Source organism: Lysinibacillus sp. NPDC094403 (assembly GCF_050278745.1).
GTDB lineage: Bacteria > Bacillota > Bacilli > Bacillales_A > Planococcaceae > Lysinibacillus.
Window position 1 is genome coordinate 57,672 of sequence record NZ_JBNNTL010000011.1, and the last position, 57,671, is coordinate 115,342.

Annotated in this window: 59 protein-coding genes, 1 pseudogene and 1 riboswitch (2 of these 61 cut by a window edge); of the genes and pseudogenes, 10 read left to right on the plus strand and 50 right to left on the minus strand. The window is 37.5% G+C overall.

Annotated features, from left to right (window positions below; translation table 11 throughout):
- On the plus strand, positions 1–572 hold the 3' portion of the coding sequence (gene nspC / locus ACQKMV_RS16040; protein ID WP_427505164.1) for a carboxynorspermidine decarboxylase. Its footprint begins 568 nt before the window's first position; 572 of the gene's 1,140 nt are visible here — the last part of the coding sequence; its start codon lies off the left edge, out of view; its stop codon occupies positions 570–572.
- Between the two features lie 43 nt (positions 573–615).
- On the opposite strand, the gene ACQKMV_RS16045 is transcribed toward nspC, so the two are convergent.
- The 7 genes from ACQKMV_RS16045 to mce form a co-directional block, all read right to left on the minus strand.
- Positions 616–1,503, minus strand: coding sequence for an amidase (locus tag ACQKMV_RS16045; protein WP_427505166.1), 888 nt, complete (start codon positions 1,501–1,503; stop codon positions 616–618).
- Between the two features lie 43 nt (positions 1,504–1,546).
- A riboswitch (cyclic di-GMP riboswitch) is annotated at positions 1,547–1,635 on the minus strand.
- A gap of 237 nt (positions 1,636–1,872) precedes the next feature.
- The gene (locus ACQKMV_RS16050) at positions 1,873–2,079 is read right to left on the minus strand and encodes a DUF6366 family protein (RefSeq protein WP_427505167.1); all 207 of its coding nucleotides are present in this window, start codon (positions 2,077–2,079) and stop codon (positions 1,873–1,875) included.
- Between the two features lie 221 nt (positions 2,080–2,300).
- Entirely contained in the window at positions 2,301–2,789 is a 489-nt protein-coding gene (locus ACQKMV_RS16055; protein WP_427423061.1) for a chemotaxis protein CheW, read from the minus strand.
- A 25-nt stretch (positions 2,790–2,814) separates the two neighbouring features.
- The gene (locus tag ACQKMV_RS16060; protein WP_427505168.1) at positions 2,815–3,930 is read right to left on the minus strand and encodes a M20/M25/M40 family metallo-hydrolase; all 1,116 of its coding nucleotides are present in this window, start codon (positions 3,928–3,930) and stop codon (positions 2,815–2,817) included.
- A gap of 350 nt (positions 3,931–4,280) precedes the next feature.
- Positions 4,281–5,246: a hypothetical protein gene (locus ACQKMV_RS16065; RefSeq protein ID WP_427505170.1), complete on the minus strand. Its 966-nt coding sequence runs from the start codon at positions 5,244–5,246 to the stop codon at positions 4,281–4,283.
- 151 nt (positions 5,247–5,397) lie between these two features.
- Positions 5,398–6,945 carry an acyl-CoA carboxylase subunit beta gene (locus ACQKMV_RS16070; RefSeq protein WP_427505172.1) on the minus strand — a complete coding sequence of 516 codons (1,548 nt, stop codon included), beginning with the start codon at positions 6,943–6,945 and terminating at the stop codon, positions 5,398–5,400.
- Between the two features lie 5 nt (positions 6,946–6,950).
- Positions 6,951–7,364 carry a methylmalonyl-CoA epimerase gene (mce, locus tag ACQKMV_RS16075; RefSeq protein WP_249073668.1) on the minus strand — a complete coding sequence of 138 codons (414 nt, stop codon included), beginning with the start codon at positions 7,362–7,364 and terminating at the stop codon, positions 6,951–6,953.
- Positions 7,365–7,489: 125 nt separating this feature from the next.
- Here mce and prli42 point away from each other — a divergent pair, with 125 nt between their 5' ends.
- Positions 7,490–7,585: a stressosome-associated protein Prli42 gene (gene prli42 / locus ACQKMV_RS16080; protein WP_283164667.1), complete on the plus strand. Its 96-nt coding sequence runs from the start codon at positions 7,490–7,492 to the stop codon at positions 7,583–7,585.
- Positions 7,586–7,605: 20 nt separating this feature from the next.
- Here the strand turns inward: prli42 and ACQKMV_RS16085 are convergent, their stop codons facing one another.
- From ACQKMV_RS16085 to ACQKMV_RS16130, 10 genes are all read right to left on the minus strand, one after another.
- On the minus strand, positions 7,606–8,583 hold the full coding sequence (locus tag ACQKMV_RS16085) for an aromatic acid exporter family protein (RefSeq protein ID WP_427505173.1): 978 nt from the start codon (positions 8,581–8,583) through the stop codon (positions 7,606–7,608).
- Positions 8,584–8,808: 225 nt separating this feature from the next.
- Complete coding sequence (locus ACQKMV_RS16090; RefSeq protein WP_249073666.1) at positions 8,809–9,249, minus strand: BrxA/BrxB family bacilliredoxin; 441 nt, start codon at positions 9,247–9,249, stop codon at positions 8,809–8,811.
- Between the two features lie 166 nt (positions 9,250–9,415).
- Positions 9,416–10,513 (minus strand): methylmalonyl Co-A mutase-associated GTPase MeaB, encoded by a 1,098-nt coding sequence (gene meaB / locus ACQKMV_RS16095; RefSeq protein ID WP_427505174.1) that lies wholly within the window; start codon positions 10,511–10,513, stop codon positions 9,416–9,418.
- Positions 10,513–12,666, minus strand: a complete 2,154-nt coding sequence (gene scpA / locus ACQKMV_RS16100) for a methylmalonyl-CoA mutase (protein WP_402993753.1) — start codon at positions 12,664–12,666, stop codon at positions 10,513–10,515. Before scpA ends, meaB begins: the two co-directional genes overlap by 1 nt.
- On the minus strand, positions 12,663–14,366 hold the full coding sequence (locus ACQKMV_RS16105; RefSeq protein WP_427505176.1) for a methylmalonyl-CoA mutase family protein: 1,704 nt from the start codon (positions 14,364–14,366) through the stop codon (positions 12,663–12,665). The genes scpA and ACQKMV_RS16105 overlap by 4 nt, the downstream gene beginning before the upstream one ends.
- A gap of 120 nt (positions 14,367–14,486) precedes the next feature.
- Positions 14,487–15,830 (minus strand): dihydrolipoamide acetyltransferase family protein, encoded by a 1,344-nt coding sequence (locus tag ACQKMV_RS16110; protein ID WP_427505250.1) that lies wholly within the window; start codon positions 15,828–15,830, stop codon positions 14,487–14,489.
- Positions 15,831–15,883: 53 nt separating this feature from the next.
- Entirely contained in the window at positions 15,884–16,867 is a 984-nt protein-coding gene (locus ACQKMV_RS16115; RefSeq protein WP_427505177.1) for an alpha-ketoacid dehydrogenase subunit beta, read from the minus strand.
- Entirely contained in the window at positions 16,867–17,883 is a 1,017-nt protein-coding gene (locus ACQKMV_RS16120; RefSeq protein ID WP_427505179.1) for a thiamine pyrophosphate-dependent dehydrogenase E1 component subunit alpha, read from the minus strand. Before ACQKMV_RS16120 ends, ACQKMV_RS16115 begins: the two co-directional genes overlap by 1 nt.
- A gap of 255 nt (positions 17,884–18,138) precedes the next feature.
- Entirely contained in the window at positions 18,139–19,566 is a 1,428-nt protein-coding gene (gene lpdA, locus ACQKMV_RS16125; protein WP_427505181.1) for a dihydrolipoyl dehydrogenase, read from the minus strand.
- A gap of 166 nt (positions 19,567–19,732) precedes the next feature.
- Entirely contained in the window at positions 19,733–20,827 is a 1,095-nt protein-coding gene (locus tag ACQKMV_RS16130) for a Leu/Phe/Val dehydrogenase (protein ID WP_427505252.1), read from the minus strand.
- Between the two features lie 299 nt (positions 20,828–21,126).
- Between ACQKMV_RS16130 and ACQKMV_RS16135 the strand changes: the two genes are divergently transcribed.
- A complete protein-coding gene (locus tag ACQKMV_RS16135) occupies positions 21,127–21,363 on the plus strand; it encodes a DUF2627 domain-containing protein (RefSeq protein ID WP_427423072.1) in 237 nt (78 codons plus the stop codon).
- Positions 21,364–21,432: 69 nt separating this feature from the next.
- Here ACQKMV_RS16135 and ACQKMV_RS16140 read toward each other — a convergent pair whose 3' ends face one another.
- From ACQKMV_RS16140 to xseA, 14 genes are all read right to left on the minus strand, one after another.
- On the minus strand, positions 21,433–22,158 hold the full coding sequence (locus ACQKMV_RS16140; RefSeq protein ID WP_427505182.1) for a glycerophosphodiester phosphodiesterase: 726 nt from the start codon (positions 22,156–22,158) through the stop codon (positions 21,433–21,435).
- Positions 22,151–23,722 (minus strand): DUF342 domain-containing protein, encoded by a 1,572-nt coding sequence (locus ACQKMV_RS16145; RefSeq protein ID WP_427505183.1) that lies wholly within the window; start codon positions 23,720–23,722, stop codon positions 22,151–22,153. The genes ACQKMV_RS16140 and ACQKMV_RS16145 overlap by 8 nt, the downstream gene beginning before the upstream one ends.
- A gap of 379 nt (positions 23,723–24,101) precedes the next feature.
- A complete protein-coding gene (locus tag ACQKMV_RS16150) occupies positions 24,102–24,296 on the minus strand; it encodes a hypothetical protein (protein ID WP_427505185.1) in 195 nt (64 codons plus the stop codon).
- 78 nt (positions 24,297–24,374) lie between these two features.
- On the minus strand, positions 24,375–24,752 hold the full coding sequence (locus ACQKMV_RS16155) for a PH domain-containing protein (protein WP_427505187.1): 378 nt from the start codon (positions 24,750–24,752) through the stop codon (positions 24,375–24,377).
- A 341-nt stretch (positions 24,753–25,093) separates the two neighbouring features.
- A complete protein-coding gene (locus tag ACQKMV_RS16160; RefSeq protein ID WP_427505189.1) occupies positions 25,094–25,495 on the minus strand; it encodes a hypothetical protein in 402 nt (133 codons plus the stop codon).
- Between the two features lie 778 nt (positions 25,496–26,273).
- The gene (spo0A, locus tag ACQKMV_RS16165) at positions 26,274–27,065 is read right to left on the minus strand and encodes a sporulation transcription factor Spo0A (RefSeq protein ID WP_427505190.1); all 792 of its coding nucleotides are present in this window, start codon (positions 27,063–27,065) and stop codon (positions 26,274–26,276) included.
- A gap of 336 nt (positions 27,066–27,401) precedes the next feature.
- Entirely contained in the window at positions 27,402–28,349 is a 948-nt protein-coding gene (locus ACQKMV_RS16170) for a SpoIVB peptidase S55 domain-containing protein (RefSeq protein WP_427505191.1), read from the minus strand.
- A gap of 120 nt (positions 28,350–28,469) precedes the next feature.
- Positions 28,470–30,161 carry a DNA repair protein RecN gene (gene recN / locus ACQKMV_RS16175; RefSeq protein ID WP_427505193.1) on the minus strand — a complete coding sequence of 564 codons (1,692 nt, stop codon included), beginning with the start codon at positions 30,159–30,161 and terminating at the stop codon, positions 28,470–28,472.
- A gap of 35 nt (positions 30,162–30,196) precedes the next feature.
- On the minus strand, positions 30,197–30,646 hold the full coding sequence (gene ahrC, locus ACQKMV_RS16180) for a transcriptional regulator AhrC/ArgR (protein WP_053483721.1): 450 nt from the start codon (positions 30,644–30,646) through the stop codon (positions 30,197–30,199).
- A gap of 100 nt (positions 30,647–30,746) precedes the next feature.
- Positions 30,747–31,565, minus strand: coding sequence for a TlyA family RNA methyltransferase (locus tag ACQKMV_RS16185; protein ID WP_427505194.1), 819 nt, complete (start codon positions 31,563–31,565; stop codon positions 30,747–30,749).
- On the minus strand, positions 31,565–33,466 hold the full coding sequence (dxs, locus tag ACQKMV_RS16190) for a 1-deoxy-D-xylulose-5-phosphate synthase (RefSeq protein WP_427505196.1): 1,902 nt from the start codon (positions 33,464–33,466) through the stop codon (positions 31,565–31,567). The genes ACQKMV_RS16185 and dxs overlap by 1 nt, the downstream gene beginning before the upstream one ends.
- A 164-nt stretch (positions 33,467–33,630) precedes the next feature.
- Positions 33,631–34,512 (minus strand): polyprenyl synthetase family protein, encoded by an 882-nt coding sequence (locus tag ACQKMV_RS16195; RefSeq protein ID WP_427505197.1) that lies wholly within the window; start codon positions 34,510–34,512, stop codon positions 33,631–33,633.
- Between the two features lie 3 nt (positions 34,513–34,515).
- Complete coding sequence (xseB, locus tag ACQKMV_RS16200; protein WP_053597070.1) at positions 34,516–34,749, minus strand: exodeoxyribonuclease VII small subunit; 234 nt, start codon at positions 34,747–34,749, stop codon at positions 34,516–34,518.
- A gap of 2 nt (positions 34,750–34,751) precedes the next feature.
- The gene (gene xseA, locus ACQKMV_RS16205; RefSeq protein ID WP_427505198.1) at positions 34,752–36,104 is read right to left on the minus strand and encodes an exodeoxyribonuclease VII large subunit; all 1,353 of its coding nucleotides are present in this window, start codon (positions 36,102–36,104) and stop codon (positions 34,752–34,754) included.
- A gap of 673 nt (positions 36,105–36,777) precedes the next feature.
- Here xseA and ACQKMV_RS16210 point away from each other — a divergent pair.
- Positions 36,778–37,049: pseudogene (locus ACQKMV_RS16210) on the plus strand (IS1595 family transposase); the annotation flags it as partial.
- Complete coding sequence (locus ACQKMV_RS16215) at positions 37,046–37,585, plus strand: GNAT family N-acetyltransferase (RefSeq protein WP_427505199.1); 540 nt, start codon at positions 37,046–37,048, stop codon at positions 37,583–37,585. The pseudogene ACQKMV_RS16210 and the gene ACQKMV_RS16215, both read left to right, overlap by 4 nt.
- 73 nt (positions 37,586–37,658) lie before the next feature.
- Here the strand turns inward: ACQKMV_RS16215 and ACQKMV_RS16220 are convergent, their stop codons facing one another.
- The 3 genes from ACQKMV_RS16220 to nusB all read right to left on the minus strand — a co-directional run bounded on the left by ACQKMV_RS16220 (position 37,659) and on the right by nusB (position 39,919).
- Entirely contained in the window at positions 37,659–38,474 is an 816-nt protein-coding gene (locus tag ACQKMV_RS16220; RefSeq protein WP_427505200.1) for an undecaprenyl-diphosphate phosphatase, read from the minus strand.
- 164 nt (positions 38,475–38,638) lie between these two features.
- Positions 38,639–39,505 carry a bifunctional methylenetetrahydrofolate dehydrogenase/methenyltetrahydrofolate cyclohydrolase FolD gene (folD, locus tag ACQKMV_RS16225; protein ID WP_427505201.1) on the minus strand — a complete coding sequence of 289 codons (867 nt, stop codon included), beginning with the start codon at positions 39,503–39,505 and terminating at the stop codon, positions 38,639–38,641.
- Positions 39,506–39,538: 33 nt separating this feature from the next.
- Positions 39,539–39,919, minus strand: a complete 381-nt coding sequence (gene nusB, locus ACQKMV_RS16230; protein WP_376074097.1) for a transcription antitermination factor NusB — start codon at positions 39,917–39,919, stop codon at positions 39,539–39,541.
- A 625-nt stretch (positions 39,920–40,544) separates the two neighbouring features.
- Between nusB and ACQKMV_RS16235 the strand changes: the two genes are divergently transcribed.
- Positions 40,545–41,714, plus strand: a complete 1,170-nt coding sequence (locus tag ACQKMV_RS16235; protein ID WP_427505203.1) for an MFS transporter — start codon at positions 40,545–40,547, stop codon at positions 41,712–41,714.
- 83 nt (positions 41,715–41,797) lie between these two features.
- Here the strand turns inward: ACQKMV_RS16235 and ACQKMV_RS16240 are convergent, their stop codons facing one another.
- A complete protein-coding gene (locus ACQKMV_RS16240) occupies positions 41,798–42,208 on the minus strand; it encodes an Asp23/Gls24 family envelope stress response protein (protein ID WP_053483712.1) in 411 nt (136 codons plus the stop codon).
- 422 nt (positions 42,209–42,630) lie between these two features.
- Here ACQKMV_RS16240 and ACQKMV_RS16245 point away from each other — a divergent pair, with 422 nt between their 5' ends.
- Positions 42,631–43,212 (plus strand): GNAT family N-acetyltransferase, encoded by a 582-nt coding sequence (locus tag ACQKMV_RS16245; protein ID WP_427505204.1) that lies wholly within the window; start codon positions 42,631–42,633, stop codon positions 43,210–43,212.
- Between the two features lie 545 nt (positions 43,213–43,757).
- Here the strand turns inward: ACQKMV_RS16245 and ACQKMV_RS16250 are convergent.
- Positions 43,758–44,693 (minus strand): hypothetical protein, encoded by a 936-nt coding sequence (locus ACQKMV_RS16250; protein WP_427505205.1) that lies wholly within the window; start codon positions 44,691–44,693, stop codon positions 43,758–43,760.
- A 1,008-nt stretch (positions 44,694–45,701) separates the two neighbouring features.
- Here ACQKMV_RS16250 and ACQKMV_RS16255 point away from each other — a divergent pair.
- Positions 45,702–45,920 carry a hypothetical protein gene (locus tag ACQKMV_RS16255; RefSeq protein ID WP_427505206.1) on the plus strand — a complete coding sequence of 73 codons (219 nt, stop codon included), beginning with the start codon at positions 45,702–45,704 and terminating at the stop codon, positions 45,918–45,920.
- 243 nt (positions 45,921–46,163) lie between these two features.
- Positions 46,164–46,379: a hypothetical protein gene (locus ACQKMV_RS16260; RefSeq protein WP_427505208.1), complete on the plus strand. Its 216-nt coding sequence runs from the start codon at positions 46,164–46,166 to the stop codon at positions 46,377–46,379.
- A 459-nt stretch (positions 46,380–46,838) separates the two neighbouring features.
- Here ACQKMV_RS16260 and accC read toward each other — a convergent pair whose 3' ends face one another.
- From accC to ACQKMV_RS16325, 13 genes are all read right to left on the minus strand, one after another.
- Positions 46,839–48,197, minus strand: coding sequence for an acetyl-CoA carboxylase biotin carboxylase subunit (gene accC / locus ACQKMV_RS16265; RefSeq protein WP_427505209.1), 1,359 nt, complete (start codon positions 48,195–48,197; stop codon positions 46,839–46,841).
- A 13-nt stretch (positions 48,198–48,210) separates the two neighbouring features.
- Positions 48,211–48,708 carry an acetyl-CoA carboxylase biotin carboxyl carrier protein gene (gene accB / locus ACQKMV_RS16270; RefSeq protein ID WP_427505211.1) on the minus strand — a complete coding sequence of 166 codons (498 nt, stop codon included), beginning with the start codon at positions 48,706–48,708 and terminating at the stop codon, positions 48,211–48,213.
- Positions 48,709–48,914: 206 nt separating this feature from the next.
- Complete coding sequence (locus ACQKMV_RS16275; RefSeq protein WP_427505212.1) at positions 48,915–49,472, minus strand: SpoIIIAH-like family protein; 558 nt, start codon at positions 49,470–49,472, stop codon at positions 48,915–48,917.
- Positions 49,473–49,892: a hypothetical protein gene (locus ACQKMV_RS16280; RefSeq protein ID WP_427423097.1), complete on the minus strand. Its 420-nt coding sequence runs from the start codon at positions 49,890–49,892 to the stop codon at positions 49,473–49,475. It abuts the gene before it with no gap.
- Positions 49,893–49,954: 62 nt separating this feature from the next.
- Positions 49,955–50,098, minus strand: a complete 144-nt coding sequence (locus tag ACQKMV_RS16285) for a hypothetical protein (RefSeq protein ID WP_427423098.1) — start codon at positions 50,096–50,098, stop codon at positions 49,955–49,957.
- 1 nt (position 50,099) lies between these two features.
- Positions 50,100–51,011: a stage III sporulation protein AE gene (locus tag ACQKMV_RS16290; RefSeq protein ID WP_427423099.1), complete on the minus strand. Its 912-nt coding sequence runs from the start codon at positions 51,009–51,011 to the stop codon at positions 50,100–50,102.
- Positions 51,012–51,023: 12 nt separating this feature from the next.
- Positions 51,024–51,401 (minus strand): hypothetical protein, encoded by a 378-nt coding sequence (locus ACQKMV_RS16295; protein ID WP_427423100.1) that lies wholly within the window; start codon positions 51,399–51,401, stop codon positions 51,024–51,026.
- A 5-nt stretch (positions 51,402–51,406) separates the two neighbouring features.
- Positions 51,407–51,616 (minus strand): hypothetical protein, encoded by a 210-nt coding sequence (locus tag ACQKMV_RS16300; protein ID WP_012295089.1) that lies wholly within the window; start codon positions 51,614–51,616, stop codon positions 51,407–51,409.
- 297 nt (positions 51,617–51,913) lie between these two features.
- Positions 51,914–52,921 carry an NAD(P)H-dependent flavin oxidoreductase gene (locus ACQKMV_RS16305; RefSeq protein WP_427505213.1) on the minus strand — a complete coding sequence of 336 codons (1,008 nt, stop codon included), beginning with the start codon at positions 52,919–52,921 and terminating at the stop codon, positions 51,914–51,916.
- Between the two features lie 189 nt (positions 52,922–53,110).
- Entirely contained in the window at positions 53,111–53,668 is a 558-nt protein-coding gene (gene efp, locus ACQKMV_RS16310) for an elongation factor P (protein ID WP_427505214.1), read from the minus strand.
- Between the two features lie 17 nt (positions 53,669–53,685).
- The gene (locus ACQKMV_RS16315) at positions 53,686–54,747 is read right to left on the minus strand and encodes a M24 family metallopeptidase (RefSeq protein WP_427505216.1); all 1,062 of its coding nucleotides are present in this window, start codon (positions 54,745–54,747) and stop codon (positions 53,686–53,688) included.
- The gene (aroQ, locus tag ACQKMV_RS16320; RefSeq protein ID WP_427505217.1) at positions 54,741–55,184 is read right to left on the minus strand and encodes a type II 3-dehydroquinate dehydratase; all 444 of its coding nucleotides are present in this window, start codon (positions 55,182–55,184) and stop codon (positions 54,741–54,743) included. Before aroQ ends, ACQKMV_RS16315 begins: the two co-directional genes overlap by 7 nt.
- Positions 55,185–55,244: 60 nt before the next feature.
- Positions 55,245–55,670: a hypothetical protein gene (locus tag ACQKMV_RS16325; protein WP_427423105.1), complete on the minus strand. Its 426-nt coding sequence runs from the start codon at positions 55,668–55,670 to the stop codon at positions 55,245–55,247.
- A 132-nt stretch (positions 55,671–55,802) separates the two neighbouring features.
- Here ACQKMV_RS16325 and ACQKMV_RS16330 point away from each other — a divergent pair, with 132 nt between their 5' ends.
- On the plus strand, positions 55,803–56,774 hold the full coding sequence (locus ACQKMV_RS16330; RefSeq protein ID WP_427505219.1) for a DUF1385 domain-containing protein: 972 nt from the start codon (positions 55,803–55,805) through the stop codon (positions 56,772–56,774).
- A 99-nt stretch (positions 56,775–56,873) separates the two neighbouring features.
- Here ACQKMV_RS16330 and ACQKMV_RS16335 read toward each other — a convergent pair whose 3' ends face one another.
- A protein-coding gene (locus ACQKMV_RS16335; protein ID WP_427505220.1) for an NAD(P)H-dependent flavin oxidoreductase crosses the window boundary here: on the minus strand, positions 56,874–57,671 show its 3' portion. The gene runs 111 nt beyond the window's last position; 798 of the gene's 909 nt are visible here — the last part of the coding sequence; its start codon lies beyond the right edge, outside the window; the stop codon is at positions 56,874–56,876.

Here is a 57,671-nt window from a genome sequence, read left to right on the forward strand (position 1 = left end):
TCGAAGAAAAATTTGGTGATGTCTTACATCAAATGAAATGGTTAAACTTTGGTGGAGGTCACCATATTACTCGTGACGATTATGATGTAGAAAAGCTTGTGAATGTCATTAATTACATTCAAGACAAGTATAACCTTCTCGTATATTTAGAGCCAGGTGAAGCTGTTGCCCTTAATACAGGTTATTTAGTAGCAACTGTTCTTGATGTACAGAAAAACGGTATGGACCTAGCAATTTTAGATACATCGGCAACTTGCCATATGCCAGACGTTCTAGAAATGCCATACCGTCCAATGATTATCGGTTCTGGTCAACCAAATGAACTAGCTTACACATATCGTCTAGGCGGACTTACATGTCTTGCTGGTGATGTGATCGGTGATTATTCATTTGAACAACCTTTACAACCAGGCGATCGTCTAGTATTCACAGATATGGCGCATTACTCAATGGTAAAAAATCATATGTTTAATGGTGTTAATCTTCCATCAATCGTTTCTTATAACGATGAAGAAGGCATTAAAGTCATTCGTGAATTTAAATTTGAAGACTATAGCGGTCGACTTTCTTAAGAACAAAGAAAATCCTCTCCAACTTATTGTTGGAGAGGATTTTTTACGGTTGCATATTCATCCAACTATCAACATGATGAATGGCAAAACCATTATAGCTTGTTTTATCGGCATAATGTTTATGAACTTGTGCTAACTGTTTATTCATATAAGCCTCTCCATTATCATAGAAGGTAATATTTTTCCCTTCATCAGAGGCTCCGGTTTCTATACCAATAATAATTGATTTATTTACTTTATTTGCATAGTTTATTTCATGTTCAACAATTTTTATAACGTCTTTAGCGGTATCTCGATAGGCCATTATCGAAACACTTTCCACTTGTTCAATTACCCAATCAGCTAATAAACCTTGCCCAAAAGGGTTATTGTATGTAATTTCGTCAAACCAAAATGGCATATCGACTTCCAGTGGCAATTGTAATTGATCGGTATCCCCTTTCGCTCTAGTAAGAAGCGTTTGATAGGATTCAATCGTATTTACTTGGTTTGAGCTCCAACCACTATTTAAGTAGGGCTCTACATCGAGATGGACTCCAGAAAATTGCTCTGTTGCTGATGCATTTTCATTATATGTATGTAACCAGTCAAACAGCTGATCCTGCATTTTATAGCCATCTGTTGAAACCCAGTTTGCAGAACCATCTAACGCATATACTTTTATACCTTTTGCTGTTGCTTTATCGATAAAACTTTTGTAATAGTTACTTGCTATATCACTATTAATTTGTAAATATAATTTATTTACCTGCTTACTTTCTAAAAATGAGAGTACTCCTGATTCATCTTCGACAATCTTTGTCGTATCCCACAACCAAGTAGCCCTATCTTGCATGGCCTTTGCTTCTACCTTTCCCATTGTTAATCCTAGCGTACTTACAATTGTTACTATAAAAACAATGATTGCTTTTGATAGTGAACGACTTACCATATATTACATCTCCATTCTATTCGCCGAGGCTCATAGAACAGAACCTGGCAACCTGACAATCATGCACTAAAATAGTGTTTAGACTCATGGCTTTGCGTCCTTCCCTTTCGGTGAAGTTTGCCTTTTACAGTAGTTTTCTTACTTTACATAATACGACGTTGGAATGAAAATGTCTGTAGGTAAAACGCATAATTTTATTAACAACTTTCAAACAAGATAATAAGAACACAGGTTATTTTTACTATATCAGCATAAAAACGTAGTAGTGATGATCAAGGTGAACATATTGAACGAATGATATAGAAGATGTATGTGTAGCAATTGAGAAATAAGGAATGCAAAATTAGATAAAGATTCCTTTCGATATCTTTAACTGAAAAACAATTTATATGTAATGTATCCTATAAATAACACTAAAACTAATACCACCGTCTCTTTCCAGCCCATACCATTTAAGTTTCCGCTAGTTCCCCTATTTATTCCATCGTTTAAAGAACCAGTAGCATTGTTTTTTAATTCAGTTTGTTTTAAACGCTCTCTTTTTTCTTCTGGTGTTTCCTTATTCTTTGAATCCATATGACAAAACCTCCCCTAAATTAATATTTACTTTTTATACTATAGAAAGACATATCCATTTTTATGCTTATTTGTAATGTGGCTTATTGGACGCCTCCAGGAAAGTGCGCCCAGTCGAAATGGAAATGAGGTTAAAAAGAAAGACAGAATCACAAATTTGTAATTCTGCCTAAAACATCAAATATGAAGTGTTGTATTGGATTTTTTAATCCTTTAAAAACTCATGCCTCTACATTTTCTTTTTCATTTTCAAGCATTTTGTGTAAATAATTTATTATTTCACGTATACCTTCTAATGAATTCACAAGTATTTTCGGGTCAACGTATGTGATCATACGATTTTCAAGATTGGCCACAGCTGTAAAGTAGCGTGTTTTTGAATAATTGACAAGTCCCATCTGCTTTAATACCGACTCATCAAAATCAAGAATTTCACGAGCTTCTGTTACAAGTAACCCATAATTCACAACGTCCGTATTCAACACAATAACCCGTGCTGTTGCAGCATTAGAAGAACGATTATAAAGAATACGCTCAAAATCAAGCACAGGTACGAGCTCGCCACGAATTCTTGTAAAGCCTAGAAGATAATTAGGCAAATGAGGAATCGGTGTTACATGCTCTAGCTTTTCAATCGAAATCGCTTGTTCCACAGGCACTGCATATTCCTCTGTACCACAAGCAAAAACTACTGCCTTTACACTCTCCATGCGTTCACATCCTTAGATTCTGTTGTTATTTTTTCGCAGACTCTTTAACGATTTCAACAAGTAAATCTGCTAATTTTTCTAATTCTTCTACTGGGATTTTTTCATTTGTTGTATGAATGTCCTCGTACCCAACAGACAGATTTACTGTTGGGATGCCAAAGCCTGCAATAACATTAGCATCGGAACCTCCGCCTGAAATGCCAAGCTTTGGTGTGCGGTCGATGTTGTGTGCAGCTGCCATTGCCACTTGAACAACTTTATCATTTTCTGTTACACGGAATCCAGGGTACATTAGCTTCACTTCTACTTCAGCTCGTGCCCCTAATGAAGAAGAAACTTGTTCAAACGTCTCTTGCATATGCTTAGTTTGTGCATCTAGCTTCGTTTTATCGATAGAACGTGCTTCTGCTAGTATTGTTACTTCATCACATACAATATTTGTTGCCTGACCACCCTCAAAGCGACCGATATTTGCTGTAGTTTCTTCATCCAAACGACCAAGTTTCATTTGTGCGATACATTTGGAAGCAACTGTAATTGCTGATACACCTTTTTCCGGAGCAACACCAGCATGTGCTGTTTTCCCAATTATTTTAGCGAAAATTTTTGCTTGGAAGGGCGCCGCTGTTACAATACCGCCTACTTTGCCATCACTGTCTACTGCAAAGCCATATTTTGCTTTAATTTTAGATGGATCTAACTCTTTAGCTCCAACAAGTCCACTTTCCTCGCCAGCTGTAATAATAAATTCAATATCCCCATGTTCAATATTTTGCTCTTTTAAACGTTTAGCCATTTCAAATAATGCGGCAAGACCTGCTTTATCATCAGCACCTAAAATAGTTGTACCATCTGAAACGATATAGCCATCTTCACGAAGAGATGGTTTAATCCCTTTACCTGGGACAACTGTATCCATATGAGAAGTAAAATAAATTGGTTCGATATCTAATGAACCCTTTAACGTAGCAAGTATATTACCTGCTCCATGTCCGTTACGAGTATGTGCATCATCTTGTTCAACTGTAAATCCAAGTACTGTTAATTTGTCGATTAAAATCGGTGCAATCACTTGTTCATGTTTTGTTTCTGAATCGATTTGTACGAGCTCAAAAAACTCTTCTACTAAACGACTTGTCATGTTGTAGGACTCCCTTAGTTTACGTGGTTTTCCACGTTATAGTATATGTATTATTTTAGCACAACGTCTAAAGAGTTGAAATAATTCGCTTACAGGAACTACGCTATTTTATGAATGAATATCAATTACTCTTTGGCGTAAATGTACAGCTCTTTGGCAAAGCGGGGGTGATTTCCGTTCCAGCTAGGCGTTTTGTTGCTGTGTGAAAGTGTAGCGTCAGCAACAAGATTTTTTTGTGCGATGGCGAAGGAAACACAGGAAAACGAGTAGCTGGATACGGAAATACCCAATCAATCCTTATTGTGAAACGAAGAAAAAAACCTGTGAAAGAAGTGGATTTTTTTCACAGGTTACTTTATATATACGTTTGTATAAATCTCTTCTTTTTCTTTTAGAAGAGTCTGCAAATAATCATCTGCCTTGTTATGTTTATCCTGTAAACGCCAAATCGTATTATGTACATCATCTTGCACACGAGAAACCTGCTCTCTTGCAGTGGATATTTTAGCATGGACAGACCAAGCTGAAAAAATATCATCAAAGAAATAGTCTGCAAATTTTACAAATCCATCAGTTTCAATTGCTAATGATTTCGTTGACATATCATGTACATCCAGTAGTTCGTTATAGAAGCGTTGTAACGCAATTTGAGCATTATGAAGATAATTTTCGGACTTATCAAGTGCATCATGCTTTAAATGTGTAGCAATGAGTCCCCCACCAAAGAACGTATCCCACGTTGAGTATCCATTTGCGGAATGTAAGGACTCAGCTGCTTGTCCAAGCTTAGTAAGTGCTGCTTCACCAGCCTCCTCTGCTTCCTTTATCTCTGTAATTAGTTGTTTGGTTAACATTTCTTCATGCGCTAATTGTTCAAGCCTTTTTGCCTGTTTAGGCTCTTGTATTTGTAAGTAGCCTTTCTTCTTAGCATTTAATTGACTTAAAGCTACTTGTAATTTTTGTTCATTAATTTGAGTAAGTTTAGTGTTTATTTTCACTAAATCATTTGTTAAATCAATTTCTATCTTTTTTGCTTCATTTATTTTTAATTCAAGAATGGCAGCTTTATCAATTTTTTCTGCACGTAGCTCATCTTGTTGCCCTGTCCACGTACGGATCATATTCATAAAAGAAAAACCTTCTAATTTATCGAGTTTCAAACGGATTTGATTGAGTGCTGTAGAATGTTTGTAAATTTCCTCTTGTGCATGTTCGATTTGCTTTTCAATTAAAACCTTTTGTTCACTTAACCTACTAACGGTTCGTAATTGTGCATGAATCATTTCTTGTTCTTTTTGTAATTGTTCCCATTCCATTCATCTCAACTCCTCTTACATATATGTACGGATGAAATGAGGATATGTTTCAATTAACTGCTATTTCTCATCAATCTTTTATTATATAAAGTTAGTTTAAGTCAGAAAGAAAAGCCTAGTAATCCAATTGGATACTAGGCTTGTACAAGTCTTATAGAGGAATGTTTCCGTGCTTTTTCTCTGGACGTGTTTCATGTTTGTTCGATAACATATCTAGCCCTTGAATTAGCTTAATACGTGTATCACGTGGATCGATAACATCATCTACCATACCTCGAGATGCCGCCACATATGGGTTTGCGAATTTTTCTTTATATTCTTCAATTTTCGCTGCACGTGTTGCTTCTGGATCTTCCGATTTTGCAATTTCACGCGCGAAGATAATGTTAGCTGCACCTGCCGCACCCATAACAGCAATTTCTGCGTTAGGCCAAGCAAATACTAGGTCAGCGCCAATTGATTTAGAGTTAAGGGCAACGTATGCACCACCGTATGCTTTACGCAGAATCACTGTAATTTTTGGTACAGTTGCTTCTGAGTATGCATAAAGGATTTTCGCTCCGTGACGGATGATACCACCATGCTCTTGTTTAACGCCTGGGAAGAAACCAGAAACGTCTTCAAATGTGATGATTGGTATATTGTAAGCGTCACAAGTACGAATGAAACGAGCAGCCTTATCTGAAGAATCAATATCTAACCCACCAGCTAATACTTTTGGTTGGTTACATACTAGACCAACTGATTCACCAGCAATACGCGCAAAACCAACTACTACGTTTTTCGCAAATTCTGAATGAACTTCCATAAATGAGCCTTCGTCCACTATTTGCTCGACTACTTTACGTACATCATAAGGACGAGTTGTTTCGATTGGTATAGCATCCACGATTTCTGGACGATAGTCATCACCCTCTGGACGTGCCTGACGCGGAGCTTTTTCTTTATTATTTTGTGGTAAGTAGCTTAATAGCTTCTTAATTTGATCAATAGCATCTTCTTCAGATGGTGCGCGGAAGTGTGCGTTACCACTTATAGCGTTGTTTACTTTAGAACCACCTAAATCTTCAGCTGAGATCTTTTCACCTGTTACCGTTTCGATAACTTTAGGTCCTGTAATAAACATTTGAGATGTTTTGTCAACCATTAGAATGAAGTCTGTAATTGCTGGAGAATATACCGCTCCACCAGCACATGGTCCCATAATAACTGAGATTTGCGGAATTACCCCAGAGTAGATTGCATTACGATAGAAAATATGGCCATAACCATCTAGTGAAAGTACACCCTCTTGAATACGAGCACCACCTGAATCATTAATACCGATAAACGGTGTACCATTTTTTGCAGCTAGATCCATTACTGTTGCCATTTTTTTTGCGTGCATTTCACCAAGCGCTCCACCAAATACTGTGAAATCTTGAGAGAATAAGTAAACTGGACGTCCGTTGATTTTACCGAAACCTGTAACTACACCATCACCAGGACCTTCCATCTTGTCCATGCCGAAGTCTACTGTACGGTGTGTAATGAATGGGTTGATCTCGAAAAATGTACCTTCGTCAAGTAATAATTCAATACGCTCACGGGCTGTTAATTTCCCTTTATCATGTTGCTTCTCGATGCGCTCATAGCCGCCACCAAGCTCAATTACTGTCTTACGGTCATACAAGTCATTAATTTTGTCGAACATATCCATACTGATCACTTTTCCCCTTTTCCACTTTTATCGCATAATTCATATAACACACCGAAAGATGATTTCGGGTGCATGAAAGCAACCTCTGCACCACCAGCACCTGGTCCTGGCTCTTCAGATAAAAGACGTACGCCTTTTTCCCGAAGCTCAGCCATACGCTCACGGATCCCTGTTACACCGAATGCTACATGGTGAATACCTTCTCCACGTTTTTCGATATATCCGTGAATAGTACTTTTCTCACTCATCGGTTCTAATAACTCAATTTTTACATTACCCGCATCAATGAATGCAACACGAACCTGTTGAGATTCTACTTCTTCCACTTTTAGCAATTTTAAGCCTAAAGTTTCTGTATAATATGTAATACGTTCATCAAGATCGCGGACTGCAATCCCAATATGATCTACTCTCTCCATGGTGACATCTCCTTCTGTTATGGTACATAATCTATTTTACAGACTTTTTCGTCAAAACTCTACTACTTGAGAAATTTTTCAGATTTGATAAACTATTTATAAGAAAAGAAGGAGCGAACGAGCATATGAGTAATAAAAAATTTCAAAAAATCGTAGTTTATACTATGGTCGCAATCATGATAATTTCATCTCTAGCATTCGGCCTATCAATGCTAGTATAATGAAAAGCAAGGCGTCCGCATTACTGCGGGCGCTCTTTCTTTACCTTCAACCCCTTGAAAGACTGCTTAATTTCTAAATAACGATCCATTTCCTCAATAAATTGATAGAGTGCCGCTTGTGCTAAAAATTGCTCATGATTTTTCGGTAAGGGTAACTGGGCAAAATCTCGCTTTACTTGCTCTAACTTCTCTCTAAAATGACTGGCCGTATTTCCTGAATGAACATGCTCACCAAGGTCTTGTAAAAAATCAGCAACAATAACCGCCTCTTGTACTATAACAGGAAGTGCCGTTATTTTTGGAAGAACCCTATCGATAATTTCTAGCTGCTGTTCACGCATATCAAAATACATGTAGTAGTCATTTTTTCGTCTCGTAAAATGATTTTCAACATCTTTAAACGCTAGGGATTTTGCACTATTCAATGCTTTAATCGCTTCAATAATTTCCTGCCCATCCCACAATGTATCGCCTTCTCTTAAATAGTTGGCAATTTCTAAAAAAATCTTACTGTAGAGTTCCTCAATTTTCACTCGATAGTAATTTAATTCCTTTTGAATATCTGGCATATACATATTTATAGCTATTCCCGTACAATAACCAATTGCCATTAATGCGAATTCATTATAAACAAGTGCCAATGAAAAGCTTTTAGCTGCATAAATATGCATGATAATAACGGCACTAGAGACAAAGCCATCCGCTACCTTTAATGACACAATTGTTGGTATAAAAATGATCAACATACCTGCTAATGTAAGCGGATGATAGGAAAATAGCTCAAAGCTCAAAAATGCATAAAACATTGCGATAATACTTGCGACAAATCGTGTATAAGCAGCATGAAGAGATTTTTTCTTCGTTGGCTGTACACATAATATTGTTAGAATACCAGCAGATGCATAAGAAGCTAATTCAAAGTATTGGGCAATGGCAATAGCGATTGCTGCACCAAATGCCGTTTTTAATGTACGATAGCCGATTGAAAACTTCTTCAAGTCGACTGCCTCCTATCTTTTAGTACTCTACTTAGTTTATTCATTTCAAAGAAAACTATCAGCTAATCGTTTAGCCAATATTACAAAAATTCTAAATGCAATTCTACTGGAATCAGTGGAAAAACGATGCTAATTCGGAGAGCAATTTAGTAGTAGGTCTCCGCAGACATTTTATAGCCTGCGGAGTTTTCTGCTAAAAGAATAGCTTTTCTTTATTTGAATAAATTAAAGTTCGTCGCAGTATTCCTCAAAGTTTGCTTGTAAGTTTGTTACTACTGACATCGGGTCATGTCCCTCAATTTCATAGCGTCCAACTTCTGCCACTACTTGACCATCCTTTAATAACACAAATGATGGGGAGGATGGTAAATGATCTTCACCGAAGTGGTATCGAGCAGCCGCAGTTGCTTCTTTATCTTGACCAGCAAATACTGTTACAAGATGATCTGGACGTTTATCGTAATGTACGCATTGTGCTGCTGCTGGACGTGCGATACCTCCTGCACAGCCGCATACTGAGTTTACCATGACTAATGTTGTACCTGGACGAGCAAACGCCTCTTCAACAGCTTCTGGCGTGCGAAGCTGTTCATAACCAGCAGCCTCAATTTCTCCACGTGCTGTTTTTAAAATTTCTTGCATAAATAAATCGTAATCCATATTCATATAGCGATAGCTCCTTTCAAGTTCGCGTCATCTTCCGCCGGAGGCTTTAACTTCTTTCAGCTGAAAGAAGTTAAACTTAATAACTTAAGATATTCGACGCTAATACATCTCCTATCATAGCAGTTAGTGACGACTTTGTGCACCTACTTGCTCACAGAAAAGGTGATTATTTCTGTGATTGATCATCGCTAAATAAACGATCTACTCCTTGTGTGACTGTCAACTGTCCATTTAAAATTTGACGTTCTAAAAGTTGCACCTGAGCTTTACGATCTGGATTACCATAAAACATATCGATTAAATGGTCCGTAATCATCGATTGGAACCAATCTTTTGTCTGATTTTGGCGTCTGATTGACCAATAATTATTTGCCTCAACAATTTGTCTGAACTCCCCTATTGTACTCCAAACTTTGTCGAGACCACGGTTTTCCCACGAACTTACCGGCATTGCTGTAGACATCCAACCTGGAGTTGCAGGCTGTAAGAAATGTAAGATTTGCTTGTACTCGGATACCGTTTTTTTAGCCAGACGAACATTATCACCATCAGCCTTATGAACAACGATGGCATCCGCTAACTCCATAATGCCCTTTTTCATGCCTTGTAGCTCATCTCCGGCACCTGTTAAAACTAACAGCAAGAAGAAATCAACCATACCACGGACATACGTTTCACTTTGTCCAACACCGACTGTTTCTATTAAAATGACATCATAGCCAGCCGCTTCACAAACAAGCATCGTTTCACGTGTCTTTTTATGAACACCCCCTAGGGTACCAGCTGATGGAGAGGGGCGAACAAATGCATTAGGTTTCTTCACGAGCTCTTCCATTCGAGTTTTATCGCCTAATATACTTCCTCCCGATAAAGAGGAGCTTGGATCAATCGCAAGGACTGCCACTTTTTTCCCCATCTCACAAAGCATCGTTCCGAAAGCCTCAATGAACGAACTCTTTCCCGCACCAGGAACGCCTGTTATCCCAATACGGACACTGTTTCCTGTATGAGGTAGAAGCTCTTGTAGAAGTTCTTGTGCTTGCACTTTATGTGTTGCATTTGAACTTTCAATGAGTGTAATAGCTTTTGACAATTGTGTACGAGAGCCTGCACGTACTTCTCGTGCAAGCTCCTGTATGTTTAGATTGTCTGCTTTTTTCTTTCGGAATTTTTTCGGTGTACCATATTGCATTCCGTCGTGAGTCGCCTCTACTCCGTCCATAACAAATAGCGCACTTTCAGGCATTCCTTTGTTTTTGTCCATTATTCAGACACTTCCTCATAGCCTAAACGTTTGTAAATCTCTTCAATAATCTTTTGTGCCGATACAGGAATAACTGTACCAGGTCCAAAAATCGCTACTGCGCCAGCGTCATAAAGGAATTCATAATCTTGTGCTGGAATTACACCACCAACAATAATAATGATATCTTCGCGGCCTAGTTTTTCTAGCTCTGCTACTAGTTCAGGAACGAGAGTTTTATGACCAGCTGCTAATGAAGATACGCCAATCACATGAACATCGTTTTCCACAGCCATTTGAGCTGCCTCAGCCGGTGTCATAAATAACGGAGAAATATCTACGTCAAATCCTAAGTCGGCATAACCCGTTGCTACAACCTTCGCACCACGGTCATGTCCATCTTGTCCCATTTTCGCTACTAAAATACGTGGGCGACGACCTTCATTTTCAAGGAACTCCTCAGTCATTTGTTTCATTTCTGCAATTTGCTCTTCATCTGAGAAGTTTGCAGAGTAAACGCCAGAGATTGAACGAATTACTGCCTTATGGCGACCTGAAACAACTTCGATTGCATCAGAAATTTCACCTAAAGAAGCACGAGCACGAGCTGCATCGACAGCTATTGCTAATAAGTTTTCTCCACCATCTTGCGCCGCTTTCGTTAATCGAGCTAGATGTTTTTGTACTTCAGCTTCATCACGAGCTGCTTTCATTGCTTCTAAACGCTCAATTTGCTTTTGACGAACTAGTGTATTATCAATGTCAAGAATGTCGATAGGTTCTTCTTTTTCTAAACGATATTTGTTTACACCAACGATCGTTTCTGTTTTAGAATCGATTTTCGCTTGACGTTTTGCCGCAGCTTCCTCGACTTTCATTTTCGGAAGACCTGTTTCAATTGCTTTCGCCATACCACCAAGTTCTTCGATTTCTTCAATTAATGCCCACGCAGATTTTGTAATTTCGTCTGTTAATTTTTCCACATAGTACGAACCGCCCCATGGATCAATTACTTTCGTCATTGCCGTTTCTTCTTGTAGGAACAGCTGTGTATTACGTGCAATACGTGCAGAGAAATCAGTTGGTAGAGCAATCGCTTCATCCAATGCATTTGTATGAAGAGATTGGGTATGCCCCATTGAAGACGCATTAGCTTCGATTAATGTACGTGCTACATTGTTAAATGGATCTTGCTCTGTTAAAGACCAACCAGATGTTTGTGAGTGTGTACGAAGTGCTAATGTCTTAGGATTTTTAGGATTAAACGTTGACATCATTTGTGCCCAAATTCGACGTGCAGCACGCATTTTTGCAACTTCCATGTAATAGTTCATACCGATTGCCCAGAAGAATGATAAACGCGGTGCAAAGGCATCAATATCGATTCCAGCTTTAAGACCTGTACGAACATATTCAAGACCATCCGCTAATGTATAAGCAAGCTCGATGTCATTTGTTGCTCCTGCTTCTTGAATATGGTAACCAGAAATCGAAATTGAGTTAAATTTTGGCATATATTTCGCCGTATATTCAAAAATATCTGCAATAATTTTCATGGACATTGCTGGCGGATAAATATATGTGTTACGAACCATATATTCTTTTAAAATATCGTTTTGAATCGTACCAGCTAATTGGTCAGGTGTAACTCCTTGCTCTTCAGCAGCAACGATATAGAATGCAAGAACTGGCAATACAGCACCATTCATTGTCATAGAAACTGACATTTGATCCAAAGGAATTTGGTCGAATAAAATCTTCATATCTTCCACAGAGTCAATCGCTACTCCAGCTTTACCAACATCCCCTGTTACACGAGGGTGATCTGAGTCATAGCCACGGTGAGTTGCTAAGTCAAAGGCAACGGAAAGACCTTTTTGACCCATTGCTAAGTTACGTTTGTAGAATGCATTTGATTCTTCAGCTGTTGAGAAACCGGCATATTGTCGAACAGTCCAAGGACGAGCTACATACATAGTAGGGTATGGACCGCGTGTATTTGGCGCAATACCTGCTACATCATTTAAATGTTTAGCCTCTTTAATATCTTCTTTTGTATATATATCTTTAATTTCGATACCTTCATTTGTCATGAATTTTTCTTCTGACGCTTGAGGTGCTTCTGCTGCTAAAACTTTTTCGATTTCAACTGCACTAAAATTTGGCTTGCTCATCGTTGGACCTCCTTCATGCTAGCGAACACTGAATTTAATTTTTCAATGATGTTCTGTCCTGCGAAAATAAAGCCGTTTAAGCCATTTGCTAACCACGCTTCTTCTTCGTCTTTAAATTTACCTGCAACGTCAACAATTACGTTAGCTGGTTTACTTGTTAAAATTGCTGGTATTAATTCTTTCGTATCGTCATCATTACCTGCAATTACCACATATGTTGCATCTGTAGCGTTTAACCAAGCTAATGCTTCGTCAGCTGTTGCAACTGGCTCACTTTTTTCTGGTACTAGACCGACAGTGTTTAAGAAGCCTGACACGAAATCGGCACGTGGTTTTGAGCTTTTTAGTGTTCCTAATGCTAAAACTCCTGTTTTCACATTTGCTGCTGTCATTTCCGCACGTAATTGCTCAAAAGGTTTAGCAATTCGCTTAATCTCTGCAAACGCTGGATTTGTTGCGCTTTCAAGCACATCTGCAGGATTGGCATAAATATTTGTACCAATTAATGACTGCTTACGCGTTTGTACAGCTTTGATACGAGCTTGATAGGATTTTTCTAGTTCCTCAGCAAGTTTTCCTGATGCAGTGTAAGCGTCAATGCCTCCAGCTGCTTCAATTTCTAAGAATAATGACCACGCTTCTTTCACAAAATCAGCTGTTAATGACTCAATAAAATAAGAGCCACCAGCGGGGTCTATAACTTTTAAAACATTTGTTTCTTCTTTTAAGATTAAAGATACATTTCGTGCAATACGGACCGATTGATCTGTTGGCTTCGATAATGCATCATGAGGGTGAACTGTAAAGACATCCGCACCGCCAATTAGGCCAGAAAGCGCTTCATTCGCTGAACGTAATAAGTTTACATAAACATCCAGCTTCGAAAAGCTTCTTAACGATGTTTCGGCAATAGTTGGAACCTTTACGCAATTAGATACTCCATAAGCGGATGAGAACGCTTTCCAAAGTACTTTAAAAGCACGGAGTTTTGCAATCTCTGTAAAGAACTGTGTATCAACTGCAAAGGATACATAATATTTCTTAGCGAACGCTTCAAAGCTTTCTTCTTGATTTGCGTATTTTGCTGCTAATGCAAGTGCATATGCTAATTCTTGCACAGCGTTAGCTCCTTCATTATGATAAACCGTTGTGTCCGCGCCGACTGAGCGCACGCTCGGGAAATCATTTAAAGTGATTGGGTTTTTCGATACGATGAAACCTTTTACAGTTTCTCGCTGATTAACCGCTATTTTGTCGAACACTGCTAATAATGGGTCATTTGAATTTTCAACCGTAATTTTAAATGAATATTCAGAGAAATAAGTCGCTAATTGTACCAATACTTCTTCAGTCCATTCAAAATTTACACGGCTATCAATTGTTACTACTTCATTGCCTCGAGTTAAACTATCATCAAGCTGTGCAAAAAATGCCTCGCTTGTATCAGCATATATTTGTTGTGCCACTCGAAATGCTTGATTATTTTGTAGGGAACGGATTGTGGCAACTTGTTTATCAAGTTCTTCACCAAGTTTTGCTACTAAACTTTCTTGAGTGTAAAGTGGTTCTAATGTAACACCTTCACTTGTTTTCGTTAAAAGAGACTCGAATGGTTTCCCTTTTAAAGCCTTGATTGCTGCATCTTGCCATTCTGAATAGGACGGCTTTTCAAATTCAATATTTTTCATGTTGTTTGACATGCGGACGCTTAATCAGCTTCCCCCCTTAGTAGTTTCTACTTGTTATTCTACATGACAAATTGCGACTGGAAAAGCAAAAAAAAATCGGAAACCGTTATACAACAGGTTTCCGACGAGTCATCAGTAGACTGACGTTGAAGATTTATTTGTATTTTCGAGTATTTCTTTTACCCTATTTAGGAATTTACCACAAACAAGTCCATCAAGAACACGATGATCTAAAGATAAACATAAATTCACAATATCTCGTGCAGCGAACATTCCGCCAGGTAAAACAACCGGTTTTTTTACAATACTTTCCACTTGCAAGATTGCTGCTTGTGGATAGTTAATGATACCCATCGACTGAACGGAGCCGAATGCACCAGTGTTATTAACCGTAAATGTACCACCATTCATGTCATCCATCGTCAGTTTCCCGGCACGAACTTTCACGGCAAGCTCATGAATTTCCTTCGCAATTCCTTTAATCGATTTTTCATCAGCGTGTTTTATAACAGGAACAAATAATGCATCATCTGTCGCGACTGCAATGGAAATATTGATGTCATGCTTTTGAATAATTTTGTCCTCTGCCCACATGGAGTTCATCATAGGGAATTCCTTAAGAGCTTGCGAGACAGCTTTTACAAAGAAAGCAAAATACGTAATATTAAAGCCCTCTTTTTGCTTAAACTCTGTCTTTATGCTATCACGATATGCTACTAAATCTGTAACATCCACTTCCATCATCATCCATGCATGTGGCACTTCATGAACGCTGCGTACCATATTATTGGCGATAGCACGGCGCACCTTCGTTACTGGAATTTCAATATCGCCTGCTTGAATTGGTTGTGCAGGTGTAGCTGGTTTAGTATTCTCTTGTGATGCAGGTGCTGCAACAGGTGTTGACTGAGGAACAGTTGCATCGACTGCAGGCGGCGTTTCAACTAGAGCAGTTGGCACATTTCCTGCTTCAATCAGCTTCATTAGGTCTTTTCTAGTAATCCGTCCCCCTTCACCAGTACCTGTGACTTGATCAAGTGCAATATCATACTCTTGTGCAAGTCGAAGAACAGCTGGTGAATAACGCACTTTATCCTGTCGAACTGTTTTTTGCGATGTTATCGTCGCTGTAGTTGGCTGCTGGGGCTGCTGTTTCTTTTGTACGCCAGCATTTAAAATCGCCGTACTTACTGCTGATTTTTTCGGTGGTGGTGGAGGAGGTAACTCACTGTCACCCGCTATTTCAACGGAGCATACAATTGCACCAACCGGTAACGTTTGCCCTTCCTCTGCAAGTAGCTCTGTAATGACTCCTTCAAAAGAAGAAGGGATTTCTGCATTTACTTTATCTGTTACAACTTCTGCTAGTGGATCATATTTCTTTACCGTATCACCTGGCTTGACAAGCCATTTTTCAATTGTACCTTCTGTTACACTTTCGCCGAGCTGTGGCATTGTAATATTTTGAATAGCCATCATCTATTCCCCCCATCAATTATGCCTAGGTGTATTTGTATTTATCGCACTGCTTAAAATGCAGCAAGTTCTCGCATCGCACGCTCTACTTTTTCAGGGTTAATCATAAAATATTTTTCCATTGTTGGTGCATAGGGCATTGCTGGAACATCTGGTCCTGCCAGGCGCTGAATTGGTGCATCGAGTTCAAATAAACAATGCTCTGCAATAATTGCTGCAACCTCACTCATAATGCTGCCCTCTTTATTATCCTCGGTAACTAATAAAACTTTACCTGTTTTACTTGCCGCTTCAATGATTGCTTCTTTATCAAGAGGATAGACAGTGCGTAGGTCAAGAATATGCGCTGAAATACCATCTGCTGCTAGACGTTCTGCTGCTTGTAATGCAAAATGGACAGCTAAACCATACGTAATAACAGTAACGTCTTCCCCTTCCCGCTTCACATCAGCCTTACCAATTGGCAATGTGTAATCGTCTGCTGGGACTTCACCTTTAATGAGTCGGTAAGCACGCTTATGCTCGAAGAACAGTACTGGATCCTCATCACGAATTGCTGCTTTTAACAAGCCTTTTGCATCATACGGTGTTGATGGTATAACAATTTTCAATCCCGGTGTTCCTGCAAAAAGCGCTTCTACGGATTGCGAATGATAGAGCGCTCCGTGAATACCTCCGCCAAATGGTGCTCGTATAACCATCGGGCATGACCAGTCATTATTTGAACGATAGCGGATTTTTGCTGCCTCAGAAACGATTTGGTTAACGGCAGGCATGATGAAATCAGCGAATTGCATCTCGGCAATTGGACGCATCCCATACATCGCAGCACCAATACCAACACCGGCAATAGCACTCTCGGCAAGAGGTGTGTCAAGTACCCGATGTTCACCAAATTGCTCGTAAAGACCTGCTGTTGCTTTGAAAACCCCGCCTTTGCGACCAACGTCCTCTCCTAAAATGAAAACACGCTCATCACGTTCCATCTCTTCCTTCATCGCTAATGTAATTGCATCAATATAAGACATCACTGCCATTACACGTCACCTCCGTCCACTGGTGAATATACGTATTTCAAAGCGTGCTCTGGTGTTGCATACGGAGCAGCTTCTGCATAGTCTGTTGCTTCATTTACCTCTGCCATAACACGCTCTTCTATTTCAGCACGAAGCTGTTCTGACATAACACCAGCATCCATTAGATACTTTTCAAATAACAGAACGGGATCCTTTGCTTTTCCTTCTGCTATATCCTCGGCAGTGCGATATTGACGATCATCATCATCTGAAGAATGAGCCGTTAAGCGATAAGTCACTGTTTCGATTAAACTTGGACCTTCACCACTACGTGCGCGATCAGCCGCTTCTTTTACAACCTTATACACTTGTAACGGACATTTTCCATCAACAGTAACACCTGGCATACCATAGCCAATACCGCGATCTGATACTTTCGCACAGCCTAATTGACGTTCAACTGGCACAGAAATTGCGTATTGATTATTTTCTACCATTATAATTACTGGAAGCTTATGCACCCCTGCAAAATTCGCACCTTCATGGAAATCGCCTTGGTTTGATGAGCCTTCACCGAGTGTAACAAAAGTAAGAAAATCTTCTTTTTGTAGACGCCCTGCTAGAGCTACTCCCACCGCGTGTGGAACTTGTGTAGTAACTGGCGAAGAGCCTGTTAAAATACGATTCTTCTTTTGTCCAAAATGACCTGGCATTTGTCGTCCACCCGAGTTTGGATCCTCTGCTTTAGCAAATGCGGATAACATCAATTCTCTTGGTGTCATGCCAAAATGTAAAACAACACCCATATCACGATAGTAAGGTGCAATATAATCTCTATTATTATCAAGAGCAAAGGCTGCCCCTACTTGTGCTGCCTCCTGTCCCTGACAAGAAATAACAAATGGAATTTTACCAGAACGGTTTAATAACCACATACGTTCATCTAGTCTTCTTGCCATTAACATCGTTTCGAACATCGCAAGTACATCTTCATTTGATAGACCTAAATCCTCATGCTTGATTTGAACATCTTGCATACGAACACCCCTTCCTGACGTTTCACTTTCGCTACATAAAACACTTTTAGCTTACGCTTTGCTTTCGGTACATAAAAGATTTGCTGAATGATGATGACTAAAGGATTCTATGGCTCTTTACTAAAATATGTACTTGACTGCACATTTCACAGCGGAAGGACACTCACGAACTTGGAGCCTTCCTCTTCATGTACTTTTATACCAATCTAATCAAGAACAGATTTTAGTAATGATCCTCGACTTTAGTTATGAATCTTAAAAATGAATGGCGCGATTATCCACCGCTAACGCTGATTCCACTAGCACCTCATTCAGTGACGGATGTGGATGAATGGCCTGACTAATTTCCCAAGGCGTTGCATCCAATAATTTAGCAAGTGATGCTTCTCCAATTAAATCTGTCACATGAGGTCCTACCATATGAATACCCAAAATATCATTCGTTTCTTCATCAGCAACAATTTTTACAAAGCCATCTGTCTCTCCATTAACTAGCGCTTTTCCAATCGCCTTAAATGGAAACTTACCTACCTTTAATGAATAACCTTGCTCTTGTGCAGCCTTTTCTGTTAAGCCAATACTTGCGACCTCTGGGTAAGAATAAACGCATTTGGGTACATTTAGAACATCAAGTGCCTCTGTTTTACTCGTTGCAATATGCTCAATAGCAGATATTCCTTCGTGTGAAGCAACATGAGCTAATTGTAAGCCACCGATAACATCCCCTATGGCATACATATGTGATTCCTTCGTTTGATAAGAATCCTTGACTTTGATAAACCCATTTTCAACTTCTATTTCTGTATTTTCTAATCCAATACCTTGTGTATTTGCTTCACGTCCAACACAAAGCAATAATTTATCAGCCTCAAATAATTCATCCTTATCATTAACTTTTGCAGAAATGAAAACGTTATCATTTTCAATTTTAAATGTTCCCGTATCTAAACGAGCGTTTGTCACAATTCGGACGCCTCTTTTTTCAAGCTGCTTTGTTACTTCTTTTACAATATCCGTATCCTCTGCAGGTAAAATGGATGGCCCATATTCAATGACCGTTACGTAAACCCCAAAATCACAAAGCATTGAAGCCCATTCAATTCCTATAACTCCTCCGCCAACAATTAACAATGACTTTGGCAGTTTTTCCATTTCCAGTGCATGATCAGAGTTCATCACATATTGACCATCAACCTTTAGTCCAGCCATTCCTCTAGGCTTTGATCCTGTTGCAATCACCACATTTGTTGGGACTAGCATTTCATTTTCATCGCCATTATTCATTTCAACTGAAATAGTGCCAGGCATTGGTGAGAAAATGGACGGTCCTAAAATTCGCCCTGTTCCCTGATAAACATCTATTTTGCCCTTTTTCATCAGTGTATTCACACCTTGGCTCAATTGCTCAACAACCGATTGCTTCCTTGCCTGTACTTTGTCGAATTGTAATGTAACACCTTCAATATCAACACCATATTCAGCAGCATTTTTATTTGCCATACGATACACTTCTGCACTTCGAAGTAAGGCTTTACTTGGTATACAGCCTTTATGCAAGCATGTTCCACCTAGGCGCTCACGTTCGACAATAGCTGTTTTTAAACCTAACTGTGCAGCTCGTATTGCTGCAACATAGCCGCCTGTACCTCCGCCTAAAATGACAACATCATAGTTTTGAGCCATATGAATTCCCCCTTATGCGAAAAATGCTAAAGCATTTTGTTTACCACAATCACTTTGGTTCCTTAAGATAAATGATTTACCCTTGCAGTTTAAATCCATTTAATCTAATTTACTATAAAGTTAGAAGAAGTCGACAATGCGACTTCTTTAAACGAATAAGCGGTTTTTAACGACCGTGTAAAATATTTTTTTCATTTTTTAAGAATTGGCTACGAGACTTTGATACTCGAGCTATACGTTCTTCTGCTAAACGATTAGCTGCTACATATGTCGGTATACTATCACGTTTAGAAATCTCGAAGATTTTTTCGATACTATCATAAATGCCATCGACACGCTTCATTGCACGTTCACGGTTATATCCATATAATTCATCAGCTACATTTATTACACCACCCGCATTAATCACATAATCAGGTGCATAAACTATTCCTAATTCATGTAAATAATCGCCATGACGAGAATCTTGTAGTTGGTTATTAGCAGAACCAGCGATAACCTTTGCTTTTAGTTGCGGAATCGTTTCATCATTTAAAATCGCTCCTAATGCACAAGGTGAGAAAATATCAACTTCCTGTGAATAGATTTCCTCTGGTGCCACAGCAGTTGCACCAAAATCATTCACAACTCGATCAATTGCCGCTTGATTAATATCTGTAACAACAAGTTTTGCACCCTCATTATGTAAATACTCGCAAAGCTTGTAGGCTACATTCCCTAGACCTTGTACAGAAATAGTACGCCCCTCTAATGAATCAGATCCAAATGCTTCTTTTGCTGCTGCTTTCATACCACGATATACTCCGTAAGCAGTTACTGGAGATGGGTTTCCTGATGATCCAAAAGCAGGAGAAATTCCCGTTACATAATTTGTTTCTTCATGAATTAAATCCATATCTGTCACTGTTGTACCAACGTCTTCTGCAGTAATATAGCGACCATTAAGCCCTTGGATGAAACGTCCTAGTGCACGGAACATTTCTTCATTTTTATCTTTAAATGGGTCACCGATAATAACCGTTTTTCCACCGCCAAGGTTTAAACCAGCTGCAGCATTTTTATAGGTCATCCCTCTTGCTAAACGCAATGCATCCTCTATAGCATTTTCTTCTGATGCATATGTCCACATACGTGACCCACCTAGTGCTGGTCCAAGTGTTGTGTCATGGATAGCGATAATCGCTTTTAACCCTGATGCTTCATCTTGGCAAAATACCAATTGTTCATAATCATACTTTTCCATATACTTGAAGATTTCCATGAAAACTCGCCCCTTTGCTTTGGAAAGTGCATCCCCAAATGCCCATCCCAATTCATGTTCAAAATTGTTTAACAATGGATAATATTGCTCCATTTAATTTTACAATACTGACAATTTCACAATTTAGCAACTATTATTACACTTTCTTGTTTAAGTAAGAATTTTCAAAACTTTCAGTTACAATTGTATTATGTTTTACTTGTTGTTACTGGGTTTGTCAGTTATATAGTTTTATAAGCTTCCTTGACATTCCTATATCCACAGGTACAATTAAACTTAGGAATAAGGGAGGGACATGCATGGCTCGATTTGCTGCATTTATGGTAATGCTTATTCCAGGTCTTATGGCTGCAGGTGGCATTAAATTTATGCGTGATACATTATTTGGTAAGCTCATCTCACCTTTCCCATTTTTATGGCTACAATTCGTCGTTGGCATTATTCTCTTTGTTATAGGCTTTGGCTTTTTCGCAGGATTCTTACTTCATCGCGATCGAAAAAATGGAAAGGTGGCTCCGCGCTTCCAAAAAAAATAAAAATAGCTATCCTTTTAAGTCTCTACAGACTTATTGGATAGCTATTTTTATCTTCATTCATCAGAATGATTAACGTTGCTGTTTCGCAATTACTTTATCAGGATAATCAGTAATCCAACCAATTACAGAAGGATGCGGATTTGTTAAAAATGGTTCATTCCCATCAATTGCATAAAAACGACATGCTTTATCACTCGCTACACAGGCCTCTAAATATCTTGGTTTATAATACCTTTTATGCATATGAACACTGTCAATAGCTTTATAATCACTAAGCAAATCCCATTTTAATTTTTTAGTTACGATAAGTGCTGTTTCATAGTCCGGCTTATATTGTTTCACAATCTCTAGTAGCTCATAGTGAAACGATGAAAAATGACTGCCTTCAGGCAGAGTAAGCCCTTGAAGCATTTGAATAAGTGCGCTTTTATTATCGAGGATCGTTGATTTTAATTCGATATTAAGGGGTAGCTGTTGCGAATTTGCCCATGCTAAAACGATTTCAAACGTCGAAATTCTATACGTTGAAAATAATCGCCTCCATGGCTTCCCAAGTTTAAAGCTTACTAGCTCCTCTATCGTACATTCATTCACAAGCTTATTAATACCAACTAATCTTGACAGCTGTAGATCATGATACACAACCGGAATGCCCTCTTTTGACAGCTGGATATCTAATTCAATCCCATCTGCCCTTAGCTCTAATGCCTTTTCAAAGGCCTTCAGGGTATTTTCAAGTGCATACGCTGAAGCCCCACGATGTGCAAATACGGGAATGAAAGAATCACTAGACATTTAACTCACCAAATTCGATAAGAAATTTACCATTTGTCATCTTACTTAATAAGGATGATTTTTTACCAATTTGAATATAGGTACCAGGATGAGCTTCCTTCGTCACAACAATTTCTTCTTTTCCAGCATGACGCATTTCATCCATTATTAGCTTTACCTCACGATCAATTGTCACTGCATCTGCTTTCAATTTTGTTAAGCTTTGTTTCGTTTCCTCAAATGTAACTATCTGTTCCTTAGACATTTGGTTTAGGAATGGAAGTAAGCTTTTAATTTTTGCCTCGTGCTCCGAGATTTCTGATTGTAGTTGCTTTAGATGTGCTGCCTTCTCTTGGATAATGGAATAGTTTTCCTGTTTATTGATGCTTTCGATAATTAAGTCAGTTCGACGCTCTAAACGATTTCCCGAGATGGAAGTGACGATCGTATTCTTGGCTACTGCACGTCCCCCAATAATTTTCCCTTTTCGTTCATCCACAAAGATAGAATGTGCAGAGAGCTGTGATCCCAATGCATAAAACCCTATATGAATACTGTCAGCTGCAACTAGATTTGCCTCATTGACATGCTTAACGAAAATATTGCCGCCTGCCTCTACAAGAGTTGAGCCTAGACCAAAAATCCCTCCGCGAATATAGACGTCGCCTTCAATTGATTTAATAAGTTTGGCACCGCTTACACCTTCAGCACCCTCGATGGAAATATCTCCAGTAGCAATAACTGTATAGCCTGATGTAACAGTTCCTCTAATGCTTAAAGAGCCATTAAATTCGAGATTCCCTGTTTCAACGCCAACGTCCCCATTTATTGGCAAATGTCTATTAACACCGATCATACCTTTAACATCATCTAATACACCAGCTATTTTTGAACGGATGACAATTTTCCCATCCTCTTCCACTTCATAAGCTGATTTTTTATCGTACTTTATAGGAAAATCACGACCTGCTACAGCAGCCATAATTTCACCTGATACAGTTTCCCCTGGTATACCTAAAGTCGCAGGGATTTTCTCGCCAAGCCACGAACCTTCGGAAATTTCAGAAATAAAATTCATGTCATAATAATCAGCTTTTCCATCTTCGCGAATTACTGGCTTTCTCTCTGGTTTAGGTAAGTATGTAATTTGTGCATCTGTTCCTGCTATAGGTGGTGTTCCTTGTGCAATTAAAAATGCTTTTCCTGGTTCAATCTTAGAAATATCAAAATCTAATATTCCATGAACAATTCCTTCGTTCTCGATTGTTTCCAGAATTTGATGAGTTAATTTCTCTTTATTCTTTAGAATATAATCATGTGTTTCATATACAAATATCGAGGCGGACATTTTATCTCGTGCAATTTCTGCTTCAACATTTGGAAGCCAACGTCCAATTTCAACAGGGCTTGTGCTTTCTGTTGCTAAGACATTTTTTAATATTGAAAAATTAGACAATTTAAGTCGAGGATGACTTCGTAAAATACTATCAAATTCTTTTAACGGAAAACCAGCAATGTAAGTAAATATAAATATCTTTCCATTTTCTTCCGTTATTTCGAATTTATCATTTCGAACTAGAATCAAGCTACCTCCTCCTTCCCTCTAACTGTAAGTATATACAATCTATTTACATTTGTTTAGAGACAATTGTCACTACTGAGAAAGAATTTACACGTACTTTCTAAGTAATACATTCATCTCCCCTTTTCACTTTCACGTCAATATTAGTCGATTTTTACTATAAAAAGTACTGTTTTACTCAATCTTAAAAATCCACTGTCTAAATTTTATAAATTCAACTGTTAATAATCAGGTAATTTACCAAATCTTTAACCAACTTTAATAATAGATAATGTTTATGTCATAATATTTATAAACATGTATTAGGCCTTCAATACTAAATTTAAATAAAAATGCTTTATAACATTTTTATCAAATAAGTATACAGGCGGTTAAATTATGGCTACAAGTCCTTCCCAAAAATAGTTTCAATACGAATATGAACACCTAGTTGATTGATATTTAGGAGCTGCTCCCGCGTCATATAGTAAATGCTTACACTTCTATTAATCCCAAGTCGCACCTCAAATAAATTATCTTCAATCTGTATTATTTCTAACGAGTTATTTTCGTCAAGTTGAAAGTTTACACTTTTCATATGTTATCACCCAATTAAATTATATACGTTCAAACAAAAATAAACGATCAACAGTATTGTTGACCGCTAAAATTATGACTATCCTAATACATATTCCGCTAATACACTTTGAACTTTATATATGTTTGTTGATTTATTAAAGTTTTTCTGTATCGGTAATTCACTTCCTGAAACCCAAATTTTTAACTCTGCGTCTAGATCAAACGTTCCCGCAGTTTCAACTGAAAAATGAAGAATATTCTTATATGGAATTGAATGATATTGTGTTTTCTTTCCAGTTACTCCTTGTTTATCGATTAAGATAAGTCTTTTATCCGTAAAAATAAAAGTGTCTCTTATAATTTTATATGCATTCTTAATTGTTTCATTAGGCGTTAATAAACCTTTAACTTCATCCTGTAATTTTTCTAGATTTACTTCACTTGCATTACCGATTATCCCATCAAATAACCCCATCTTAATTCCCCCTCCAAATGTCCATTCTCTATTTAAAATATGAGATTATTTTTCCATAAATTCAATACGTCACCGTTAAACTCGTTTAAAACTACATCAAAGCTGCAACGTTAATAATGAGTAGGCTTTAGGAACAATCCAACATATAACGGTTAATTTTCGATTCTTAGATACGCCCCCGAAACAGTCATCGCAAACTGTCTAAAAAGGGGTTAAAAGATTTCGTAAAAAACTTTTATTTCATTTTCTATACTGCAATCGCCTTCAATGAAAATAAAAAATACACAGAACAGCACTTTACTAAGTGTGACTCTGTGTGTTCTATGTAAATTTACTTATTACTATTGGAGTTGGTGTGCACCAAAAAGTGTTCCCATATCATCTAAAATAATTTTCGCATCATTATTCAAAAGTGGAAGAACATCTGCTCTTTGCACTAATTCAAAGGAGTTTTTTAACGTCCTTTTTAGCATAGAAATATCAAAATTCGAACAATATTCATTGATTTTATTAATCGTCAATAAATCTGTTCGTGTTAATTGATTCTTAGTTTCCACCTGATTTTTGTTATCTGCTATTACATGCTTAATGAGAACTCGCCCATTTGTATTTAGTAACCGATAATATTTTGATTCGGATAATTTCTTAAGATTAGTTTCAATTAATATTCTTGCTTTAACAAAATCTAAATCATCACATGCTTTGTTTATTTTCGTAATAATTGTTGTCGTATTACCTGTCATTATAAACCTCCGTTTTACAATTTATATCCAAAAGACTAGTCATGTATGAGAATGGTTACTAGGATTATTATCCTACTTTATCCCACAGAAATTTATCGACTAATATACTAACCATCCCTGAATATTACTATATATTTTTTCCTATTGCAACATATATCTTTTGTTTCATACAAAGAAAAACAACGAATGACTTTATCGCCATCCGCTGTTTCAAAGCTTACATATTTTTTAGCTTTCTAAACGTTTTAAGACAACCGTATGTTGCTAATTTTCAACACTCCACGTCCACAAATACTACTAGTGCTTTTGACACCAAATTACAGTTTCACATTTTACTCAAAAAAGACGAGCAATTTCTTCTTCTAAGTTAATATGCCCTATAAGTGGCAAGAAAAGCTCAGCATCAGTTACTTAAAAAGAATGCATAATTCGCTATTGTCGTTTTACTCACTGCTTGCCAAAATCACCTCGTCGTTCTGGATAGTTTACAGGCGTTTTATCGGTACTTACCTCGAACTTGCTCCTTTCTTCGATTGAACGAATATAGGCTCGTACATGCTTTGACTTGATGCTTTTAACGTCATCTATTTCGAAGTTACACAAAAGATCCAACATACTAAAAAAGGATTAATAGACATAAAAAAATACGCCCCCTCAAACAGTCGGCGTAAACTGTCTAAAAAGGCGTTATAAAATAAGCAGTATAATTGCTATAAATATAAGTTCATCGATTATTCTTCGCTAAGCCTATCGTCCACAAACGCAGTTACATCAACAATTAACTCGCCATCATATCAATGCGAATCTTGTCCGCAATCATGGCGATGAATTCGCTATTTGTCGGCTTCGATTTTAAATGATGTACCGTATAACCAAACATCGACGAAATCGATTCATAATTGCCACGATTCCATGCAACCTCAATGGCATGACGAATCGCGCGTTCAACTCGTGATGGTGTTGTATTAAACTTTTTAGCGATTTCTGGATATAAAATTTTCGTCACAGAGCCTAATAACTCGATATCTTCGAACACCATCTGAATAGCTTCTCGTAAATAAGAGTAGCCTTTAATATGTGCAGGAACACCGATTTCTTTAATAATGGCTGTGATCGTGCTGTCTAATTGATGTTGATTTAATTTTTGAGGTGCCGCTGGTTGTAAAACACTTGTCTTTTTAGGAAGTGTTGCCTTCTGTCCAGCACAATGTAAGATCTTTTGAACCAATTGATCGAATTCAAATGGCTTTAGCATGAAATAGGATGCACCTAAATCTACAGCCTGCTTCATCACATCTTCTTGACCAAAAGCAGTTAACATTATAACTTGAATTGATGACATTCGTTCATTTTGATACATTGACTCTAAAACAGCTAACCCATCAAGATGTGGCATTATAATATCTAGCAGTAAAATATCTGGTGTGTATTCCTCTAGCATTTGTAAACAAACTTTTCCATTTGATGCAGTTGCAATTATTTCAATTTCAGGATGCCCTTGAAAATACTGCTCCATCGTTTTTAATAACTCACGATTATCATCTGCAATCGCTACTTTAACCTTTGTCATTACAATTCCTCCTTCTGAACTTGCTTTGAATCCCCAAAGCGTTACCTACCCCTAATGCATTTTTTTGCACACTGTGGAATTTTCGACATTTTTGTTTTAAAAACCTTTTCTATTTCCAAAAATGAGTATGTAGTCCGATACTTTCTTTTTATATCGACAAGTTATGATAAATATTTGCAGAGTGTCGAATGCTTATACCATTTATTTTAGTGAAAAAATTGAGATAAAACTACAGTTTTTCTTAAGTATCGCTAATCGCTTCATAAATAAACGAAATACTTGATGAACAACATATTTTCATGAAAGAATGGAGCTACCTTTTGGCAGCTCCTTCTTCTATGATGATTTTTTTAACATTTCCGCTACTGTAATTGCTGCTCCTTTTTTTGGCTCCTCCACAAACATATGTGTAACCGCACCTACAAAACGACCGTCTTGAATGATAGGACTGCCACTCATCCCCTGCAAAATCCCACCTGTTTTTTCAATGAGTTTTTTGTCAGTTACTATAAATTCAAGGCGTTCATTTTCGACCTTTATAATTTCAATTGAAAAAGTTTCCACCTTGCTGCCCTCGATCGCCGTATAGATAACAGCTTTCCCTGTTTTTATATCCTTTTCATGCATAATTTCAATTGCTTTAGGCAAACTTTGTTGATAACCGTCTTCCCAACGGCCAAAAATTCCATAAACTGTATTTTTATCTATACTCCCTAATCGATCATGATGTTTTTCAATGGAGGAAATTTTGTAGCCAGGTTGGCCAGGTATGCTTTTACGAATTTGTTGAATCGAAGCTAAAAAAATGGAGCCAGCATGGAAAATAGGGGCTTCTTGTAAAGTTGAATCAACAATTTGGTGGCCTAATGCTCCGTAATTTTTTGTCTCTGGATCAATGAATGTCAATGTTCCTACTCCATCTGTTTCATCTTTTAAAAAGGAAATAACATGTGCTGCTTCTTGTTCCTGTAACTCAAGTGTCACTTCTTTTCCTTCATTTTTTATCGTCCATTTCTGTTGTCCTTGCCGAGCAACAGCTTGTTTGGCATCTGCAAGCGTTTTTACAGTAATATCATTTATTTTTTCAATAACAGCGCCTCCTTTCATCCATTGATTGGAAGCTAATAGCACATCATGCGCTACAAATACATGCGATAACTGAAGTTGAATTCCAATTGCTTCACCCATCGGAATTAGCTTTTTCGCGGCAAAAGCCTTTACCGGCATGAATAATAAAACAATGAGCATAGGCAAAATGACAAATTGACGCCAACGACGATACATACGACACCTCCTTTTTATTTTTGTCTTTTTACTATGTGTTGTTGTGGCATTCTTATAAGCGGTAAATATTTGTGCAAAAAGAAAAAACCCAGAAACATCGAACTGTTTCTGGATTCTTTGCTATCTCATTTGTTTTTTTCGTTCATTAGCCATTTTTAGAAGCTCTGTTGCATGCTGCAATGTTAAATCTGTAATTTCCGCTCCTGACATCATGCGACTGACTTCTTCAATACGAGCATCTGTATCTATTTCAAGCAATGACGTAAATGTTCGATCATGCTCGACTTCTTTTTTAATAAAATAATGGTGATCGGCCATCGCAGCAACTTGTGGTAAATGCGAAATACATAAAACTTGAGAGTTAATGGATACCGCTGCTATTTTTTCTGCGATTGCTTGCGCCACACGACCACTTACACCTGTATCTACCTCATCAAAAATAATTGATGTTACGCCGTTAGAAGAAGAGAAAATCGTTTTAAGCGCAAGCATCATACGCGATAATTCTCCACCAGAAGCAATTTTCGGTAAAGATTTCGGTGGCTCGCCCACATTCGTAGAAATATAAAAAATTACTTGGTCTCTACCATTGGCATCAAAGTAAGGCAATTCATCAAAATTTACAATAAATTTAGCTTTTTCCATATGTAATTCACGTAGTTCGGCCATAATAGCCTCACTTAAATCATGAGCAGCTGCTTTTCGTACAGTATTTAGTTCTGCAGCAAGTTCGTGAAGGACTGCTTCCATTTCCAGTACTTTTCGTTCTTTTACTTGCAAAATTTCGTCTCGATTTAAAAGTTCATTTAGCTCAGTTTTAATTTTATCGTAATAGGCTAAAATCTCTTCGACAGTTGAGCCATATTTGCGCTTCAAATTTTGTAATAACGCTAAACGTTGCTCAACCTCATTTAAACGAGCTGGATCAAATTCTAATTCGTCCAAGACATTTTTAACCTGATAAGCAGCATCCTGTAACGCATAAAATGCAGTGGTGACAGATTCTGATGCCTCTTTAAATTGCTCGTCAACAGTCGCAGCATCCTCTAAGGCACCCATTGCATTGCCTATCCAATCAAGGCCTTTTGATTCACCTTGAATCGCTTCATATGCTGCACTGGATCGTTCGAAAATCTTATTGAAATTCATAAGACGGCGGCGTTCATCAAGAAGCTCATCTTCCTCGCCAAGCTTTAAATTAGCATCTTCCAGCTCTTTCATTTGGAATTGATACAAATCGATACGTTGCGCCATTAACTGTTCATCTATAGAAATTGAAGCTAATTCTTTTTTTAGTGACCGATATTCGTCATATTGGGAACTGTACAAATCTTGAATTGGTGTAAGTTGTTCCTCAGCGAAATGATCAAGTAGATTGATATGCTGTTTCTCATCCATAAGTTCTTGATTTTCATGCTGTCCATGAATATCGATAAGGCTAGACCCAATATCACGTAGTACAGATAATGGCACAAGTTTACCGTTTACTCGACAAACACTTTTTCCAGAATCATTTAAATCACGGCGCAAAATAATGGTATCTTCTTCAATTTCAATACCTGCCTCTTCAAGTTTCTTATGAACAGGATGCCCAAAACTTGAAATTTGAAATAAACCGCCTAATTCAGCTTTTTTAGCTCCATGACGAATAAATTCGGAATTCCCTCGGCCACCAGCAAGTAAATGCACTGCATCGATAATAATTGATTTTCCTGCACCTGTTTCACCTGTTAAAACAGTTAAACCATCTGAAAAACTAACTGTTAAATCCTCAATGATGGCAAAGTTTCGAATACTAAGCTCTCTTAACACAAAATGTCACCTCTGTATCAAATTACCCTGCTATTTTATAGCATATCTAATAAGCGATTTTTTGTATTTTCACGCTCATCTTCGTTACGACAAATAATTAAAATAGTATCGTCTCCAGAAATAGTACCTAAAATTTCAGGCCAATCTAAATGGTCAAGTAGTGACGCAATAGCATTGGCGTTACCTGGAAGAGCCTTCATTACTAAAAAGTGTGATGCACCGTCAATACTGACAAAAGCATCAGCTAACGCACGGTGTAATTTTTGTATAGGATTGAAACGTTGGTCTGCGGGCAAGCTATATTTATAGCGGCCATCCTGTAAAGGTACTTTGACAAGATGAAGTTCTTTAATATCTCGTGATACTGTTGCTTGTGTCACATTATAGCCTGCATCTTTTAAAAAATCGACTAAATCATCTTGTGTTTCAATTTCATGATTGGCAATAATATCCCGAATTCTTATATGCCTTTGTCCTTTGTTCATATCGGTCACCTCTTATAAATAGTTGGATATTTGTATATTTACACTACCATTTTAAACATAAAAGCACAAGAAAAAACACGGCTCTATAGACGAGCACGTGTTATTTTAGTGCACTATGGGCATCTTCAACGAGTGCATTAAAAGCTGTATATGCAGGAATTTCTTCATTACCAATAGGATTCACTAAATGGAATAAAAATTCAATATTTCCCTCGCCTCCTGTAATTGGAGAAAACGAAGCATCCTTAACAACAAAACCAACCTCTGTTGCCATTGCAGCTGTTTTTTCTAAAACTTCTAAATGTACTTTTTTATCTCGAACAATGCCTTTTTTACCGACATTTTCTTTCCCAGCTTCAAACTGAGGTTTTACCAATGCCATTACATTGCCACCAGGCATTAATAATGTTTTTAAGACAGGTAAAATAAGTGATAATGAAATAAAGCTGACATCAATCGTTGCAAATTCTGGTAAGCCCTCTGTTAAATCTGCCGCTGTCGTATAACGGAAATTTGTTTTTTCCATTACGGTTACACGTTCATCAGAACGGATTTTCCATGCTAGTTGGTTAGAACCAACATCCAGTGCATAGCAATGTCTTGCACCATTCTGTAATGCACAATCAGTAAATCCTCCTGTAGAGGAGCCAATATCGAGCATTAGCTTCCCCTCTACAGACATATCAAAAATTTGTAGCGCTTTTTCTAGCTTCAAGCCGCCACGACTAACATATTTTAAATCAGAGCCTTTTACTTGTAGTGGTGCATCTATAGCGATTTTTTCCCCCGCCTTATCAATACGAGTTTCATTAGAAAATACAAGCCCTGCCATAATAGAGCGCTTTGCTTTTTCTCGCGTTTCACATAGCCCACGCTCTACAAGTAAAATATCTACACGTTCTTTCGGATGTTTTGTCATTATTTATTCAAACCTACTTGCTGTTTTTGTTGAAGTAACACATGCATACGTGCCACTGTATCCTCAGCCGTCATATGAATTTCATCGAGAAGCTGATCTACATTTCCATGCTCAATAAAATGATCAGGGATACCCATACGATCGATTATTGCACTTAAATAACCATGGTCATGGGCAAATTCTAATACTCCGCTACCAAAACCACCTTGTAGAACTGCCTCTTCAATTGTCAATATTGGTTTACGGCTTGTTAATATACGGTGAAGCATATCTTCATCCATTGGTTTAATGAAACGAGCATTAACTACTTCTATCTCTACACCTTGCTGTGCTAAAATCGTCGCTGCTTCCATTGCCATAGGAATCGTCGTACCAAAGGTTAAAATCGTTGCATCCTTACCTTCACGTAACACTTCCCAGCTTCCAATTGGTAACGTCATAAGCTCATCATCTAACGGAACGCCTATACCATTACCTCGTGGATAACGTAACGCAATTGGACCGCCATCATAGTCAATGGCTGTTTTCACCATATGCTGACCTTCATTTTCATCTTTTGGCATCATAATTGTCATATTTGGTATATGACGAAGGAATGCAATATCAAATACGCCTTGATGTGTTTCACCGTCTGCACCAACTAAGCCTGCACGGTCAATACCAATAAAGACATTTAGGTTTGGACGTGCGATATCATGTAATACTTGGTCATATGCACGTTGAAGGAATGTTGAGTATATAGCTAAAAATGGCTTCATTTTTTGTGTTGCCAGACCTGCCGCCATCGTTGCTGCATGTTGTTCAGCGATCCCCACATCAAAGAAACGTTCTGGGAAATCCTTTTGGATACCTTGTAATTTCGAGCCAACTGGCATTGCAGGAGTAATTGTGACAACTCGTTTATCCTCATGGGCAATTTTACGAACAGTCTCAGCAATCAAACTACTCCAAGCTGGGCCTTTCGTCTCTGACTTAACAAAGGTACCGTTTTCAATTTTATAAGGTCCTGTCCCGTGCCAATTACCAATTGTATCATCTTCAGCAGGTTTATAACCTTTGCCTTTTTTCGTAATGACATGAACGAGCACTGGGCCTTTTACTTTTTTAGCTTGTGATAATGTTGTTTCAAGAGCGTCGAAATCATGTCCATCAATCGGACCTAGATATTTAAATCCTAGCTCCTCAAAGAACACTCCTGATACCACTAAATATTTTAAGCTATCCTTTAGGCGCTCAGCAGTTGTAGCAAGCTTACCACCTAACACTGGAATCTTATTAATGAGCGATTCCAATTCTTCTTTTGCTTTTGAATATTCCTTGGCTGTACGAAGACGTCCTAGTACATTGTGTAACGCTCCGACGTTTGGAGCGATTGACATTTCATTATCGTTTAAAATGACAATCATATTTGTTTTAGCATGGCCGATATGGTTTAATGCCTCCAGCGCCATACCGCCAGTTAAAGCTCCGTCTCCAATAATTGGTATCACGAAGTTCTTTTCTTTTTTAATATCACGCGCTGCTGCCATACCCATGGCTCCTGACAAAGATGTCGAGCTGTGACCTGTCTCCCACTCATCATGTTCACTCTCCACACGCTTTGGAAAACCACAAAGCCCATTGAACTGACGTAATGTGTCAAATTGACTCGCACGGCCTGTCAAAATTTTGTGCACGTAAGCTTGGTGGCCAACATCCCATAAAAACTTATCTTGTGGACTGTCAAACATTTTATGGAGCATAATAGTTAGCTCCACAACACCTAGGTTCGGTCCGATATGACCACCTGTGACAGAACATTTTTCGATTAAGAAGGTACGAATTTCTTTTGCAAGTCGCTCAAGACCCTTCTTATCTAAGCTTTTTAAAAAGGCTGGACTAGTTATCTTATTTAAATCCACCTTTCTCACACACCTTTTCAATAAATTATTCACCGTAATCGTGTTTCCACTATTATAACAGTGTTATTAATATGCTAAAAGTACGAACACTTTATTGTTTGCACATCGGCAAACGCCCTCACCTATTCTAGCATATTCTGTGCCTTTAACGCCTTGTTTTTCTCCTAGTTTTTACGATGAACAATATAGGCTGCAAACTCACGCAATAAGCTGGCATCTACTTGCAATTTATCTAGTGCGTTAATGGCATGCTGATAATGCTCAGTAAGCTTTTCTTTTGCCCCATCTAAAGATAACAGAGCTGGATATGTGCTTTTATCACTTGCTACATCTTTACCTGCAGTTTTACCTAGTTCTTCTGTTGTTCCTTCAATATCTAAAATATCATCTTGAATTTGAAAGGCAAGGCCGATATGATGTGCATATTCCTTTAAAGTTGCACGTTCTTCTTGCGTTACATCCGCTAACACTGCTCCTGCTTCAATACTAAATCGTAATAAAGCGCCCGTTTTATTAACATGGACATGCTCAAGCTCAGCTAAGTTTAGCTGACGCTTTTCACCGTCCATATCGAGTACTTGACCCCCGACCATACCTTCAGCACCAGCTGCTACACTTAACAAATTGACAAGTTCGATACGTTTTTCCGCTGATACATCCATGCGTGCTAAAATGCCAAACGCGAGTGTATTCAATGCATCGCCTGCAAGTGTCGCTAATGCCTCACCATAAACTTTATGATTTGTTGGCTTACCTCTACGGAAATCATCATTATCCATACTTGGTAAGTCATCATGAATTAACGAATACGTATGGATCATTTCAATGACTGATCCTACAGTTAAACCATCCTTTAAATTTTTATTGTATAGTTCAAGAACGGCCAATACGAAAAGAGGGCGAATACGTTTACCTCCAGCTTTTAATGAATAAAGCATTGATTCTTTTAAATTGGCTGGTGCATCAATTTTCTCAACAAGTGCAAACATTTCAGCCTCAACTTGTGGTAGGTTGTTTTCAATAAAATGTTTTAATTGCTCATTCATTTCTTAGTTCTCTCCCTTTAGTGGATCAAATGCTGTAGTCTCACCTGTCTCTTGGACTATAGAAATTAACTGCTCCTCAGCATGTTGCAGCTTGCTATGGCAAAATTGTGATAGCTCCATTCCTTGTTTATATAAATCAATCGCATTTTCTAGCGGCACATCACCTTGCTCTAGCTGACGGACAATTTCCTCTAGAGCCGTCATTGCTTCTGCGAAAGTTTGTTGTTTCTCTGCCACAATTATTCCCCCTCATTTTTTGGCAAGATCTTGACCACATCAGCAATAACCTTTCCATCATGGAAGGAAAGTGTTAACTGATCATGCGGCTTTACATCAGCTGCTGATTTTAACATTTGATTATCTTTATGAGCTACCGTAAAGCCCCTTGTTAAAATGGCAAGCGGATTCAATGCTTCTAAAGTTCTGACATTTGCCTCAAATTGCTGTTTTTGCTTCATCACATAATGCGTTGCAGCACGAGTTAATTGTTGGACGTGTGTTTCTAGCTCTCGTTGATGGAAAGTTAATGCCTTTTTCGGCGAGTGCTGCTCTACCGCACTATGTAATTGTTGAAATTGCGCTCTTTTCTTCATCAAATCGACTTGCATTGCTTTTTGTAATCCTATCTCAAGTTGTGCAAGTTTCTCAGTAAATGGTCGATATAGACGTTCTGGCATTGACAACGGATAAGATTGTTGGAGCTTATTTAGACGCTGCCGTTCTGCCATAAGTTGCGCTCTTACGATTTGATGGAGCTGCGATTTTTGTGTAAGCACCCGCTGAAATAAATCCTGTTGATCAGGTACAGCCATTTCAGCAGCTGCTGTTGGTGTCGGCGCGCGCAAATCAGCTACATAATCCGCTATCGTCGTATCGGTTTCATGTCCCACCGCACTAATAATAGGGATGCGGCTTCCAAAAATCGCTCGTGCGACAACTTCCTCATTAAATGCCCATAAATCCTCAATCGATCCACCGCCTCGTCCAACAATCAGTACATCGCAACTCGCGTCGATATTTGCTCGCTCAATATTGTGAACAATGTTTGGCGCTGCTTGTGCTCCTTGCACAAGGGTTGGATAAATAAAAATTTCAGCAAGTGGATAGCGTCTCTTTAATGTTGTACAGATATCCCGAATGGCTGCACCTGTCGTCGACGTTAAAACACCAATTTTTTCTGGAAACCTCGGAATCGGTTGTTTCCACTCAGGTTTAAAAAGCCCTTCTTTTTGTAACTGCTCTTTCAGCTGGTTAAAGGCAACAAACAAGCTACCAATTCCATCTGGTTGCATTTCCTGTACATATAATTGATATGTACCGTAGCCTTCGTAAACGTTTACATCCCCACGGATAAATACTTGCATACCTTCCTTAGGTTCAAACGCTAATTTTGTAGCTGCTGTTTTAAACATGGTAGCCGCAATACGTGCTCCATCATCCTTTAATGTAAAGTATATATGCCCTGATTGATGGATCTTGACATTGGATAGCTCTCCCTTTACATAGACTTCACGTAAATGCGGATCAGCATCAAATTTCCGTTTAATATATTTTGTTAATGCTTTTACAGTTAAATAAGAAGCAGATGACATTTTTCCGGCTCCTTTACTAAAATCAAGTTTTTCACAAAACTACACCTATCATAACATTTTTTATTGCGCCTGACGTGCCAAAATGCAGTTTCGTTAGAAAAAACGACTGTCTTTCATATTATTGAAAACCTTACTATAACATTTCTATATAATAGTTACCTCAATAAAGCTTCCATAAAATGATATGACTGCTTGTGCAAAATGTATCAGATTTACAAATTCTGAAATTTCACTATAACTTTCCTGCTAAGCGAGGGGTTGATTTCCGTTCCGACTGGGCGCTTTTATCGCTGCCGCTTCGCTTTCGCGCAGATAAAACATTTGCCGCTGCCGCTTCGCTTTCGCGCAGATAAAACATTTGTTGCTGTCGCTTCGCTTTCGCACAGATAAAACATTTGCCACTGATGTTGGTCACGAAGGCGTTATCACAGGACGTGATGGTTTTAGCCTTCGTTCCTCTATTGCTAATCCCCAGGGAGTCGCCCAGCCTCCACTCCAATCAACCATTTCTCTTAGTGTGTCTTTAGGTCGTCACTCTAATTTAGAATTCCTACCATTTCGTTTTTCAACATCAAGAAAACCTCACAACTAAATATAGTTATGAGGCTTTTTATATTAATAACTATGTTTAAGAACTCTGTTGATATTTGATAGGAACGAACTCAGATGGAAGAAACGAGTTCGAGGGGTTTATCATATTTAGAATGTAAAAAGCTTTCATAGTCGTTTGAAAGGCTGGATAAGTCGATTTAATGGCGTGGCGACGAAATACCTTGACCATTATTTAAGTTGCTTTCAATTTTTGCACCAAATCACCGTAATGATGATACAACAGTTAGCAAGATGATTGTTGAAAGTTGCTTGTTCTCAACGATTGTTACCTATGATAAACTCAGGCTATCAAAATTTTCCATTTTGGAAAATAATCAGGGGGAAAGAGGATGAATACAACTGAACTACCAAAAGTCAATTTAAGAGAATTAACACTTAATGATGTTGAAGACCGTTATCAATGGTGTCTTGATAAAGAAGTGATAAAGCACTTAAATATGCCAGAGAAATATCCACCTTTTAGTAGGGAAGAAACTGAAAGTTGGATTACAATGTGCATTACAAAAACAAATGGATATGAACAAAAAGCTATCGTTACAGAAGAAGGAAAGCATATAGGTTGGATAGATTTGAAGAACATCGACAAACTCAACAAACACGCAGAACTAGGGGTGGCAATAGGAGATAAAACCTATTGGGGTAAAGGCTTTGGATTATCTGCAATGAAAGAAATGCTTTTGTGGGGCTTTAATGAATTAGACCTTAACAAGATTTGGCTTAGAGTAGAAGTTGACAATGCAAAGGCAATTAAGTCTTATAAGAGAATTGGGTATGTTGAAGAAGGTATACTAAGACAGGACAGACTAAGAAATGGTGAATTTATTGATCGTTTAAGAATGAGTATTCTTAAACACGAGTTCGTCAGTTAACAAGAGCATAAATAGATTAAGGGAACTCCAACGATGTAGTTCCCTTCTAACAATATTCTTTAACATAGCTAAATTAATAAAATATTAATAAGAGAGTACCTACAAGAAAGCAATAATATGTAAAGTAGCTAAGCTTGCCACTTTTCATGATTCCCATAAACCAACGCATTGCAAAATAAGTCATAAATAATGTCACAATAAATGTCGACGTGTAAGGAATTACCAATGCATCTTTATTTGGCTCATTTAAAAAATCTGAAATTCCAAGGACAACTCCACCAAGACTTACAGGAATATAAAGCATGAAGGAGAATCGCAAAGCAGTTTCCTGCTTCATACCAACTGCAATGGCTGAAATAATGGTCGCTCCTGAACGGCTAATGCCAGGTGTTAAAGCTACAGCTTGACCAAGACCTACGATAATGGCGTCTTTTGCAGTCAAATCCGCATCCTTTTTCGTACCACGCATATTACGGATTAGCCATAGGGCAATACCTGTCACAAATAACATAAGTGCTATCGTAGTCATACTAACATTATCCGCAATAACATCCCTTAATAAAACACCTAAAACGCCTGCTGGAATAGAACCAATCACAATGAAAACGGCAAAACGGAAATCAGCTTTATAACGATTCTTTCCTGTTTTGAGATACAGGAAAAAGTTTGTAATGAGTCGGACAATATCCTCTCGATAAATATAGACAATAGCTAGTAAAGAAGCTGTGTTCGTTAAAATAGCAAAAGTAAAACCTTGCTCACCAAGACCAAGAATTTCGCTAGCAATCATAACATGTCCGCTCGATGATACAGGAATTGGCTCAGTAAATCCTTGTACAAGACCGATAATGATATGTTTGATTATAAGTATTAAATCTATGTTTTCCATAAAAACCTCCCTATTAATATGTATGACCAAAACGTTACATTAGACGTTAAAAAGGCAATGGAAAAGTTCATATAGAATACCTAAAAAGTAAAATAATGCAAAAAAGAGCTACCTCAATAAAAAAATTGAGATAGCTTTTTTGCAAACTAAAGAGTCATTCAAAATTATAACTTAACTGTATGTGCAAGCTTATTTTCTGCTGCTTGAACTGTATTGAATAGTAACATAGTAATTGTCATTGGTCCCACACCGCCTGGTACAGGTGTAATATGAGACGCAATACCATCGACCTCACTAAAGTTTACGTCACCGCAAAGCTTGTTGTTTTCATCACGATTAATTCCAACGTCTATAACAACTGCGCCTTCTTTAACGTGCTCCTTCGTAATAAAGTTTGCACGCCCAACTGCCGCAATTAATATATCTGCTTGTTTAGTGAATGAAGGTAAATTTGGTGTTTTGGAATGCGTGTATGTAACGGTTGCATCTTTTTGTAGTAGAAGCTGTCCCATTGGTTTTCCAACGATATGGCTACGCCCGACGATGACCGCATGCTTTCCTGCTATTTCAATTCCTGAATATTCAAGAAGCTTCATTACGCCAAACGGTGTACAAGGCAAAAATGTTTCTTGGCCAAGCATCATTTTCCCAACACTTACTGGTGAGAAGCCATCAACGTCTTTTTCCACAACAATTGCGGCAATAACAGTATCCTCATCAATATGTTTTGGGAGTGGTAATTGTACTAAAATACCATGAATATCTTCACGATTATTTAATAATTCAATTTGTGCTAACAATGCTTCCTGTGTAGTTTCTTCTGGTAGTTTAATTAGCTCAGAAAACATTCCAATGGCTTCACAAGATTTTTGCTTATTTCTCACATATGTAGCTGAGGCTTGGTTGTCTCCTACTAAAACAACCGCTAAGCCTGGTGTTAATCCTTGCTCTTTTAAACGCGTTACTCGCTCTGCTACTGAATTACGAATTTCTTGACCAATTTCTTTACCATTAATAATTGCACTTGACATAGACCTTAGTTACTCCTTCCAATTCAACACATGTTATTGTTCTGTAAATTTAGAAAGTACGCCATTAACAAATTTCGACGAACCATCGTCGCCAAATGTTTTGCATAACTCGATTGCTTCATTAAGTACTACTCTTTTTGGTGTTTCTGGCATGTATAAAATCTCGTATACAGCTAGACGTAAAACCGTTCTTTCAATTTTGGGTAAACGGGCAAGTGACCACTTTTCAAGATGCTGTTCTAAAGTAGCATCGATTTCCTCTAAATGTTCAACTGTTCCAGTAACAATCTTTTCGTAGAAAACATTTGTTGGTTGGCCTTTAATATGGCCCATTGCTTCTTCTACTGTTAGATCGGTATTGTCTAGCTGAAACAAAACTTGCAACGCTTTTTCGCGTGCCTCATGTCGTTTCATGTAAAGCTCTCCTTCTTAAGTGGCATTAAGGTTTATAATAGCATAAATTCGCACGAGAAACACGAATTCAAGCAAGTTTCAATAATCTGATACCTTTTTCAAGCAACTTTTTGCGTATTGTAACACCCTTCAATCAACTTTAAGAAATGAAATGTAGAAAAATAAAAATCCATCATTATTGGTTGAATAACAAGAATGTTATAATATAGGAAATTAAATTTCATCTTTTGAGGTGTTCTTTATGCATTATGAAGTTACATGTACAAGCTGTAAAAGAACATTCAAATTAAAAGGTGAGGAACAATATAAGCAATTCAAAGAACGTAAATCCCGCCTATTTTACTGGAAGAAATATAAAATTCGTTTCGATGCGATACGAAACAACAAAAACACATTGACTTCGGAGCATGCAAAGAAGTTTAAATTATTGTTCACTTTCTCTCCTACCTTAATAATTGTTGTGCCATCTTGTATAACTTCGAACTATTACTTCCAAACTTATAAAACACCGAAAAAATTAAAACAAATCTTTTGACCCTATAGTTACTATAGGGTTTATTGTAATACATGGGAATATTTTAGTAGATTTAGATTTATGTATCGTTAAAGACTGAAGGAGAACAAAATGAATAAGAAACAAATTTTAACTTTAAGTATTTTATTATCGAATTTATTCATTGCCTTTTTAGGTATTGGTTTAGTTATACCTGTGCTACCAACAATCATGAATGAGCTGAAAATTTCAGGCTCTGTCGTTGGTTATATGGTGGCGGCATTTGCTATTACACAGCTGATTGTCTCACCGATTGCCGGTAAAATGACGGATAGTATCGGCCGAAAAATTATGATCATTGTGGGTCTTTTTGTATTCGGGGTTTCAGAGCTATTATTCGGGCTTGGACGCACAGTTGAAATACTCTTTATCTCACGTATGCTAGGTGGTGTAAGTGCTGCCTTCATCATGCCGGCGGTTACTGCATATATCGCTGATATTACAACATTGTCACAACGCCCAAAGGCACTGGGCTATATGAGTGCAGCGATTAGTACTGGTTTTATTATCGGACCTGGTATCGGTGGATTCTTGGCAGAATTCGGAACACGCATACCATTTTACGCTGCTGGTATCCTTGGATTCGTAGCAGCTATCTTGTCATTTATTTTGTTAAAAGAACCGACACGCGCTTCAAATAATGAAGAGTCTTCAGCATCACTTGTAGGCAGTGTGAAGCGTATTTTCAGCCCACTATACCTTATTCCATTCGTGCTTATTTTCGTACTATCGTTTGGTTTAGCTGCATTTGAATCGTTATTTAGCCTATTCGTGGATCATAAATTCGCATTTACGCCTTCAGATATCGCGATTATTATTACGGGAAGTGGAGTAGTCGGTGCACTTGCTCAGTTAGTGTTATTTGACGGGCTGACAAAGAAAATGGGCGAAATTAATCTTATCCGTTATTCACTCATCCTATCTGCTGTTTTAACATTTGCTATGACAATTGTTAGCCACTATTTCGCAATATTATTTGTTACATTCTTTATTTTCGTTGGCTTCGATTTAATACGTCCTGCTGTTACCTCTTATTTATCAAAAATTGCCGGTAATGAACAAGGGTTCGTCGGTGGAATGAACTCCATGTTTACAAGTCTTGGTAATATATTTGGCCCTATTTTAGGTGGGGTATTGTTCGATATAAATTTGAACTATCCATATTACTTTGCGACAATTGTTTTAGCAATCGGCGTAATACTTGCTTTGTTCTGGAGAAAGCCAAAACATATTGAAATATAATAAAGTGGCGATACTAATCACTGCTGATCAATTTCCGTTAACAACGTTAAAAAGAAGGATTGCCCTATAGGCAACCCTTCTTTTTATTCTTGTACAGCTACTTCTTCTTTTTCAAAGTGAATACCTGTAATGTGAACATTCACTTCAGCTGTTTCAAGTGCAGTCATATTAAAAATCGCTTGGCGAATTTGAGTTTGTACTTCCTTCGCCACTTTTGGGATTGTATAACCGTATTTTACAGAGCAAAATACATCAATGGCAATCTCACCAGTTTCAGTAACACCCGATTTAATGCCCTTATTGTGAACTTTTTTACCGAAGCGTTCTACTACGCCTGTAGCAATATTACCACGAGTTGCAGCGACCCCTTCTACCTCGTTCACTGCGATCCCAGCAACAACCTCGATTACTTCCGCTGCTACTTCAATTTTCCCAAGTTCTTCTTTTCCAGAAGGCGTTGGTTGTACGAAAGATTGTCCTACTTTCTCTGCCATACAAATATCATCCTTTCCCTTACACATCACAAACAAATGCTTTACTTACGCTTATTATACTATAAAAAGGAAAGTTTGGCTTCGTAAAGTGGCTTTAATTTATTCGGGACAGGTTTATGTCGATAAATTTAAAAAGTTGGGGGATAAATTAACAAAGTTTATCGAGAAAAATGAAAAGCGGAGAAACACTCCTTATTTTATACCTCTATTTTCTTTCAATTTCAGAAAAATAGTATTGTATTTATTTAATTCTGCTTCACCTTCGACGCTAACAGGAGCTACAGTAGCTCTGGACACTACTGTAAGATTATACATTTACCATTTTTATACCAACTCATGATTTACTATGTTATGCTTTCTATAAGAATAGAATATTCTGTCAGTTGAGTAACGTGCAGATTTAAGTGGAGGTATATTGTAAAGTGTTAATACGAAACTATAAAAAAGAAGATGAACAAGGTTGGTTACGCTGTAGAGTTCTTGCTTTTCTAAATACAGCTTATTATGACAATGTGCTAAATAAAAAAGAAGTCTATGAACACCCTTCTATTGAGTTAGTAGCTGAAATAGATGGGATAATTGTAGGCTTAATTGATGTTGAATATGAAGTAGAAGAAGGTACAGTTTGTTCAAGAGGAAATGGTCTAGGCGGTATGGTTTGGCATATAGCTGTACATCCTGATTATGTACGCAATGGTATAGGTGAAAATTTATTAAAAGTTGCTGAAAAACGAGCGATTGAACTAAATCTAAATCGCTTTGAGGCATGGACACGTGACGATCAATGGGTACAAAATTGGTATAAAAAAATGGAGTTTAATCAAGTCGAATCATATTATCATCTTTATTTTGAAGGGATTGAAATGAATAATAGAATAGCAACGAATGTTTCAAATTTATTTCCTGTTTCGACATTCGCTCACTATGTCAGCAATGATATTGAACAATTCAATAATATTACCCGCAAACATCAGTGTATCTGCTATGAAAAGTATTTCAAATAATTCGATGTAAAGAGACTATTTTAACATTTAATAGATTCATCAAGATTGGATTTGGGTTTATGTTTGATCTTCATATAGCTTTATACTTAACGTGACAGCACCAATCAGACTGCTTGTGAAAATGCTTCTAAGAGGTTGCTATTCAGTTCAGCAACCTCCCTGAGTTTCTCATTCATAAGTTAATCCTAGATTAGATTCAGAATTTGCTAATGTCAATAAAATTCCCTCATCCCCCTACTTGCTAAAAGTAATGCATTTTTCGAAAACGAGATCATATACCTTTATGTCGATAAATAAATAAAGTTGGTCGATAAAATCAAAAAGTTAGGGGATAAATCCGAAATTTTATTCGATAAATTAACGAGACTTATCGATAAAATCAAATACTCTCTCGATAAACATAAAAAGCGGAGAAATCTTTATAGATTTCCCCGCTATATTCAATTACTTACTTGTCCCTAAAACATCATTCTCTTCTAGGAACTTCGTATTGAATTATGCTGATTTAAAGACGTCATTGTTATGTTGTTCCATACATCTAAAGTTTACACATTTTCAACAAAGGCCATTAGCATTGCCTCCTCATCAAGAAACCATTTTTTCTTTAATTGCGGAGAATGATAAGGATTATCGCTATGGAAATATGGTTGTGAAATAATGCTTTTAGCAACTGGAGCCATATAAATTTTATTGAGGATTTCTAGAGGCGCCAGATATTCAAAGTATAATTTTAATATAGGTTGTGGATTTTCAATTCTCCATTTTGCAAATCCTTGAGAAAAGTTCTTGTGTTCTGGCATCTTTATTTGTTGAAATATCTCCGCGGGCATTAAGTTTTGTGCCAAACAATAAAGACCATGTGCAGGCACACATAGCTGTTTCATCGCTTTACTGAAATCTGCACGCATGTATCCTGAACACAAATTTTGTAAATGTTCTCCCATTGCCTCGACATCTTCTTTGTGTAAAGCAAGAAGAAATGCAGCTCCCGAACGCTCCCATTGAGGTTTCTTTGTGCCAACAAATTTTTCGGCAGCAGAGAGCGCTTTTTGCAACAGTATTTCATCTCTATACCATATCGCCCTCAAGAGATTGCTCATCACAATATAAAACGGGTAACCATTTTTAGTTAAACCGAGTTCGGATGGAAGAATGCGCTCCATTGTTTCGTTATCCCCACAAGCGAATGCCTCTAAAATATGTAAAGTGTTTTGACAATGGTCATACCCTCCATCGCATCCCGGAAGTAATTGATAACGCATTTGCTGGAAAATTAAATTATTCCACTTTTGCCAGTCATGATGTAAAAAGCACTCATCTAACCATATATCGTAGTTGGTTTTTAACAGTCCAAATGACATTGATTTTGTTATTTGCATTAATAATTCATTATCTTGTGCAGTTCCCCCTTTCGCATTATTTACAATTTTCTCGTAATTTATATTACATTGCTCTATGTATTGACTTTTATCCTTCTCCATTATGTTTCACAACCCCATTTTTTTATTTTTCCATTTCAAGAATCACAAAGGGAACTTACCACATTTTCTCTATTTTTACCATTTCATCTTATTATCTACATATGGTTTACCACATGTCAACTTCGTAACTTTCTCACCCAATCAACTATTCCCTCTAACAATGAAATGCCTGGTGAAAATTCACAGCTTCCAAACTTAAATGGAGCATTCAACAGGATGATACAAAGCTAGTTGCACCCCCAAAGATTATAGTTGACATAACAGAGGTGAAATAAGGGATGAAGTGCATCAAAGTCGCTAATGCACTGCTTGTTTTTTAATAGAGCGCCTCGCCTCTAACCCTTTATGCATTAACGTCAACTTATCCATGACAGATTCTTCATACACCACAATCATTTTCTGAGCTACTGGAATTGGAGTAATAATTAATTCTGTTCAATCCTACTTCGTTTAGGCGTGCTTATACTTCAGTTGATAAATAGTCGACTTACGATTTATATTAGCGATGTTTATTAAGGTGAAATGAAGGTAATTATTTCTTTTCAAGAATACATCATATAATAAAAGAAAGTGTATTGAAGGGAGTCATACCGTAATGTGGCGGATAAAATTTATGATTCAACAATTCCTAAATGAGCCTTTGTGGTTTAAAATACTTATTTCTTCAACTTTGCTTATTTCAATTATTTTTAGCAGTTCATTTTTTTCAAATAATGGTTATTATCAAAGCTGTTCCAAATTAGCCGCGGCAATCTTTTTTTGTGCATTTGCTATTAAATTTAGGCGAAGTCTTGTAACCTCTATCATCTTATTCACCTCAGCAGTTGTATGTATTTTTCTTTCCATCCTTGCAATATATAAGTGATTAACCTTTTGCACAGAATTATTAAAAATAACGGTCTTCACGCTACAACATGAAAACCGTTATATGTTGTTAAAATCGAATACTTAATAGAAAATACTAGGAAAAATCATTTAGGAAATTGGCAGAAATGTGCGATATAAGACATGCAGCACTCAGATAACAGGATAGCGCATTTCAAAAAAAGAACAATTGATATTCGTCAAAATTCTCAAGAAATTGTTGATATTTTTAATCAATATGATATTGAAGCAGAAGTTGGTGACTATTATTACTATGGTGAACACAATAATGGAAATGATTTCATTATTTTATTATATAAAAACGAAATACATCAATTATATAAATATGAATGGCACCAATGATCAGGAAACTATTAGTAGCCTTTCAATAATACTCCATCACACACCAATCTATTGGCTTGTGCGAAAAATTACACACAAGTCCTTTCGTTATGCTCCCTCAATCTTACAGGAACACTTATGTAGCTTTCACTCCCCTTTTTGCACATTTACCGTTCCTCTTCCAATTAACAATCTATCATGTTAGAATTTTGAATAGAATAAGTAATCTTTTATTTAAGAAAATAGCAGAGTGGAGGATTATAGGTGAACCTAAAAGATGTATTGATTTATATGTTTTTTGGCATAGGAACTTTATTACTTCTTTATTTTGGGTGTATGGGTTTAATCAATTCTGCTATGAGAGATACCTTTCCAAATACTCGTTTTATCGTAATTTCAGTTTTGATGATTGTTGTAACATGGAGTATCGGATTAGGCTTACGCAAACATCGCATGTTTATTGCTACGAGAAGTAAGTAAACATGTGTAATTTCCAAAGATTTAATCCCATAAACAATAACAAATATTAACAAATCATTTAGAGGGCATGTGCGTATGATGATAACTCATTACACACAAGTCCTTTTGTTATCCGCCAAAACGTTTAGTTTTCCTTCTCTCTCCCGAACATCCGTAGCCAATCCGCAACTATGTTGTATATTCTCGAATGTATGTAAACGTGTCAGGATCCGCCCAATCACGTTTCAAGTCGCCTTCACCTTTAAATGTTAGTCGTGCCTTTATGTCTGTAAAGCTGTATGCTCTATTTGCGATAATTGAGCGTCAAAATTAAGATTAATTTCGCCTTTCATATCTTTTAAGTCAAATAAGCCTGAACGCTGATTAACTTTAGACAAATAAAAAACCTCCTGACTAATAAAAGTCAGAAGGTATAAGAAATAGACGTTAGCGTTCTATTCCGTTGTTAACGAAAATCAATTACTTGCTTGTCCCCAAAACATCATTCTCTTCAAGGAACTTCGTATTGAATTGCGCTGATTTGAAAACGTCATTGTTCATCAATGCTTGGTGGAATGGAATTGTTGTATTGATACCAGGACCAGATACTTCAAATTCGCTAAGCGCACGATTCATTTTCGCAATCGCTTCTTCACGTGTGTTTGCATGAACAATTAGTTTGGCAACCATTGAATCATAATATGGTGGGATTGTATAGCCCGCATACACAGCAGAGTCAATACGTACACCGTAGCCACCTGGAGTTACGTAAGTATCTACAGTACCAGCTGATGGCATGAAGTTTTTATAAGCATTTTCTGCGTTAATACGGCATTCAATTGCCCAACCATTTATTTTAATATCATCTTGAGTGAAAGGAAGTTTTTCACCAGATGCAATTTTTAATTGTTGTTGTACAAGATCTACACCAGAAATCATTTCAGTTACTGGGTGTTCTACTTGGATACGAGTATTCATTTCCATGAAGTAGAATTTATCTTCTCGATAGTCATAAATAAACTCGATTGTTCCGGCACCTTCATAGTTACAAGCTTGTGCAGCTTTAACGGCAGCTGCACCCATCTCAGCACGGCGCTCAGAAGATAGAGCTGGAGATGGAGCTTCCTCTACTAATTTCTGCATACGACGTTGAACTGTACAGTCACGTTCACCTAAATGTACAACGTTACCATAGCCATCCGCTAATACTTGGATTTCACAGTGACGGAAGTACTCGATGAATTTTTCTAAATATACGCCAGGGTTGCCGAATGCTGCAGCAGCCTCTTTTTGCGTAATTTCAATGCCTTTTACAAGGTCTTCTTCTGTACGCGCTACACGGATACCTTTACCGCCACCACCAGCAGTTGCTTTGATGATCACTGGGTAACCAATTTTAGCAGCCCATTCTTTACCTGTTTCGATATCTGGAACGATACCAGTACCTGGAACAAGTGGAACACCTGCTGCTTCCATTGTTGTACGTGCAACGTCTTTAATACCCATAATTTTAATAGAATCAGATGAAGGTCCAATGAACTTAATGCCTGCGTTTTCACAAGCTTCAGCGAAGTCAGCGTTTTCAGATACAAATCCGTAACCAGGGTGGATACCGTCTGCACCAGTTTTTTCTGCTACGCTAAGTAAAGCCGGGAAGCTAAGATATGAATCTTTTGATAGCTTTGGCCCGATACAATATGCTTCGTCTGCTAATTTCACATGTAATGCGTCTGCGTCTGCTTCAGAGAATACGGCAACAGATTGAATGCCTAACTCTTTACAAGCACGAATAATACGCACAGCGATTTCGCCGCGGTTTGCAATTAATACTTTTTTCATTGTTGTGCACTCCTTACTCTGCTTTTACAAGGAATAATGGTTGACCGTATTCTACTAATTCACCGTCTTTAACAAGTACTTCAACGATTTCCCCTTGAACTTCTGCTTCAATTTCGTTGAATAGTTTCATAGCTTCTACGATACATACGATTGTTTCGTTACCAACTTTGTCCCCCATTTTAACATAAGCTGGTGATTCCGGGTTTGGAGATTGATAAAAAGTACCAACCATCGGAGATACAATTTTATGTAACGATGGGTCGTTATTTGCTGGTGCTACAGCTGGTGCTTCTTCAGCTTTTGCTGGTGCTGGAGCTGCTACAGGAGCTGCTGCTGGTGCAGATTGTTGTACAACAGGTGCCACTACTTCTTTTTTAGGTGCTACAGTTTCAGTAACAACACCATTCTTTTTTAACTTAACTTTTGCGCCATCTACTTCATAAACGAACTCGTCGATTGAAGAAGAATCTACTAATTTAATAATTTCACGAATTTCTTGAATTTTGAACATTCCTAACTCTCCTTATGAAATGAAATAAAATCTACTACAAGCACTATTCTATATTTTTTTCGAACAATTTGAAATACTTTAATGAAAATTAAGTAAAAGTGAACAAAATAAAAGGCTTTCTTTTAATAAACGAAAGCCTTTTCATTATACTGATATATAACAATGATAATCAACTAAACAGAAAATTCTCTTTTTTCTCTCTATTTTTAATAATTATTTGCACTGAATTTTACTTGGACGTCATTTGCGCCTTCCATCTCTGTTTTTACCAAATAAATAATTTCATTTGCTTGAGCTTTTGATAGCTCCTCTGCCATAACAGTTACAGATACTTTATCACCATCTGCTCGTACAAACGCATCGGAGTAACCTAAAGATTTAATAAGCATTTCTAACATTGCTTCTGCAGATTCTTGTTTTATAAGGTTATCCATCTCATTATACGCCTTACTTTTTTCTTCTGCTGTGTAATCTTTTGAACCGATCTTCTGCGTTAATTGTTGACGAAGTTGGCTTCTTTCATCACTTACTTGCATGCGCATTTCTTCAAATAAGTGACTTGGAGAAGATACTTCCTTCGTCGCTCCCTCTTTCGCTGCTTCTTGATCAGTCACACCCGTTACCGCTGTTTGTTGTAATGCGTCATCTGTGAAAATAGTTAGTCCATTAAATTGTTTTGCTGGATCAACCAAATAATACACTGAAATAACCGCTACTAGACTTAATAATGTCATAAACCAAACTGTTCTTCTACGTACGCGCATTTACTTTTCCTCCTTATTTTCCATTGGAACGATAATAATTCGATGAATCGGCAATTGCATTACTTGACTAACGACAGCACGAATTTCATTTTTTACAAAGATATCTGATGCTCCCTCTGAAACAATTAGCATCCCTGTTACTTCTTTCGTGCCTTGTTCAGTTCCTCGAAAATATTGACTGAATAGTTTAGTGTCATCCTTCTCTTCTGTCATATCTCCGTAGTAAAAATAGACTTTAACCTCCCCAACACCTTTCATAGCCTTCAGTGTCTGCTCAAGTTTTTCTTCATTGGTCACCGATGTTACTTGCCCATTTGTTGTATTCGTTTGATACATTGGTAATATGATGAAAATTCCCACGGAGGCAGCGATAAGCATTAATACTATAAATGACGTTGTTTTTTTTTGTTTCTTTTCCACATCACTTGTACATTGCCTCCTTTCATCTTCTCTTTTTCAAGTGTATGTACGCTTGTTTCCTCCTATGAATTGATAAATGGAATCTTTAATAGCAATTGCAAAAATACTAACGTAATAACAAGCTTTGTAAGTGAAATTATTTCTTTATCTTCTGTTAGAAACACAAATATCTGACAGATAAAGAGCAATGCCAATAAAAGAATCAATCTATCTCCCCCCAGCCATAACTTGCACAAAAACAATGAGGAATAAACAAGAAAACATAAATGAAAAAGCAATTAGAAACGATACTGCACATAATGTAAATAGGGATTTACTAATATGATCTAGTAGTCTACAAATATCATCAAAGGCAATTGGCTCTAAAATAGCAGCTAACAGTTTCAACGAATAAGCACTGACAACAAGCTGAACGGTCGGAATGAACGACACGGTAATAACCGCTATAAACGCAGATATACTACTAATAGAAGAAGAAAATTGTGTCATATGCTGGAACATCGAAAAACTATCTACTATAAAGGAGCCAACAACCGGAATATTTTCCTCTATTAATTTCTTCACAGGCTCTGAAACAGCTGCGCTGACAGTAAACACAGCAACACCACTCGCCGACATTAAAATGATGTAACAAATAACAGATGCCGAGACGATACTCATAATGGTAAAACGAATCATTTCAGCAATTCTCGTAAACGAAATTTCTTTAACAATGACACTGCTGACATCAAAAACAATGGAAAAAAGTACTCCAGGAATGAGCCATTTACTACTAATAATCGTTAAGACTTGTACAAAAAAAAGTAAAAAAGGCTGCCAAGAAGCAATTGCTGTTATACTGCTTGATAAAAGAAAGCTTGAAGTAAGAATAGGATAAAAAGCAGTAAATAAATGAGCAAGTCCCTGTGCTATTTCGTCGATTAATTTAAACGAATTCACAACGACAGGTCCTATTGTTGCAAGTACAATAAGAAAAAAAAGTATCCTTGTCCCTTTTTCAAATTCTGGTAATATCATATTGACAATCAAAATAATAATGACGTATCCACACAAAATAAGCGTCATCTTGAGCAATAGAAAGAATGGATCAGTTAAAAACGAAAATATTTGCTCTAGCAATGTCTTCGCCCCTTAGTTTAGCCGTTGTAAAATGGCAGACACCTCCTGTAAAACAGCCAAAAATTCCTTAAACCAGTACAACAAAATTACAATCTTGATCCCATCATAGACAATATGCCCGAGTACTTTATAATTTTGTTCTACAAGTAAAATAGACACCCATTGACCTACATAAAAAAGACTAGCGCTTACCACAATGGCTTTCGCATAAGGCAAAAAAGCTAACGTCTCAAGCAATTGCTTAATGAATGGCAAGAGGAGTGTCGAGAACAACATACCGAACAGCAAAAACGAAAACATTACACTAATTAGCGCATGGAGTGGCTGTATGACTTCTTTAATAAGCAATAATAGAAGCAGCATGACAACAGCTACGATGACAATTTCCATTTACACTACCCGGATGAGGTTAGCCATTGAAAGAATGTAAGGATTTCATTGAAAAATAGACGTAAAAATCGCAGTAATTCCGCTGTCATATATAAGTAGGCAATGAAAAATAGGAAAAATGAAAATTCTTTCTTTCCTGTTTGATCAAAGAAGACATGAAGAAGCGCAACTACTAGTCCCACCCCAGCGACTCTTAATACGTCTTGTAATTCCATTTCATACGCCCCCTCGTGTACAGCAATATATGTTGCTAGCAAAAAAAAAAGACCTCTATACATACGTATAGAGATCTAAGTTATTTATAAATTAAAGTAACAATTGTGTTGGTTAACCATTTTTATCCACCCTGATTAATTTGAAGGCTCTGATTTCCGCTTCGGGCTACTCGCTTTCCCGCGGAAGTCGAGTAGCCCTACGCTACAATCAGTTAAAATGGAAATGTACTAGCGAAATAACAATAAATCCTTTTATCGCTCAATAATAAACCTATTTTTCCCTAATCAACACGCCTGTTAAAATAATTTTTCCACGATGCTTTTCACAGAGCCTGTTTGTTTCACTAAATGGCTATTTTCACCCATCCACATCGATAAGTATTCGGCATTGCCTTGTTTTGCACTTTCTTTACGAATCGTTGTAGTTAGATCATTTTGCAAGGGATATGGTGCCACAGTAGCATCCTTCATACGTTCCGTGAAACCATTCGCTAGGCCTCTTGCTGGTTTACCAGAAAAGGCACGAGTAATCGTCGTCTGCTGTGCTTTCGATTGAAGCACGGCATTTTTATAGAGAGGTGAAATTTCACACTCATCTGCTACTAATAAGGCTGTACCGATTTGAACTGCTTGTGCACCCATTGCTAGTGCTTTGTTTACATCTTCCTTTGTCACAATACCTCCAGCAGCAATTATAGGTATAGAAATTTGTCCTACTACTTGCTGAAGTAAATCATGCAAATCTATTAATTGCATAGGTTCAGTGAATGAACCACGATGACCGCCAGCTTCCCCACCCTGAAGGACAACAGCGTGCAGCCCTGCTTGTTCTACACTCTTTGCTTCTTCTAATGTAGTAGCTGTACCAATAACATAAACATTGTTGTCCTTTAAACGTTGAATGACATCTGCTGAAGGAATGCCAAATGTAAAGGAACAAATGGCTACGTTTTCATCAAGAACAGCTTGTACTTGTCCTTCAAATACTTCCTTGGACATGACGCTTTGTACAGGTGAAAGTCCGAGTTCATCATAAAACGGTTGTAAAGCCATTCGAGCTTTTTGAAGAACATCGATATCAATACGTGCCTCTTCCTGTACAAATAAGTTAACTGCAAACGGCATTTTCGTTAGCTGTTTAACTTCTTGAATAAAACTTTTCGTTTTTTCCCCATCTAAATAGCCCGCTCCAATTGAGCCCAAGATACCTGCCTCTGCACAGGCAGCCACAAATTTCGGCGTAGTTACACCAGCCATTGGTGCTTGAATAATTGAGGTTGATATTTCAAAAGTTGATTGTAGCATAGCATTCACTCCTTACTTTAATTGTAAGCAACTCTTCCAAAAATGACCATATCCCAAATGATAGAAACCACTTTTTATACTAGTAAAAAAGCTGCTATTCCTCTATCTATTGTCACAAAATTCGATTGCTTTATATGTAAAAAAACCTACCCTTTTGTTAGAAAAGAGTAGGTTGGATGTTTTTATTCATTACGCACGAGAAACGTAAGAACTTTCTGTTGTATTGATAACTAACATGTCACCTTGGTTAACAAAGAATGGCACTTGTACAATAAGACCTGTTTCAAGTGTTGCAGGTTTTGTACCACCAGAAGCTGTATCACCTTTAATACCTGGCTCTGTTTCTGTTACTTCTAGTTCAACAGTGTTTGGTAATTCAACACCTAACATTTCACCTTGGTATGATTGGATATGCACTTCCATGTTTTCTTTTAGGAATTTTAATTCATATTCAATTGAAGCTGAAGAAAGTTCAGTTTGCTCATATGATTCTAAGTCCATGAAAACATGCTCATCACCTTGTGCATAAAGGTATTGCATTTTACGGTTATCAATTTGTGCTTTTTCAACTTTCTCACCAGCACGGAAAGTTTTTTCATTTACTGAACCGTTACGTAGGTTACGTAGTTTAGAGCGTACGAACGCAGCACCTTTACCTGGTTTAACGTGTTGGAAATCTAACACGCGATATAATTGGCCATCCACAATAATTGTTAGACCTGTACGGAAATCGTTTACTGAAATCATTTGTGTTCCTCCATAGTTTATAAAATAATAAGTTCTTTCGACGAATGAGTTAGCAGTTCATTACCGTTCTCTGTGATTAAAATATCGTCCTCGATACGTACACCACCGATTCCTGGTAAATAAACTCCTGGTTCAATTGTTACGGCCATACCTGGCTCTAGCACCGTTTCTGAACGCATCGATAAACCAGGACTTTCATGTACTTCAAGACCAATCCCGTGTCCTAACGAATGACCAAATGCCTCGCCATAGCCTTTTTCTGTTAAGTAGTTACGTGCAATCGCATCTGCTTGGATCCCTGTTAAACCAGGGCCAACTTTTTCAAGTGCTAAAAGTTGAGAACCAAGTACTGCGTTGTACATATCCACTAGTTTTTCAGATGGCTCATCAACTGCCACAGTACGTGTAATATCCGAGATATAGCCATTGTATAGTGCTCCGTAGTCTAATGTGACAAAGTCGCCTTTTTCAATCACTTTATTCGTTGCAACGCCATGTGGTAAAGCTGAGCGGAGACCAGACGCAACAATTATATCAAACGAAGACTGAGTCGCTCCTTGTTTACGCATGAAAAATTCTAATTCATTCGAAACCTCAAGCTCTGTTTTACCGGGCTTGATGAAGTTTAAGATATGTGTAAATGCGTGATCAGCAATTTCACACGCAACCTTAATAATATTAATCTCTTGTTGCGTCTTAATCAAGCGAATTTTTTCAATTAGCCCAGAAATCGGTACTAAATCAGCTTGAATTTTTCTTTTATACAGCTCATATGTGCCAAAGTTAACAGTATCTTTCTCAAAGCCCAATAATTTGATGCCCATGTTGTTTACTTGCGTCGCAATTTCTTCGATGATTGTGGCCTCATGCTTTACAATTCGGAAGTCCTGCACTTGCGCAGCCGCTTGCTCTGTATAACGAAAATCTGTGATAAACACAGCATCATTTTGAGACACAATCGCTACGCCTGCTGTCCCTGTAAAACCAGTCATATAACGACGATTGTACTCGTTCGTAATTAAAATGCCATCGATATTTTGTTCTTGAAGTGCCTTACGAAGCTTTTGTAATTTCAACATAATCCATTCTCCCTCTCGATAAATGTGCGTAGTGCCAGTTCATAGCCTTTCGTACCTAGTCCACAGATTTGACCAAGGCATGCCGGAGCAAGATAGGAATGATGACGGAAAGCCTCACGTTTATGGATATTTGAAATATGTACTTCTATAACCGGCACAGAGATTCCTGCAATTGCGTCATGTAACGCTATGCTTGTATGGGTATATGCACCAGGATTAAAAATAATACCATCATATTTTTTGTCTTCTGCTTCATGCACCCAATCAACGAGTATCCCCTCATGATTTGATTGACGAAACTCGACAGTGGCACCTAAAGACGCCGCAAGATTCTGAACATTTTTTTTCACATCTTCTAATGTCTCATAACCATAAATATGTGGCTCTCGTTTACCTAGTCGATTTAAGTTAGGTCCATTCAAACATAATAACTTCACGCATATTCGCCTCTTTCTATGTACTTGAAATTATTTTATCACAGAAGGCGCAGACAGCAACTAATTTCCTTTTTGTGCTGTGTGCTCCTTCTGATGAAAATTCGCAGTTTCAAGCAAGAAACGTAAAAGACAAATAACAATGACTATGAAAGGTATCGATAGTTTTTTAAAAGAAGAAGATTGCAAAGGTAAATCAAGAACAATCCATTCTAATGTGATTGAAAAAATAAGGCCGAGCAAAAAAGAAGATAGAATTGCCGGGATAATATAGACATATCTCAACGTAATAAATAAAAAAAATCCAATTAGAAATAAGACTAGGATGAGAAAGCTCCATTGGAATAGTTTTGAGCTACCTTCAAATAAATCCCACTTCTTATAAAAACCTATTGGATTCCATTTAATGAGTTGAAAATATTGAAGTCCCTTTAAACACAAAGTTAAAACAAGTGCACTGACGAGCGATGTTATACTAGCGACTTTCAAAAAAATCCTCCTAACTTTGTACCACGAATTTACTTTTCTAACGTTAATCATTTCCTAAATTGTACGATTAGTGTAGCCATATAGAAATTTTACTATGCGTAACTCTAGAGGTTTTTCACTAAATTTAGTACAATGGTACAGTTGAAATATATAAAGAGAGTGGTGTTAGCCTTGAGCAATTCACCTGTTTACGGGGGACAAGCACAATTAGAGGGTGTAATGTTCGGAGGAAAGGAACATACGATTACTGCCATTCGCCGTAACGATGATTCCATTGATTATTATCATTATAAAAAAGTTCAAAATCCAATTTTAAAAAAGCTTAAAAAAATTCCATTAGTACGAGGCGTTGTAGCACTGATTGAATCAGCTGGTTTAGGCTCTCGTCATATGCAATTTTCAGGGGACCGTTACGACGTTTCACCCGGCGAGGAAGAAGAACATAAAGAGGAAGGCTCTAAACTACAAATGATTTTAGGAGTTGCCGTTGTAGGTATTCTTTCCTTTTTATTTGGCAAATTCGCCTTTACATTAATTCCAGTATTTATTGCGGACTTTTTCTCTAAATGGATAGAGGGCAAAACCGGCCAAATTTTACTTGAAAGTGGCATTAAGCTATTTTTACTGCTTACCTATTTATACTTTATATCTTTAACACCTATTATTAAACGAGTCTTCCAATATCATGGTGCAGAACATAAAGTTATTAATTGCTATGAATCTGGTATGGACATAACAGTGGAAAATGTTCAAGCACAATCACGCTTACACTATCGTTGCGGTAGTAGTTTTATGCTGTTCACTGTGTTTGTAGGTATGTTTTTATATTTCTTCGTGCCAACTGATCCACTTTGGTTACGCCTCTTGGACCGTATCCTATTAATTCCAGTTGTTCTTGGGATATCATTTGAAGTACTTCAAGCTACAAATGCATGCCGTAATATCCCAGTGTTACGCTTCCTTGGCTATCCAGGCTTATGGCTACAATTACTGACTACACGTGAGCCTAAAGATGATCAAGTAGAAGTAGCCATCGCATCCTTCAATATGCTGCTTCAAGTTGAACAACAACCAGAAATCGCAGCTACATTGAATCATGATTAAAAAATCAATTATGCCTCGGCATAATTGCGTCCGGAATCGGAAAGAAGTTAAAAGGCAAGCCCAACTGCATTTGGTTGGACTTGCCCTTTTTTATAGTTTTTAAAATGACTGTACAGAATTTAGTTGTTGCTTTGCTTCCTCGTACTCTGCTCCCAACGTTATGAGTATTTCACGAACGGACTCTCGTTTGACAATATTAGTAATGCCATGTCCGGCAGACCAAATATCTCGCCATGCCTTGACATTCACGAGATGTGTTAAATCAATGTCCTCTCTTGGCTTCAATGTCGCTGGATCAATGCCCTCCTTCAATAAGGATGGAATTAATACATTAACATGGACACCGCTAAAAGCATCGGTATATAAAATATCAGAGGTATCACTTTCAATCACCATATTTTTGTACTCTTCAGGTGCATTTCCTTCATCACAAGCTAAAAAACGAGTACCCATATAGGCATAGTCTGCTCCCATTATTTGAGCAGCTAATACGTCTGCACCGCTAGAGATGGAGCCTGATAAAACGATTGTACCCGTAAAGAATTTCTTTACCGCAGAGACAAAGCCAAATGGATTCAGTTGTCCACCATGCCCACCAGCTCCTGCACAAACAAGGATTAGACCGTCTACACCTGTAGCAGCAGACTTTTTAGCATGCTTGACGTTCGCAACATCTGCATAGACCTTCCCTCCATAGCCGTGGACAACGTCTATAACTCTCTTTGGATTACCTAATGAAGTAATGACAATTGGTGGCTGGAATTGTTCAATTAACTGTAAATCTTCCTCAAAACGTGTATTCGCTACAGGGTGACATATAAAGTTGACTGCCCATTGCTCAGTAGGTAGCGCCTTTTTTATTTCTTCAAGCCACTCAGCACATGCCGAAGCGGGTCT

Coding starts and splice junctions, on each gene's coding strand:
- ACQKMV_RS16045 (WP_427505166.1), bottom strand. CDS start 1,503: ATGGTAAGTCGTTCACTATCAAAAGCAATCATTGTTTTTATAGTAACA.
- ACQKMV_RS16050 (WP_427505167.1), bottom strand. CDS start 2,079: ATGGATTCAAAGAATAAGGAAACACCAGAAGAAAAAAGAGAGCGTTTA.
- ACQKMV_RS16055 (WP_427423061.1), bottom strand. CDS start 2,789: ATGGAGAGTGTAAAGGCAGTAGTTTTTGCTTGTGGTACAGAGGAATAT.
- ACQKMV_RS16060 (WP_427505168.1), bottom strand. CDS start 3,930: ATGACAAGTCGTTTAGTAGAAGAGTTTTTTGAGCTCGTACAAATCGAT.
- ACQKMV_RS16065 (WP_427505170.1), bottom strand. CDS start 5,246: ATGGAATGGGAACAATTACAAAAAGAACAAGAAATGATTCATGCACAA.
- ACQKMV_RS16070 (WP_427505172.1), bottom strand. CDS start 6,945: ATGGATATGTTCGACAAAATTAATGACTTGTATGACCGTAAGACAGTA.
- mce (WP_249073668.1), bottom strand. CDS start 7,364: ATGGAGAGAGTAGATCATATTGGGATTGCAGTCCGCGATCTTGATGAA.
- prli42 (WP_283164667.1), top strand. CDS start 7,490: ATGAGTAATAAAAAATTTCAAAAAATCGTAGTTTATACTATGGTCGCA.
- ACQKMV_RS16090 (WP_249073666.1), bottom strand. CDS start 9,249: ATGAATATGGATTACGATTTATTTATGCAAGAAATTTTAAAAACAGCA.
- meaB (WP_427505174.1), bottom strand. CDS start 10,513: ATGGACAAAAACAAAGGAATGCCTGAAAGTGCGCTATTTGTTATGGAC.
- scpA (WP_402993753.1), bottom strand. CDS start 12,666: ATGAGCAAGCCAAATTTTAGTGCAGTTGAAATCGAAAAAGTTTTAGCA.
- ACQKMV_RS16105 (WP_427505176.1), bottom strand. CDS start 14,366: ATGTCAAACAACATGAAAAATATTGAATTTGAAAAGCCGTCCTATTCA.
- ACQKMV_RS16110 (WP_427505250.1), bottom strand. CDS start 15,830: ATGGCTATTCAAAATATTACAATGCCACAGCTCGGCGAAAGTGTAACA.
- ACQKMV_RS16115 (WP_427505177.1), bottom strand. CDS start 16,867: ATGGCAGTGATGTCTTATATTGATGCAATTACATTAGCGATGAAGGAA.
- ACQKMV_RS16120 (WP_427505179.1), bottom strand. CDS start 17,883: ATGCAAGATGTTCAAATCAAGCATGAGGATTTAGGTCTATCAAATGAA.
- lpdA (WP_427505181.1), bottom strand. CDS start 19,566: ATGGCTCAAAACTATGATGTTGTCATTTTAGGCGGAGGTACAGGCGGC.
- ACQKMV_RS16130 (WP_427505252.1), bottom strand. CDS start 20,827: ATGGAAATCTTCAAGTATATGGAAAAGTATGATTATGAACAATTGGTA.
- ACQKMV_RS16135 (WP_427423072.1), top strand. CDS start 21,127: ATGGCTCGATTTGCTGCATTTATGGTAATGCTTATTCCAGGTCTTATG.
- ACQKMV_RS16140 (WP_427505182.1), bottom strand. CDS start 22,158: ATGTCTAGTGATTCTTTCATTCCCGTATTTGCACATCGTGGGGCTTCA.
- ACQKMV_RS16150 (WP_427505185.1), bottom strand. CDS start 24,296: ATGAAAAGTGTAAACTTTCAACTTGACGAAAATAACTCGTTAGAAATA.
- ACQKMV_RS16155 (WP_427505187.1), bottom strand. CDS start 24,752: ATGGGGTTATTTGATGGGATAATCGGTAATGCAAGTGAAGTAAATCTA.
- ACQKMV_RS16160 (WP_427505189.1), bottom strand. CDS start 25,495: ATGACAGGTAATACGACAACAATTATTACGAAAATAAACAAAGCATGT.
- spo0A (WP_427505190.1), bottom strand. CDS start 27,065: ATGACAAAGGTTAAAGTAGCGATTGCAGATGATAATCGTGAGTTATTA.
- ACQKMV_RS16170 (WP_427505191.1), bottom strand. CDS start 28,349: ATGTATCGTCGTTGGCGTCAATTTGTCATTTTGCCTATGCTCATTGTT.
- ahrC (WP_053483721.1), bottom strand. CDS start 30,646: ATGAACAAAGGACAAAGGCATATAAGAATTCGGGATATTATTGCCAAT.
- ACQKMV_RS16185 (WP_427505194.1), bottom strand. CDS start 31,565: ATGACAAAACATCCGAAAGAACGTGTAGATATTTTACTTGTAGAGCGT.
- ACQKMV_RS16195 (WP_427505197.1), bottom strand. CDS start 34,512: ATGAATGAGCAATTAAAACATTTTATTGAAAACAACCTACCACAAGTT.
- xseA (WP_427505198.1), bottom strand. CDS start 36,104: ATGTCATCTGCTTCTTATTTAACTGTAAAAGCATTAACAAAATATATT.
- ACQKMV_RS16215 (WP_427505199.1), top strand. CDS start 37,046: ATGAATACAACTGAACTACCAAAAGTCAATTTAAGAGAATTAACACTT.
- ACQKMV_RS16220 (WP_427505200.1), bottom strand. CDS start 38,474: ATGGAAAACATAGATTTAATACTTATAATCAAACATATCATTATCGGT.
- folD (WP_427505201.1), bottom strand. CDS start 39,505: ATGTCAAGTGCAATTATTAATGGTAAAGAAATTGGTCAAGAAATTCGT.
- nusB (WP_376074097.1), bottom strand. CDS start 39,919: ATGAAACGACATGAGGCACGCGAAAAAGCGTTGCAAGTTTTGTTTCAG.
- ACQKMV_RS16235 (WP_427505203.1), top strand. CDS start 40,545: ATGAATAAGAAACAAATTTTAACTTTAAGTATTTTATTATCGAATTTA.
- ACQKMV_RS16240 (WP_053483712.1), bottom strand. CDS start 42,208: ATGGCAGAGAAAGTAGGACAATCTTTCGTACAACCAACGCCTTCTGGA.
- ACQKMV_RS16250 (WP_427505205.1), bottom strand. CDS start 44,693: ATGGAGAAGGATAAAAGTCAATACATAGAGCAATGTAATATAAATTAC.
- ACQKMV_RS16255 (WP_427505206.1), top strand. CDS start 45,702: ATGCAGCACTCAGATAACAGGATAGCGCATTTCAAAAAAAGAACAATT.
- accC (WP_427505209.1), bottom strand. CDS start 48,197: ATGAAAAAAGTATTAATTGCAAACCGCGGCGAAATCGCTGTGCGTATT.
- accB (WP_427505211.1), bottom strand. CDS start 48,708: ATGTTCAAAATTCAAGAAATTCGTGAAATTATTAAATTAGTAGATTCT.
- ACQKMV_RS16275 (WP_427505212.1), bottom strand. CDS start 49,472: ATGCGCGTACGTAGAAGAACAGTTTGGTTTATGACATTATTAAGTCTA.
- ACQKMV_RS16295 (WP_427423100.1), bottom strand. CDS start 51,401: ATGGAAATTGTCATCGTAGCTGTTGTCATGCTGCTTCTATTATTGCTT.
- ACQKMV_RS16300 (WP_012295089.1), bottom strand. CDS start 51,616: ATGGAATTACAAGACGTATTAAGAGTCGCTGGGGTGGGACTAGTAGTT.
- ACQKMV_RS16305 (WP_427505213.1), bottom strand. CDS start 52,921: ATGCTACAATCAACTTTTGAAATATCAACCTCAATTATTCAAGCACCA.
- efp (WP_427505214.1), bottom strand. CDS start 53,668: ATGATTTCAGTAAACGATTTCCGTACAGGTCTAACAATTATTGTGGAT.
- ACQKMV_RS16315 (WP_427505216.1), bottom strand. CDS start 54,747: ATGTTGAAATTACAAAAGCTTCGTAAGGCACTTCAAGAACAAAATATC.
- ACQKMV_RS16330 (WP_427505219.1), top strand. CDS start 55,803: ATGGTACAGTTGAAATATATAAAGAGAGTGGTGTTAGCCTTGAGCAAT.